This is a genomic window from Sphingobacterium sp. UBA7038 (assembly GCF_002494055.1).
GTDB lineage: Bacteria > Bacteroidota > Bacteroidia > Sphingobacteriales > Sphingobacteriaceae > Sphingobacterium > Sphingobacterium multivorum.
Window position 1 is genome coordinate 115,344 of sequence record NZ_DLAV01000025.1, and the last position, 57,671, is coordinate 173,014.

Below are 57,671 nucleotides of genomic sequence, written 5' to 3' on the forward strand. Positions count from 1 at the left end.
TTTGAGGCGAGATCTTTAGCTCGCTCCTCTGCTGTCAAACGCCAATCTTCATAACGGTCTAATTTTCCATTTCGATTGAGATCCTTAAATTTATTTCCAGCAATACTTAGGATCTTCACGCCCGAAGCTGTTGAATACCCCAAAACAGGGCCATACTGATTCTCAATCTTTTGATAAACCTGGCCTTGTGCTGAAAAACTTAAAAATAGACTGAAAGATGAAGCGAATATTAGGTTTCTTACATTCATAAAATCTGTTCGTTTAATACATGAGTTCGTAGTCAAACATTCGCCTCACGGCTAAAAAAACATTTGGCTTAACACGTTATAATCAGTTATTTACATTGCTTCATAATGAAGCAATACAAGTGTACAATCTTTTTGTTCAATTACAAAATAAAATCAACAAAATAACACAAACAATTAATTACCAGTAAATTGATTTATCAAAAAAGCACCTTATGTAATTTTTGCATAAGGAATTGTTCGAGTTTTATCCGGCAACTTACCTCCCATTGCGATATTTTTTTGTAATATTAACCCAAAAACAGCAGTTATATGGATTTCAGAACACAGCTAATTAACGCATCAGCAGAGAGCTATGAAAAATTTCTACCTCACATTTCTGTGGATACCGTCGTCTTTGGCTTCGACCAAGGTTCCTTGAGAATCCTTTTGCTAAAAATGAATTATAATAAAGAATGGTTTCTGCCAGGTGGCTATGTAGGGAAAGAGGAAGATACGGACGAGGCGGTCAAACGCGTACTTTATGAACGCTCAGGTGTGAAGGATATATTCTTGGAAGAATTTGCGGTATTTGGATGCCCACAGCGCAGCCAGCAATCCTTTGCAGATTACCCAGACACATTGTGGAACAAACAGCGATTTATTTCAATTGGTTATTACGCGCTGGTAAACTACAAACACGTAATTCCTCAACCTGATTCCTTAAGTGAGACTTGTCAGTGGATCGACTTTAGGGACATCACTGAGCTCAATATCACCATGGATCATCGCAAAATCATCAACAAGGCTCTCCGGACTCTTCGCGAGCGGCTTTCTTATAAACCAATAGGATACAATTTGCTACAAGACAAGTTTACGCTGACGGACCTGCAAGGACTCTATGAAACAGTGCTTGGTAAGAAACTTAATCGTGGCAATTTTTATCGTAAAATGAAAAATATGGGTATCCTCCAAAAACTTGACGAACAGCGGAAAGGCGGAGCCCATAAAGCTCCTGATCTCTATAAATTCAACGTGGAGACCTATAACACTATTTTACAGGAAGGTCTAAATACCTGGTAGTCAGATCACCGATACATTTTTACCAAATACATAATAGATCAAAAGCTAATTGATGCTGGCATAGACCAGCATACTTCCATCGACTAAACTAACCTGCGAGAATCTGAGATTTGCAGCCTTTAAGTCTAACCTTAAATTGATCTATACAATATATTTATTGACAATATTTTCCAAATCTTCCAAATCAAAAGGTTTAGATAGAAAATCATCCGCTCCGGCACGATCTGCCAGGGATTGAATATCGTTATTTGCCGACACGTAAATTACGGGAATATGGCTAAAACGCTGATCTGATTTAAGCAATCTGGTTGCTTCAACCCCACCGATGTTTGGAATCCAGTTATCCATTAAAACAAGATCGGGCTCTGCAGATTCCACCTTTTGGATAATATCATGTGAAGTTTCGGAAACTTCAACGTGAAACCCCAAATCTGTCAAAACAACCGTTATAACCTCCAAAATAATGGTATCGTCCTCAAATATCAACACCGTTTTTGTTTTACTCATATAAAATAGTTTATATATACCGTCATTGTTTTACATGAGGCACAAAACTTTCATGCCTTCCTGCAATCCCCTATAAGGTATAAAGTTTTTTCCAAATCTTTTGATCCCCTACAGCTGTAAAGTTATGCTGAATACCTGAAAATCGTATGGTTTCTTTACTACCTAATGCCAAATATCCTAAATTTTCTAGACTCGCGTCAAATAATTTAAAAACACGCTCCTGCAAATCTTTATTAAAATAGATCAAAACATTCCGACAAAGGATTAATTGAAAGCTATTAAATGATGTGTCTGACACCAGATTATGGGTAGATAAAATCATTTTTTGCTTAAGATCGGCATCGAATTTTGCCCATTCATAATTTGCTGTGTAATATTTCGAAAAGTCCTGTTTTCCTCCAGATTCTATATAATTTTCGGAAAAAGATTTTATCTGGCTCAATGGATATACACCATTTCGGGCAATATCGAGTACCCGAGGATTAATATCCGTTGCATAGATCAATGACTTGTGATACAGATTAGCCTCTTTTAGCAAAATGGACATCGAATAAGCTTCCTCTCCCGTGGAGCATCCTGCAACCCATACACGGATCAATGGATATGTCCCCAATTGAGGGAGAATTTCCTCCCGCAGTTGACGAAAGAATAAGGGATCTCGAAACATCTCGGTCAAGTTAACAGTAATCTCTTCAACAAAATGCTGCAAAAATGCCGGGTTGTCTTTTAATACAAAACGAAGTTCAGCAAAACTTGCCAAACGGTCATTCGTCATAAGCCGATTAATCCTCCGCTTCATCGATGCACGGCTATACTGCAAAAAATCATACCCGTAGTCGCGATAGATATCTTCAAGCAAAATATCTATTTCATGGTCTTTTATGATACTATAGCCCAACATTTAGATTAACCGTTCAATTTCACCCATCAATTTATCGACATCAATCGGCTTCGAGACATACGACTGGGCTCCAGCTTCCAAGCATTTCTCCCGGTCTCCACTCATCGCTTGCGCTGTCACGGCAATAACTGGAATTTTGCCCAGCAAACTCGAATTGCGGATCAGCTGAATCGCCTCATAGCCATCGATTTCAGGCATCATCATATCCATCAATATCAGCGCTACACCTTTATTCGTCTCCAAGATCTCGATAGCCTCGCTCGCACTCGTGCTGCTCAATACTTGATATCCCTTCGCTTTCAACGTCAAACGCAATGCAAAAATATTGCGTTGATCGTCGTCCACAATTAATATTACCTTATTCTGATCCATATATCAGTTGTCCTCAATTTTCATATAACCACACACGCAATAAAGACAAGAGCTGATCGATATCTACCGGCTTCGAGATATAATCCGAAGCTCCTGCCTGAATACATTTTTCTCGGTCGCCGATCATCGACTTCGCCGTAACAGCGATGATTGGTAATCTTGCATAATCAACATGTTGCCTGATATTCTTAATAGTCTCATAGCCATCCATCTCTGGCATCATCATATCCATCAATACAATATCAATAGGTTCTCCTGATGTCAATACTTCCAACGCTTCTTTACCGTCCATTGCAGGAATTACTTTTACTTGAAATTTCTCCAATGCTTTGGTTATTGAAAAGATGTTCCTGACGTCATCGTCAGCAACAAGGACCTTCTTGCCCTTCAATACATCGGTCAAAGCTCCAAGCCCATTGTTATTCCTTCTGGCGTCGTCTGAATTATTAACCTCAATCAAATGAAGAAACAAGCCGACCTCATCTAGAATCCGTTGATAAGAATGGGCCGTCTTTACAACAACGGAGTCTGCGTATTTCTTAATTTTCAACTCTTCAGCCTTAGACAGGTTCTTGCCTGTAAAGATAATGATCGGCAGGTTCTCTAATCCCTCATGTTGTTTGATTGCTTCTAACGTATGGTAGCCCATTTCATCAGGAACCCCCATGTCCAGAATCACACAGTCCACATCTGCCGTGCGTAAAGCAGTAATACTTTCCTCTACATTATCTTTTACTTCAAGTGATATATTAAAACTACTTAAGAAATAAGACAGTGCACTGGCATGCTTTGGATTTTCTTCAACAATAAGTACCTTCTTCGGTGAACGGCTTAAGGCCGATTCAATTTTTTGGAATACCGAAGTCATTTGCTCCAACGCAACAGGCTTATTAATAAAGTCGATTGCTCCTTTTAATAAACTTTCTTTCTTCACCTCAAGCGAAGACATGATATGAACCGGAATGTGCCGCGTAGCCTTATTGCCCTTCAATTGATCCATGACAGCCCATCCGTCCATGATTGGCAATTGAATATCGAGCAGAATAGCAACTGGATGATACTTCTGTGCTGCAGGGAGTGCATGATCACCACGAACAACAACTACACCTTTATAGTTTTGTGTATGTGTATATTTCAAGAGTGCCTTGGCAAAATTAACATCATCCTCCACAATCAAAATCACCTTGTCTCCCTCTGCAACCGTATCTCGATCATCTGGAATCTCCTCGGGGATCCTAATTGTGACTGGATTATAGGTATCTTCTTTAACAATCTCAATCACCTCTTCTACTTCCGAAGATATCTCCTCAACCAATTGCTGCTCCTTCGTCAATATCTCTTTGACTTCAACTTTGGACTTCGGAATAATGAACAAAAAGGTACTACCTTTACCCACTTCGCTTTCCAACCTGATCTCTCCACCAAGCAAACGTGCAATCTCCCGGCTAATAGAAAGTCCTAGGCCAGTACCGCCAAACTTCCGCCTCGTTGAGCCATCAGCTTGTTGGAAGGCTTCAAAAATAATTTTCTGCTTTTCAAGTGGTATACCAATACCCGAATCGACTACAGCAAATACCAATCGATCGCGATCACTTGGATCTTCATAGATTTCCAGACGTACTTCGCCTTCTTTGGTAAATTTTATCGCATTTGAAATCAAATTACGGAGTACCTGATCGATGCGAAGCCGATCTCCCTGAAATCTCTGGTTTACCTTATCACTGATATTCGTTTTTAGAATCAAGCCTTTTTCCTGTACAATCGGCAAAAACAAACTATTCAAATCCGACAAAATATCATTTAGATCCAACGAGGCATAATCCAAGGTCATCTTACCCGATTCAATTTTGGAAAGATCCAGAATCTCATCGATCAACGTCAATAAACTCGTTCCCGAACTTAGAATGACTTTAGCAGATTCAATCTGATCTGAATTTAAGTTTTCCTCTACATTCTCCGATAGCAAACGCGATAGCAGTAATATCGAGTTGAGCGGTGTACGGAGTTCATGGGACATATTAGCCAAAAACTCGGATTTATATTTAGTACTCAACGCCAACTCTTCGGCTTTCTGTTGAATTTCCTGATTCCGTTCGGCAATCATTAAGTTCTTATCTTCAAGCAATCGCGAGCGTTCCTCTAATTCTTGATTGGATTGCATCAGTTCCTCATGTTGTACTTTAAGCTCTTCCTCTGAAGACTGCAAACGCAATGTTTGCGCCTCCAATTCAGTATTTAAACTTTCAAGCTCGGCATGTTGTGTTAATAGCTCTTCAGACTGTACCTGTGTTTCCTCCAGCAATGTCTGGATTTTTGCCCTTCCTTTTGCTGAAACTAGTGCAATCCCAATCTGTCGGGCACATTCATTCAAAAATGTCTGTTCTACCGTAGTAAAACTATCCATCTGACCAACTTCCAATACGCCCAGGACTTGATCATCAACCAGCATCGGTAAGAAAATAATATGCTGCACATGGATCTTTCCATTGGCAAAACTAACCACGTAATCCGTTGCATTCAGATTATGAAGTGTCTTAGATTCCCGGTCAACAAATACCTGCCCAATATAGCCTTCTCCCGGCAAAAAATATCGCTGTGTCTGCGTATCCAAACCATATGCTCCTGAAAGTTCCAACTTGTCATCGTTAAAAATATAGATCGCGCCACTGATAGCACCGGTATAATCCACAAGACTTTTGATGGAATCTGCAGCAATTGTTTGCTCACTCTTATTTCCCATCAATCCAGTGTAAAGTTTGGCATATCCAGCATGAAGCCAATCATTATCTGTTAGCTGTTCAAATGATTTTTTCAACGCCTTCGACATCCTATTGACGGCTTTCGCAATTTCACCGAGATCATCGTCTCCGACCTCCTCTGCCTTGACATCATAATCCCCCAATGCGATTCGATTGGTAATCTTCTGAACCAAATTTAAGCGCCTAGAAATACCTTCATCCTTCTCACGTAATGATTTCTCGAGTGCTGCACGCTTCAAGAAGTCGGCACGTAACCTAAAATAAAAATAGCTGGTAATAATAAGAGAAAGTAAGGCACTGATAACAATAAACAAGGTTGTGATAAACGAAGAATTATCCAAATTAGCCGATTTCCTATCGATATTATCGTCCTCATACTGATTAATATCCTTGATAATTGCACGGCACTTATCCATAGCCATTTTACTCTCATCCAATTGTGCTAAGCCGAATACGCCGCCCCTTCTCTTCGTTGCAACTGATTCCTTTAAAATGTCGAGCCGCCATTTTGCTGCAATTACTAGACTGTCTACTCGAACCTTCTGCACCGGATCCTGCTTGGTGAGGGCTTCTATCTCCTGCAATTCTTTGGGCAAACTTTCCAAGGCATTATTAAAAGGCTCTAAATAGCTTTCTTTACCAGTCAGAAGAAAGCCCCGGTTTCCAGTTTCAGCACCTTGTAACGAAGCTAGTAAACTAGTTGAAGTGCTGATTATTTTTCTTGTTACCGCAAGCTCCTGGCGATGCCTATTTTGCTCCTGTATACCAATGTAGGATGCTGTAGAACTAATAAGCAGCACGACCAATGAAAAACCGATCCCCCACGTTAGATTATTGATTGTCTTACTATTTGGCATTCTTAAATTAATTTAAGGGTAAGGTAAAATAGAAGGTTGCACCACGCTCACCCGAACTCTCTACACCAATCGTTCCCTGATGGCTTCGTATAATTTCGGCGCAGATGTAAAGGCCTATCCCGAGTCCCTGAAAGTCAAATGATGTTTCTTCCACACGATAAAATTTCTCAAAAACATCGGCTTGCTTTTCCACGGGTATCCCAATGCCGAAGTCGATTACACTGATCTTCACAGCATCGTCGACAACCGTACAATCTACAATGACTTTTTCCGTGCCCGCCGCATATTTGTATGCATTCGTCAAGAAATTAACCAATACCTGCTCAAGACGGATCTCATCACCGTATATTTGTACCGCTGTGATATCACCGGTTCGAATAAGCTTCATGCTGCTTTGGTCATGCGTCTGAATAATGGAATCAACCGCACTTTTTACCATATGCTCAAGTGAGAATACTTTTTTATTGATAAGCAACTTCCCATTGTCAATTTTTGATAGATCCAAAAGATCCGATATAAGGCTGTTGAGTTTATCTATTTGTCCTTGCACCCGATGAACATACCTTGCTTCAGCACTTTCCTCTTCCAGTTTCAACTTGCGGTCAAGCAATTGCATATAGGCCTTTATACTTGTCAACGGTGTTTTCAACTCATGACTGGCAATACTCAGAAACTCATCTTTCTCTTTTTCCGCCCGCTTTTGTGCGTCAATATCGGTGAAAGTTCCTATCCAGTTGCTTTCACTATTTTGCAAGATTGGCCACACCCGCAACAATTGGTATGAATACTCTCCACAATGGGTCTTTTTCAAACGGACTTCCATCTCCAATGGTTCACCTGACTGAAGGCTACCGTGAAGCGCGGCAGCGATAGGCCGGTCACCCGGGTAAGTCTGCGGAAAAATAGTGGCATCATCAGAAAATTCAAACCAGCGGCCATTGACAAAATCAATATTGCCGCTCTTGTCACAAGTAAATGCAATTTGAGGAAGCGACTCCAAAAGCGTATGTAAATAGTCCAACTTAGACCGAAGCTCCTTTTGTGCCTGCTTTCGTCGTTCTACTTCAAGCTCCAAGGTCTGCTGAACATCTTTCAATGCCTGCGTCTGCTCATAAAGGCGATAAAACGTCTTGACTTTCAGCATTAGAATATCCGGATCAACAGGTTTGGTGACATAATCCAAACCACCGGAATCATAGCCTTTCGTAATAAATTTTTTATCTGTATTGACCGCAGACAAAAATATGATCGGTGTTTCCTTTGTCTTACTAAAACCGGCGATATTCTCGGCGACTTCAAAGCCGTCCATATCCGGCATTTGAACATCCAATATGATTAATGCATAATTATTTTTTAGGATCTTTTTTAAAGCTTCTTCCCCAGAATGAGCGGTATCAACTTTAAAATTCTTGGATTCCAGCAATTTTTGTAAAGAGTAAATATTATCCGGATTATCATCGACAATTAATATCATAGTGTATTAAAACTTAGCATCAAGGTTAACAAATCTAAAAAAATTAACTGAATACCCCCAACATTAATACGCAAAGACAACAGTAAATTGAAAAGACAGCAAATAAGTAAAACTTTAGCCCACGAAACCCTGTTTTAATGAATAATGATAAGTTTTACATCAAAAGGTATTTACTGTGTTCCGGGCAAGTTTTATCTTGATCCATGGCAACCAGTTGATTTGGCAGTCATCTCCCATGGTCACGCAGATCATGCCCATTGGGGAATGAAGAAATACTTATGCCACCATTTTACGGTCAATATCCTACGAAGTCGCATAGGTCCAGACATTCAGGTTCAAGGTCTTAGCTACAACGAAGCGGTGTACATCAATGGAGTCAGGGTCTCCTTACATCCAGCTGGCCATATCATTGGCTCTGCACAGATACGCCTGGAACATAAAGGTAAAGTTGTCGTCTTTACGGGCGATTACAAGATTCAGGACGATGGTTTATCTACGCCGTTCGAACCCATAAAGTGCCATCAACTTATTACAGAAAGTACATTCGGCCTCCCTATTTACCGTTGGGATTCCGTAGAAGCGCAAAATGAAAGCCTACAGACATGGATTAAAACCAATCAGAGCAACAACAAAACCTCTGTGTTTATCGGTTATTCCCTTGGAAAATCGCAGCGCATTCTCAACGCTGTTCATGAGATGGGTCCCGTGTACGTTCATTACAGCATTGCCAAGCTGAACGAAGCCTATAGTCAGGCAGGTATAAAATTGCCAAATTACCGCATCGCCGATTTAAAATCGGAGCTCAAACAGCTTGACAATCAAATTGTGCTGCTACCGCCTGCTCTGCTGGACAGCCAGCTTCTACAGAAAATACCGCATGTTGCCCATGCGATCTGCTCCGGATGGATGCAAATCCGTGGGGCACGGCGATGGCGCAGCGCTGATGCCGGCTTTGCGATCAGCGATCATGCCGACTGGCAGGGCTTATTGCAGGCGGTACGTGGTAGCGCTGCCGAAAAAGTATATGTCACACACGGACAGACAGCAACATTTGCCAAATATCTGAATGAAATCGGTATTGAGGCCGAAGAAGTTAAAACGCAATACGGAGATGAAGAGGACCCTCAAAGCCAAACTACAGAATAGCCTATGAAAGAATTTGCTACATTGATCCATGCGCTTGACAGCAGCAATAAGACCAATTCGAAAAAAGAAGCTATTTTAACTTTTTTCAACCAGGCTCCCGAAAAAGACAAACTTTGGTTTCTTGCCCTGATGACCGGCAAAAGACCAAAACGCAGCATCGCGATCAAGAATCTCAAAACATGGGCCTTAGAAATCACCGGAGTCCCCGAATGGTTATTTATAGAATCGTATGCTGCCGTAGGTGATCTGGCCGAGACCTTATCGTTGCTGCTCCCACCACCATCACAGCAGATCGAAAAAAGCCTGAGTGAATGGATGGACGAGATCATTGCCATCCGGGATGACAGTATAGCCCAAAAAAAGGCTTTTGTTCTCCGTTCCTGGAATGCACTAAATACCGTAGAGCGTTTCATTTTCAATAAACTGCTCGGCGGCAGCTTCAGGTTAGGTGTTTCCGATAAGGGATTAATCAATACAATCGCGCAGTATACCAACAGTGAAGCAAGCGCTGTAGCGCATAGTATCATGGGCGAATGGAATCCGCATGCGGTAGAATTCGACAAACTCGTCAATGGCGCTTACAGCGATACCAACCGCTCCAAACCTTATCCATTCTGCCTTGCTTATCCTTTAGAAAAGGCCCCCGAAGACCTAGGCTCTCTCAACGAATGGCAGGCAGAATACAAATGGGACGGTATACGTGGCCAGCTCATCAAGCGCGAAGATGAAATACATATCTGGTCTCGCGGAGAGGAACTCGTGACAGGGCAGTTCCCTGAAATTACCGAGGCCCTCCATCAGTGGAAAGGAAATTTTGTGCTTGATGGCGAAATCCTAGCTGTCAGAGACGGCGGTGTCCTCAACTTTTCCGAACTGCAAAAACGAATCAACCGAAAGACCATTCCAAAGTCACTGCGTGAAGAAGTACCTATTTCAGTCTACCTTTATGATATTGTCGAACTGGATGGCATCGATCTGCGCGATAAGCCTCTTAATTACAGACGTACACTGCTAGAACAGTGTTATGCTGCAAATCCTCCAGGTGCTTTAGAGCTGTCACCTTTGATACATGCAGCAGATTGGTCCGCGCTACAAGACATTCAGGCAAACTCGCGCGAGGTCAACAGCGAAGGACTTATGCTCAAGAAAAAGGACTCCGCTTATCATGCCGGCCGCAAAAAAGGCGACTGGTGGAAATGGAAGGTAAACCCCATGAGTATAGACGCTGTCCTCATTTATGCACAGAAAGGAAGTGGCCGCCGAAGTGCCCATTATACCGATTATACTTTTGCCGTAAAGGATGACGATCAGCTTGTAACGATCGCAAAAGCCTATTCAGGTCTTACAGACAAGGAAATTCTAGAAGTTAGCCGCTTTGTAAAACAAAATTCTTTAGAGAAATTCGGCCCCGTAAGAACCGTTAAACCTGAACTAGTTTTTGAAATTGCCTTTGAAGGCATTGGATACAGCAAACGTCATAAATCGGGTGTCGCGCTACGTTTTCCGAGGATATTACGCTGGCGAAAAGACAAGACCGCCGCAGAGATCGATAGTCTTGAAGATATTAAAAAGTTGATACAATAAGGCATAGCTTCATACACATTGAACGAAAAAATAGCATATAGTGACGGTTTTCGAATAATCAGTGATTATTTTAAATCGCAGGGAAACGCCCCTTTTAGCTTCCAGACCAAGGCCTGGGAAAAATATGCGCAAGGATATAGCGGGCTGGTCATCGCGCCTACAGGGTTTGGGAAGACTTTTTCCCTTTTTATGGCCGTACTGATGGACTTCCTCAATCATCCGGAACACTATCAAAAGGGGCTAAAGCTCCTTTGGATTACACCCCTACGCTCTTTGGCCAAAGATCTGGCGCGGGCCATGCAAACAGCAATAGACGAAATTGGACTCGACTGGATCGTACAGGTGCGTAATGGTGACACCGATCCCAAGATCAAAGCGCAGCAAACCCGCTCCATGCCTGACGTTTTACTCGTTACTCCAGAAAGCCTGCACTTACTGCTTGCTCAAAAACAACGCGATAAATATTTTAAAAATCTCCGATGTGTGACGGTTGACGAGTGGCACGAGCTCATGGGCAACAAACGCGGCGTAATGGTCGAACTGGCACTTTCCTTTCTGAAAGCATATATAAAAAACCTACGCGTTTGGGGTATCACAGCCACCATCGGAAACCTTGAAGAAGCGATGGAAGTTTTGCTTCCACAAGCTGCAAAACGTATCCAGATTGTTGCCAAGGAGAAAAAGAAAATTGCCATCAAACCGATATTCCCCAGCACAGTGGAACTGCTTCCCTGGGCAGGGCATCTCGGCGGCAACCTCGTAGATCAGGTCGTCCCGATTATACTTGCCAGTAAAAGTACGATCCTCTTTACCAACACACGGAGCCAAAGTGAGATGTGGTACCAATTGCTGCTGCAGGCTCACCCCGATTTTGCTGGACAAATCGCCTTGCATCACAGCTCCATTGACGCCCATATCCGCGAATGGATCGAAGACAATCTCAGCAGCGGCAAACTTAAAGCGGTCGTGTCAACCTCCTCCTTGGACTTAGGGGTAGATTTCAAACCTGTAGATATAGTCATACAGGTTGGCTCCAGTAAAGGTGTAGCTCGATTTATGCAACGCGCTGGAAGAAGTGGACATAGTCCATTTGAAACGTCCACGATCTATTTCGTCCCCACACATTCCCTGGAGCTCATCGAGGTCGCCGCCTTGAAGGAGGCCGTAAAAACGCAGACGATCGAAAACCGGGATCCCATGGTTCAGACCTTCGATGTGCTTGTTCAATTCATGGTAACCATCGCCTTGGGCGGTGGATTTCGTTCGGAAGAACTGCATGCAATCGTCGCCAATACCCATGCCTTTCACTACATGGAAACGGAAGAATGGCAATGGTGTATGTATTTTATTACCGCGGGTGGAAAAATTGGAAAACGCTACGAAGAATTTCACAAGGTTATCCAAGATGAAGATGGCAAATGGATCATCAAAAACCGTCGTCTTGCACTACTTCACAGACTCAATATAGGTGCCATTGTCGGTGATGCCATGATGCGCGTGAAGTTTCTCTCCGGTGGTTACATCGGCATGATCGAAGAATATTTTATTAGCAAACTAAAAAAAGGTGAACGCTTTATCCTTGCGGGGCGGATACTCGAAGTAGCGATGGTCAAGGAAATGACCGTATTCGTAAGAAATTCGTCGGGTAAAGCCATTACTCCAAGCTGGCTCGGTGGAAGACTTCCCTTATCGTCCAACTTGAGTCATTTCCTGAGAAAAAAATTGGCTGCAGCAGCCAGCGCTCCTTCCAGTGAAAAAGAGCTTCATTTCCTGGCGCCACTGATCAAAAAACAGGCTGAACTTTCAGCCGTGCCAAGTGAAGCGGAATTCCTCGTCGAACATATCAAAACCAGAGAAGGTCATCATCTATTTTTCTACCCCTTGGAAGGCCGATTGATCCATGAAGTCATGGCAGCGCTTGTCGCCTACCGCATTAGCAAGTTGTACCCCATCAGCTTTTCCATGGCCATGAACGACTATGGCTTCGAACTCTATTCCGATAAGCAAATTCAGCTCAGTCAAATGCAGCTCGAACAGGTATTGAGCCGCAGCAATTTGATGGAAGATGTGATCAGTAGTATTAACTCGGCAGAAATGGCCAGCCGCAAATTTAGGGATATCGCTGTCATCTCGGGACTGGTTGTGCAGAACTATCCGGGCACCCAGCAAAACAACAAATCATTACAGGCCTCATCAGGGATTATTTTCCGCGTACTGATGGAACACGATCCCACTAACCTTTTGCTCAAACAGGCTTTTACCGAAGTGTTCAACCAGCAACTGGAAGAACATCGGTTAATAAACGCATTCGAAAGGATCAATCAGAGCAAAATACGTTATACCTTTGTCGAAGAGTATACGCCATTGAGCTTTCCGATAAAAGTGGATAGCCTCCGGCAATCCCTGTCGAGCGAAGCCTTGATTGAACGGATTCAACGCATGGAAAAGACCAATGCTCAAAAAAAGAAGCGCAGAAAATGAAAATCGGAGAACAAACAATTACCTTCAATAAACAGGAATTAGCCCTTAACACACAACGCTCTATATACTGGAAAGACCAAAAAACGTTAATCTTATCTGACCTACATCTGGGCAAAGCGGCACATTTCAGGAAGCATGGCATTGCTATCCCGATGGATACTGCCATAACGGACCTTACTCGATTAGAATCCCTAATAGCGTACTATCAAGCTAAGCAAGTCATCGTTGTCGGCGATCTCATTCATGCCGGCATCAATCAGGAAGTACTTTTACTGGAATCATTCAGACAACGCCACCCTGAGCTCCACCTTCATCTTGTCAAAGGCAATCACGACCGCCTATCGCAACAAATGGGCATTCGCTTCGGTATAGTGCATCACAAAGAAGCTTTCGAAATGCAACAGATCCAATTTAAACATCACCCCGCTGATGCAGCAGATTCCTCTTCATTTCGGATTAGTGGACATATCCATCCGGGTATCAGCCTGGTTATTCCACCGAAACGGAAGGTTCGCTTACCCTGTTTTCTGGTATCTACTCATCAGATTATCCTTCCCGCTTTTAGTACTTTTACGGGATTGGACAGCAAAGACCTGTCTTCCCAATATCAAAGTTATGCTATTTCGGACGATCATATCTTCCCGATCAGAAGAAACTAATCCAAGCAGCAGTTTATATTACATCTTGAGCTCCCCGGGAGAGATTCCGTAATATTTTTTAAAAGCACTGCTAAAATTATTCTGGTGACCATAGCCCGTCAACAAGGCCACCTCATAGACAGTCATTTTATCTTCGAGCAGATAACTTTTGGCTTTTTCCATCCGCACTCGTGTAAGGTAGTCGTGAATGGTCACTGAAAAATATTCCTTAAAGTCCTTACGCAATTTGCTTTCACTGGTTAGCACCTCCGCGGCCAGTTCTTTTTGCGTCGGCGGATTGGCAATACGCTGTTCAAGAATCTGGCGTGCCATCTCCAACCTTTGCACATCCTCCTCATGAAAGAGCGAATCATTGCTTTCCGTTTTCTCATTGTATTGCTCAAACTGATACATCAGCAGCTCAACAACACGCGACTCGGTATGTAGTCGACGGATCTCCCCTTTCTTTTTAGATTCAATCAGCTCGGTTATGGTATGCTGCATCTCATAGGTCGCCATCAGATCTTCTTCGGAGAAGGAAACGTATTCGCCTTTTTCGATCTCATGCACAAATTGCTGATGCAATAACGAATCGCGTTTGATCAGATTGAGATAATACTCTTTGGAAATAACGGCTATAAAATAAGTATACTCAATACCGGGTTCCACTTCATGGATGGATTTGACCGAGGGAATGTAGCGTATATTATGCCGGCTCATGCCGTAAGGCAATTTGCTATCCGTCGGCTTAAAGAAAATAAACTGGATGGTTATGGTCTCGCCCTCGATCTCCGTAAGAACCTGCACTGGCCGATCAAACTGCATTTTCGAATGCAAGATAAACAATCCTGAAGTCGATAGCTGGAAATTCTCCATATGGACCGGATCTTTGGATATGGATATCCTATTTTCGACCAAAGGTTTGTCGGGAACATAGCCATCCGGAATTTCTTCTTCAAAAAGCCAATCTGCCAACTCTACTATTTTACTTTTCACCAACATGATTACAAATCCTAAATAAGCCTGAAGCAGTTAAAATTAACGAAATAAGATGGTATTCTAAAATTATTTATAATCTTTCTAAATAACAGGATTAATCCAAGTCAATATCCATTTCCTCCAACTGAACATAAGGTTTCAATGTTCTTGGATTCATAATGACACTGGACTCGACCGAAAAGATCGTATAGATCTCCTTTTGGGCCAACACTTCCACTGGGGTACCATGAAAGAGCTTGCGGCCATTTTTGAGCATCAGAATTCGATCGGCATACATGGCAGCAAAATTGACGTCATGCACGATCAGCACCACCATAAATCCTTTTCGGGCAAGTGCCCGTGCAATGGCCAGTACTTTCTGCTGATAATGCAGATCCAATGCAGAAATAGGTTCGTCCAATAACAACAGTGCATCTGGGTTATCCCATATCTGCGCCAGGATACGTGCAAGATGAACTCGCTGCTGCTCACCGCCGGAAAGGCTCAAAAAATCCCGTTCAGCAAAGGCAGATACTCCACAAAGTTCCATGGTTTCGGCCACGATTTTATAGTCCTGTTGTTTGGGCGTATTCCTATAATGCGGATACCGACCCATCAGCACGATCTCTTCTACCTTAAAGCTCAATGTCATCTGCTGCTGTTGACTCAGTAAAGCCCTACATTTCGCCAAAGCCGCAGGTTCGTATGTCGATAGCGCCTTGCCATTGAGATGAATAGCACCCGAATCCGGCTTCTTTTCACCACAAAGCACCCCCATCAGCGTCGATTTACCAGCGCCATTGGCTCCGAGGATTGCCAGAATTTCACCTTTACGTACCTGAAAGGTGATATCCTTCAGGAGCTTTCGTCCGTTTACTTCGTAGTTGATCTTCTCTACACGTAGCATAATGCAATTATTTTTAAAGCCTCTGCCAAAAGGCTATTTATCTTTGATTAAAATATACAAAAATACCGGTGTACCCAGTAAAGCTGTAATGACGCCGATCGGCAATTCAATGGGTGCAACAGCAACCCGGGCAATCACGTCTGCCAACGTCAGCACCAACGCCCCCAATAACAATGAACCAGGAAGTACAAATCGGTGATCCGCCCCGCCCATCAGACGAACGGTATGCGGAACAATCAATCCCACAAAACCAATGATCCCCGATACCGCAACGGATGCTCCCACAGCAAGTGTGGATAAAACAACCACCCAGCGTTTGACGCGATCGGTACGCATACCCAAAAGATCCGCCTGCAACTCCCCGAGGGAAAAGGCATTCAGCGACTTTCCAAAAAAGGGTAAGATCAGCACCGGGATCAAAATAAATGGCGCCAAAGCCCTTAAGTTATCCCAAGTAGCCCCACCAAGACTACCCAGCATCCAAAAAGTAATGGTACGTAACTGTTGCTCTGTAGACATATAGGTCATCAAACCTGTCAGCGCACCCGCAAAGGCATTGATGGCAATACCTGCCAACAACATCGTCGTCACATTGGGGCGGCCATTTTTACTGGCAATACGGTAAACCAAAAAAGCCGTCAAACCAGCGCCCACAAAAGCGCCAAAAGCCAATATATAATACCCAATCCAAGCAGCCAAAGAGGTAAAGAGAAAAGTCTCAAAGGCAATGATCAGTACCGCAAAAAGAGAAGCTCCAGATGAAATGCCAATTAATCCGGGCTCCGCTAAGGGGTTGCGGAATATACCCTGAATCGCAGCACCCGATATACCCAATGCTGCACCCACCAAAAGTCCGAGCAAAAGACGCGGCATACGAATCTCAAAAAGAACATCTTCGTGCATATTATGCACACCTCCCACACTTCCGAAGTGCAATTTTTGCGTCAACATCGTTAAGATATCAGCGGGCGGAATATGATAGGCCCCCATCCCCAAGGCAACAATACTGACAACAACCAATACCAGGCCCAAAGTCAATAGGATAAATTTCTGTTTCTTTTGCACCGGCTTTATTTTGAATCCATCATTTCTCCAAATCCACGGTGCAATGCTAAGATTGCGTCTGGCAGCCGATTACTGAAATTGACCAGCAGCGAGGCATTCATCACCAAGATACGTTCGTTTTTACCCGCATTCGTAATACGCATCCCCGGCAATTTAAGGATAGCATCCTGCCCCCCAAGACTACTTGCGCCAAAATCAAATAGCAACACAATATCTGGATTGGCCTGCACCAGCGCTTCCGTTGTATAGGGTTTGAAAGCCGAAAATTCCTGAACCGCGTTTTTACCACCAGCCAGATTAATCATCGCATCCAGACTACTGCCTTTACCCGCTACACTCATGGTACCCGTACCACGGGCATATAAAAACAATACTTTGGGTGCCGCTTTACCCTGATTTTCCTTTTTCACCAATTCCATGGTATGATCCAGGTTTAATTTTGTTCGCGAAACCAGATTTTTACCGGCAGCAGATTCACCGACGGCGTCTGCGACCTCCTGAATGTAACGAAGTGCACCCGGAACAGAATAGTTTGGTTTAATGGAGACAAATTTCACACCAGCCGCACGAATCTGCTGAATGACCGATTTGGATACATCGCCTTCATTCGCAATAACGATGCTTGGCTTAAAAGATAATAAACCTTCGGCCGATACCGAACGGTTCTTGCTTACCCTCGGCAAGGCCGCCGCTGCTTTGGGCGATATACTTGTCACATCGGTAGCGACCATGTGCTCACCTATTCCCAGTCCATAGATCGTTTCGGTCAACGAACTGTTTAACGTAATGATTCTCTGCTGTGCCCTTGCCCATCCACCGATTTGCATCAAAAAACACAGTATAATAACATAAAATCTACTCATTGTAATTCTTTATCTCCACTATGGCGATAGCGGATCACCAGGAATGGTTTTACCTCTCGCCGTTCAACTTGAGTACAAAACAAATCAATAATCAGTCTAAATACAAATTATATTATTTCTTTTAGAACAGCATACCTCAACATAAAAAGCCTGACAAACCTTTAATAAACAGCAACATATAGCTAAATCCAAACTACTTTTCAGTCCATAAAAAACGGATTAAATAGAATTTATGACATTTTGCATAGAGAAAAATCCAATAGGATTACCTTTTTTTGTAACATTATTTAGAATTATTAAAAATAAAAATAGTGTTTAAAAGCAGCTCACCTATTCGAACAAGCACCCTGATCGCCCTTTGCGCCTGCCAGATCTACACTGTGCAAGCACAGGAAAAATGGAAAATCTCCGGTGTATTGAAAAACGAATCCAATAAAGGCGTCGCCAATGCGACTATCTATCTTTATCCAGATAAATATGCTTTTAAAACAGATACTGCAGGGAGATTTCAATTCACCCAGCTCTATGCGGGGCGCTACGAATTAAAGGTACAGGCCATGGGTTATCAACAGTACCGTCAAGTTATCGATTTGGAAGACAAAAATCAGCAATTGACCATTGTGTTAAAAGCTGAAGAACGGCAGATGGATGTAGTTGATGTGCAGGGTAAAGTGCAGGCTGTAGACAATCTCGTTAAGGCCGAAAATGCAGCCATGCCCGTTAAAGTAATCACCAAGCGCGAGATCGAGCTTATGGGCAGCCGTCGGCTAGATGAGGTTTTAAAAGAACAGACGGGTATCGCCATTGTGAACGATATCGCCGGAGGCTCCAGAGCTGTCGGTGTGCAGATCCAGGGATTCAGCAGCAACTACGTGATGGTCCTGGTCGATGGGCAACCTATGCTGGGGCGCAACAGTGGCAACTTTGACCTGTCCCGTATTTCGGTGACCAATATTGAGCGTATCGAGATCATCAAGGGAGCTTCCTCCTGCTTATACGGCAGTGACGCATTAGGTGGTGCAATCAATATCATTACACGCCATGGTGCTATCACACCACAGGCACAGGCTTCCCTCCTCTATGGCAGTCTCAATACCGTCGATGCCACTTTGGAAGCTGAGACACCTTTTGCTAATCAGCGCGGCAGCGCAGTATTTTCGGGCAATTACTACCGCACGGATGGTTTTAATACCGACAAGCAATACCTAGATTCCAAGAGCACCACTTTTCCGCCCTATACCAACTATAGTTTCCAGGGGCGAGTACGTTATCGTACAAGCAAAAATGGCACTTTGGGCGTGACAGGGCGTTATGCAGCCCGGGAATCTGAAATGATCAATGCCTGGTCTGAATCGGCCACACTGCAGGATAAACAAAAAGATCAGGACATCAATCTCTCGGCAAGTTACGACCATAATTTTGCGTCTGGACTGCGTAGTATGACGCGTTACTACTTCTCGCGTTTCCACTCCCAGATTGCCGCACAATGGTTGCAACAAGGTATTGTTGCCAGCGCCGAGCAATTTGGTCAGAATGTACACCGCATTGAACAGCAGTTTGCGTATAGCCCTGCACAACAGGTTAAACTTACTGGCGGTATAGGTGGTAGCCTTGAACGGATGGACAACCAAGATCTGGATGCCAAACGCTCTTTGAACAGCGCATTCGCCTATTTGCAGACCGAATGGAAACCTGTAGACCGCTTATTAACGACGCTGGGCTTACGCTACGATCAGATGAATGTCTACAATGGTCATCTCAGCCCGAGTTTAGGCCTGCAATATCATCTCAGTCCTACACTTTTGATCAAAGGTGGTGTTGGTGCAGGATTCAAAGCCCCCGACTATAAAATGCGCTATCAGGTCTTCTTCAATCCAGCAGCCAATTATCTTGTGATCGGTTCGGAACGCGTAGCCGATGTAATTGCAGCCATGGATCAAGCCGGAGAACTCAGTTATAAAAACAGCTATATGCTCAATTTGGTGGCGGGCAACCTTAAAGCCGAAACCAGCATTTCAAATAATCTTGGACTGACCTGGAACCCGTCCAAGAGATTACAGGCCGATTTCTCTGTCTTCTACCATCGGATCAACAATCAGATCAACACAGTTAGTGTAGGTAACGGTACCAAAGTCGCACAGATCTATAGCTACCGCAACCTGCCTAAAGCCATGAATAAAGGTTTCGAAGTTTCATTGACCTATCAGGCAACCAAAGATCTGCAACTGTCGATGGGCTATCAATACCTGATTGCCAAAGACCTGAGTGTATTGGATAGTATTGCCAAGGGCAGTTATCCCTATAACCAGATCAACGATCCCGCTACAGGCGAATATCGCCAGAGTAAAAAATCGGATTATTGGGGTATTGAAGACCGTTCGAGACACATGTTCAACGCAAAAGCCCAATATGAATATAAACCCTGGGGCGTTAATGTCAATGCGCGGGTCAATTTCAGAAGTGCCACACCTTTTCAGGAATACAATGGCAACCAGTTTATTGACAAATACGACATTTTTATTCCCTATCACACACTCGTGAATATGACTGTGGAAAAGAGTCTAATGAACAGGAGATTGACCCTCCGCCTGATCGGTGATAACTTATTCAATTTTACAAGCCGTTATCTACTCGGGCAGCCTGGACGGGTTATTATGGGTGGTGTCAGTTACCGTTGGATAAAAGAATAATAAGGACTAATGAACAAGAATTTAGCACATCAAGTACAAGATAAAAGATGAGAACGATTCGCATGATTATAGGAGAATGTAGCATCTGGCTTTCCTTTCACAAGATTGGCCGTTGTATTTTTTCAGCACTATTGCTATTGACACTCGTATCCTGCGGGAAAGACAAAGATTATACTATCGGATTGGAAGATGGCAAAAGTACTCTGATCAAAGATCTTGCTGGCGATACCGATGCAGCCATGGGCGAAGGTACTGAAGGAAAAGAGCAAAGACCATTTTTTATATTTCTTTTTCGTTTTAAAGACCAAAAGCAAATATGGGTTAAAACAAAAGCCGATTCTGCGCAGTGGCTTAAAACAAAAGATTGGGATATTGCCTTTACAGGTCCTTACAATTCGGAGATCTATCTGAACAATTCCCAGCATGAATACAATCCGGGTTATGGCGGCCAGGCAAATAATACCGCTGTTGTTTTACTACGACAAGCCTATCAGAGTGTCACTGTTGCCCCTTCGGATGAAGAGTTTAATAAAAGTGAAGTCAACAAAATTGGCTGGGCAGCAACCGATGGTTCGGATGGATGGTTTCGCTATAGTTTAAGCACCCATATTATGCAGGCGCTTCCCAATCGTACCTATGCGATTCGCTTACCCGATGGCAAATATGCCAAATTACAGCTGATCAATGCCTATAAGGGAAATCCAGCGGCGGTAACCAACCTCAATTGGCCTGCCCCGTACTATACATTTAAATATTATTTACAGCAGGATGGCAGCAAAAATTTAAATACAAACACATTATAATACGAAAAATTACACAATTAAATTAAAGATGAATAGATTATTTACAACAGCAGCACTACTATGGGCATTGAGTTTAGGTTTTACTTCTTGTAGCAAGGATGATGATAAGGTGGAGCAAGTCGAGCCGGAATACCAAGCTAAGGTTATGGTCAAAGACGGTGAAACTGTTGATTTAACAAAGGTTTCCAAAACGATCAATACACAAGGAACAATCAAGCGTACAGGCAATACCTATTCACTACGTAACTTCAAACAATTTACTATCGGTGAAGATGGAAAAGCAACAACAACTGCAGCGCAAACCTATTATTTTGATTTTAAAGAGAATGATGGCTTAAATGCGAGCGATTTTATTGTTTCTTTTAACGCGAAAAGCTCCAATGTAGATTTAATAACAAATAATGTTAAAGGCTACACCTTATCCTTTATTGACAAAGCTTTTGAAGATGTAAAATCTACCGACCAGTTTACGTCTGCTTCAAATAATCTTTTAGGACTTCAATCGTCTTACGCCCCAAATGTAATTGGTTGGGCGAATTATACAGGACAACCAAATCACCAAGTTCTAGCTGTAGCAAATCGAACAATTATCATTTCAAAGGAAGGTAAACCCTTTTTTAAAATTAGGATGAATAATGTTTATGAGAATGAAACGATGAATCGTGAAATCGCACCAAACAATTATTTTTTCTACTCCATCGATTACCAAGAATTTAAATAATACCTACATGGCAGCTGGTTAAAATTCCAGCTGCCTTTGTTAAGCAAAAATCAAAAACCGAAAAAAATATATTAAATACCAATTTTCATACACACTTTATCAGCAAAAGATTTTATCTTTACTATTATTTAGAATCAATTTAAATAAAAATAACATACTAATACCCCTACTGCATGTATAGAAAAGGGACAAGTTATCAACTAACAAAAAAAACGAGTAACAATGACAATAAAGAAACGCAGTAAACTATTAAAATTCATACCGGTATTGGCATTTTTAATTGTGTTGGGGTCTTGCAGCAAAAGCGAGCCCACAGCAGTAGAGCCTGAACCCGATCCTGTTGCACCAGAAGCTATGTTCAACCGCTTGATTACGGTTAAGAATTTTGGCGAAGATTTACCCGCGGGTAGTGCACCAAACACAGCGCAATCACCAATATATTATAGTTTGGAACAGAACAAAGCTGTGACACCGGATTATAAACTAACCGCACGATGGGACATCTCTTGCTCAGAAATATACCGCAGTTTTATCAATTGCAACAACACAGCAAACGGATTTGGTAAAGGAGGCCCAGGCAAAGGCGGTATCTTAATTGTCAAGAAAAAATTTGAAGATGTAATCGATATCCCCTCAGATGCCGAATTCCGAAAAGGTGAAAAAGCCTATGGTACAGATGACTCAGGAGCGTTTGGTGAAGGCCTAGGTTGGTATTTATATGATTTTGACGGCGTAATCAAAGGTGGTGGAGCGGAAAACAAAAAACACGTTTGCTATCCCATCGAAAGTAATACATTGATCGTCCGTACAGCCCAGGGGAACTACGCCAAGATCAAGATACAAAGTATCTACAAAGACCTTTTGGATCCAAAAGATTGGTTTAAAGATTCACCAACACCATTCTTTACATTCCAATATGTACTTGCCAAAGCTGGTAGTAGCAAATTTGTGATTGCTAACTAAATACGATAAGCTACGCATTCTGATTTAGACACTAAACTAACATGAAAAGATTATACAGCATTTTAAGCTTCCTTTTTTTAGGATTGCTGCTAACCCGCTGCACCAAAACGGAAGAATTAGCCTTACTTCCTGCAGATAAAATACTCGAATACAAGGTCACCAACCTCCCCAATGATGATGTCATTTACGGTGCCATTGACAATGAGGCCAATACCATTACGGTATATCTCCCTTATTATTATGGCTTGCTCGTCATCGATCCGACTATTAAAGTTGCTAACGGAGCCAGTTTAACAGAAGAAATTTTGCCCGTTAAAACAGATGAAAAAAAACAGACGTATACCGTAAAGTCCGCTACAGGCACCACAAGAACCTATAGCTTAAAGATTGAGCTACAAAGTACGCCATCTTTTGAAGCGACTTTTGCATCGACATCTTCCATTTCACTTACAAAAGGGCCTGGAGGTGCATTTCCAGCGATAAATGGGACTTTCATGCATACCAATCCCGCATTGGTCAGTATCGCATTGATTAATCAAGAGACCAAAGAACGCTATAAGATGGCTAAGCCCAATAGCTTGAAAGTATCAGGAAATGTTGGTTATCAATTAAGTTATACGGGAACTGAACGAGAAAACCGTATTCCGTCCGATATTAAAGCAGGCACCTATGATGTGGAGGTGACCAACATCAACCACACCATTACACTAGCCAATCCGCTCAAAATTACGTATCGTCAACCTGATGTAATTGTTAGCTTATTGGGTCTAAATCTCGCAAAAAATAAAGATTGGACCATAAAAGCTGGCCTAGATAAGGTTATTCTAGATCCTACGGCCGTTATCATGACACTTAATGGAAAAGATTATCCATTGACAATCAAATCTTATAACCGTACCGAAATGACAGTTTCATTACCAGCGACTCTGCCAATCGGAACCTTTGATAATTTGCAGATCAAATTCCAATTTAAAGACTGGGCCGATGTTGTAAAGACACAGCTGTCTCCAAGTACAATAACGGAATCCTAAACAAGCATCCACAGTATGCCATGGTGGCATCAAAATTAAATAAATTAAAACAAGAGGAGATCTCAACATGAACTCAAACATCAAAACTATCTTAAAATCAGCGATGGCCGTGACTGTGCTATCGGCAGCAGTATGGGCAGCAGCCCCAACAACAGAATCAGCAACAGCTCCTTTGGCGCTGAACCAAGCTAAGGCAAATAGTAACTACTCTGTTGTAGGTCAATGGTGGAGCCCAGCCGCTGCAGCAACTTGGCCTGCGGTATATGTAGACCTTGCTACAGGTGCACAAAGCTTGAGTAGCTCTGGTCAGGTTGCATTCTTTAGCCATGTAAATGGTTCGATCAAGGCTAATGGATCTTATTCGATCAGAACGGTAGCAAAAGACATCTCTTCCGTTACAGCATCAGATTGGGCAACAGCGACTCCAGTATCATCACAGGGCAGTGGCGAATGGTATGAATATGATTTAGATAGCCATGCAAACCAAGCAATCCAACCTTTGACCGTATTGGTCGGAAATTCTTCCGGAGCTTCGTATGCTGTTAAGTTAATTAACTTTACAAATGTTGGCCAACAAGTAGTGGCAGGTCAATTACAAGTAAAAGCAGATACCAATATCGAAGTTAAGGCATTATAGTCCTTCCTATTTAATGAATGAAAGATTCCGCAACCTGGTGGATGGGTTGCGGATCTTTTTAGCCTAATCAACATCCGCATAACGATTTTTTTAACCAAAAAAATTATGCAACACTCATTTTTGAAAAAACAAACACATATCCTTCAATTTCTAGCTATTTTTATGCTAGCACTAACATGCTGGTCCTGTAAAACGGAATACCCAAGCCTGCCCTACAATGACATCGAATCTTTTAGCATTCAGGATGCAAATGGTAAAATACTGTCAGCCAGCATTGTGAATGACAAGATTATCTTATATTGGCCTCCCTTAGTGGCGCAGCCCGAAAGCATTACACCTACGATTAAAGTTTCAGAATTAGCGACTATTACCCCGGCATCAGGTACACCGATAAAACTCCAATCCGAAAAACCCATCACCTATACTGTTCGCGCACAGGACGGATCCAGCAAAAATTATACATTGACCTTCCAATACAATCAGCCCCTCGTGCAAGCTACATTCAATAGTTTATCGTCTGGTCAATACTACATCACTGATCCGAATACGTTTACTTTTATCGGAGAAAACATTATCCCTAGCGAGACACAAACTAAAGGCTATTTAATAGATAAAGATGGAAAAGAAACATTACTTTCGATTAGCAAAAATATAGTACCCACTAATTTTGCTGTTACTTTTGCTGCTCCAGATGACTTCAAAGCAGGTACTGGCTATAAGGTCAAATTGGTCTCAGGCCGTTATTCCATCGTAAGCGATCCATTTGAGGCTGTCTTACCTAGCGTCCTCAATGTATTAATAAAGAATAATCTGTTATATAGCGTTAAAAAAGGAGAGAACTTTGTGGCTCCTTTGCAGAGTAAAGTCCTTTACGAGCGTTATTTTAAAAGCGATTTTGACCATTTCATCGCAGTGGATAACCTGAATAAAGAATATAGTATAAACAATGCGGTATTTGATGTGAACGCAATGACGGTCACCATCCCTATACCGTCCAACGTAGCGGGTAGTGGAATCAACAAGCTAAAAATGGTAGACAAATCAGGAAAAGTATTATTAGAGGATACTTATTATATCACGCTAAACTAATACGCCTTACCAACTCATTTTAATCGTGATTATCACTAATCAAACAAAGCAGTTTATCATGATCGCATTAGCAGCTATCATTGTATACAGCTGCCGCAAAGGTAAGTCTACACCAGAAGAGCCAATGATTGTCCCTCAACCTGAAGAAACCTTACGCCAACAATATAGTAAATCGGTAACGCAATGGCCAGCTGCTGCTTGGTACAGCAATATCAAGGTACATGAACTGGCCGCTTTACCCGAAAACCCATCGAAAGATAAGGCCGAGCTAATCGCACTTGGCAAAGCCTTATTTTTCGACCCCCGCACCGGTAATGGCATGAAGACTTGCGCTTCATGTCATCATCCGGACACCTACTGGATCGACCAAAAAACAACGGCAGATGGGATCGCACTGCATCACCGCAATACACCTTCCCTAGAAAATGTCTGGTACCTGGAAGGCAAACTCTTCCACGATGGCCGCGCAATGACTTATCGAGAGCAGATTGCCGAAGCCATCAACTCCCCCATCGAAATGGGCGGAAATACAGCTGCTTTACCCGCTAAGCTGCAAGCTATACCAGGCTACCTCGGTTTATATGAGGCGGCTTATTCGAGCCAGACGATGAGCGTCGAAGGATTGCTGGATGCCATAGCAGCGTATTCAAGATCAATTAGCAGCGGCGAAACCGCCTTTGACCGTTTTATCAAAGGAGATTACCAGGCATTAAACGATGCACAGCTCGAAGGCCTACATCTGTTTCGGACCAAAGGAAAATGCATCAACTGCCATAATGGTGCCTTCTTTACCGATCTCGATTTTCATAACCTGGGCTATGCTGTTACCAGCAAAGGTGCCTTGGACAATGGTCGCTTTGAGGCAACAGGCCTGGAAACAGACAAAGGTAAATTTCGCACACCGGGTCTGCGCAATGTGGTCCATACTGCCCCTTACCTACACAATGGTAGTATTTCGAGCTTAGGTGAACTGATCAACCTACTGAGTCAAGGGATGCCCCAAAAGACAGGACAACAGGTCAATGGCACCTTATCGCCACATATCCAAAATGTCCGATTAAGTAGTAAAGAACAGGAAAATATCTTGGCTTTTTTGGAGAGTTTATCCAATGTGCCAAGCAAAACAGAGCGACCTGTATTGCCCTAAAATAAAAAATCCCAAAGGGGATACCTTTGGGACATTTTGAGTACTCCACAGTAGCGGAGGCATCAAAAATTAAATAAATTGGCACAAAATTAGGCTTTTATATGAAATAAAAAAGTAAAAAAGTATTAAATTTCAGATAATTACCCATTTTGTAGCGAAGCTACTACAGACATAAGGAACAAAATGCGCATCAAATCATGAATCGAATCCGCCCAATAGTTGGTCTATTAGTTACAATAACTGCTATAACAGCTTGTCAGAACGGCAGTAAGACAACAACGCTGCCCGATGAATTTATTAGTCCAAAAACAGGAACAAAAAAAGAATTGACGCTCGACTCAATCTACCTGTATGCCAAACAGCTCTACCGCTGGCAGGAAGCTCTCCCTTCGTATACCACCTTTGATCCGCGGACAAAATATGCCCAAATAGAACCCGAGCAAACGGCCTATGAACGTGAACTTTTTGCCCTCAGCCAATACGCTTTGCACAAGAAAGATAGACCTTACGAATTGTCGACCATCCCCAATAAACCCAAATATTCATATCTGGAGCGTCGTCGTAACGACAAGAAAAGTAGTGGTCACATAGCCAGCATAGAAACACCCTACAAGTATGCTACACACCTGTCCTACTGGTCTGTGGGAAACAAACGGATTGCTTATCTTTACATTCCCTCTTTTCCTCAGCTCCAGACAGTGAAGGCCGAACTGGATCAGCTTTCAGCCCAACTGGCTCAAAAGCAAGTTACTCATTTAATCCTCGATCTACGACATAACGGTGGCGGTTATGTGGAAACGGCAGAATATTTAGCCAACCTCATTAGCCCAGCCAAACTGGATAAAAAAGTTATGTTCAGCGAACAATTTCATCCGAATGTACAGCAAGGCAAAGCAAAACTACTCCTTAAGCAACCCTATCTGGATGCCAATGGCAAAGTGGTCCAATACAAAGGACGCCCTGCCACCCTCGCCGATGTGGATTATAGTGAAAAAGCCAATACGCATTACTTTATCAAAAAGGGACATTTCAATTCACTACAGCAGCTGTCATGCATTGTATCAGAACGCACGGCTTCGGCAAGCGAACTCCTGATCAGCAGTTTCAAACCTTATATTCCGATACGCCTGATTGGTCAGCAGACATTTGGCAAACCCGTAGGTTTTTTTTCAGTCCACATTGGAGATTTCGATGTATACCTAGCTTCATTTCTCATCCGGAATGCCAATGGCTGGTGTGATTATTTTGATGGCATACCCGTCGACCTGGCCTTAGCTCCGGTAGAAACCTCCCGCCATCCCGGGGATCCAAAGGAAGCCTGGCTTGCAGCAGCGCTAAAGGACATTACAAAAGACGAAAACCGCACAGCAATTTCGTCGGTTACTTATTTTTCGATGCCAGCAGACGAAAATTTGCTACTTAAAACAAACTTTAGGTTAAAGTAAGAAACTTATTGCAGCCGGATTTAGTCATACTTATGTTTAAATTAAAACCATTTTTCATAGATGATAAAGCAGAAAACAGCATAAATTTGTGGAAATAAATACGAATCTTTGTATAGAATCGTTATAAATAAAAATAAGAACATGTTAAGTCAACATATCAAAGAGCAAACGCACGCAGCTCACCAAAACGTAGAAGGAACGATCGTGCGCCAATTGAAAAATATTCGTTCAGAAGCAGATTACGCCGAAGTATTGAAAGGCTTTTATGCTTATTTCCGTGCCGTAGAAGATAGTATCGCTCCTTTTGTAACCGAAGAAGTATTGCCAGATTTGGCCGAACGCCGCAACTCATCTTACATCAAAAGCGACATCGAAGCTCTGGGTGGCAACGTAGATAGCCTGCCGGAAGCAAATGCTCCAGCTGTAGCAAATGTACAGGAAGCACTTGCATCATTATATGTTTTGGAAGGTTCAATCATGGGTGGTCCGTATATCGTGCAGATGCTCAACAAATATGGTGTTACCAAAGGAACTTCTTTCTTCGAAGGTTATGGCGAAAATAGCCGTGAGATGTGGGCTGGTTTTACAGCCGTATTAAACAAATATTCAGAAGATCCGGCGACTTACGATCGCGCAGTAGAGATTGCAAACCAAACTTTTTATAACTTTGGCGAAGTATTCACTCCTATTGCCAGTGCGAACTAAAATTGGAGTGTTCGTGTTTAATCCCATAAATGGAGCAAAAAGATAACAAATCTAAATGGCTTAAGCGTGCCGGAATTGGAGCATTTCTCTTCTTTCTGGCCAAAGGACTCATATGGCTCGCTGTATTCTTTTTCGCAGCGAAGTCCTGCAGCATATCTATTTAACTAAAACATAAAGCCTTCATCTAACGCTCAAAAAGGGCGCCAGATGAAGGCTTCAATTCCATTGGAGCTTTTCCAATCCAATCCACTTTTTGCTGCAGGCTAACCGTTTGTTTTTTTGTGTCGTGGGCTAATGTCTTCGGCTTGCGTTCGTATTGTGTTCGTACCACCTTCGGAGATGAACAGACTTGCAACAATTATTGACCAGCTTTTCACCAGAAAATTCCTGTTTAGGGTCTGGACAATATCTGTTCAGCACCTGTACAATATCTGTATCGCATCCGAATAAGGTACGAAGCAGGTACGAATCTTCCCCCATACGGGCTTGCCCATCACCTTGTACTTTTGTAACCACTGTGTGATACAGCTCCAACCCCTTATGGCTGATAACCTGGCAAGTTATTTATTTGCTATTGATGATATAGAGCCTCTTCAATTACCCGAATTCATTTCTAATTGTACAAATTTTATTATAAAACAAGCAGAAATCTCCCTATAATTGCAGTCGGGAATATTTCATTTCATAGTGAAATCCCCAATCAGACATGACCATAACCGGTAAAACGTTACGTTGTCAGCAACATGTCTTATCAATAATTATATGAAATAACGATACGATGAAAAGGAATATCTTTTTTATTTTAATATGCTTTGTGTTACTGGCTAACGTGGCCATCTGCCAAGAAAAAGACGTCGATTTTAGCAAAGCCTACATTGCCCAAAACGACGGCAAGACAACTGTTGAAATCAATGAAGCACAGGAACTCTTCTATATTATCTTTGCGATAACTGACTTTGGTAAGGAAAATCCAAACATGACCAAGCAGAATACGGCGTATATTGAAGAGGTCAAAGCGCATTTTACCCCATTTTCCAATCTGCCTATCGTAAAGAAATTTGACCAGCAACTGCGAGCGAATCTAACCAACTATTTCCTCTTAGCAGCCAATGTATATGGCTTTAAGTTCAAAAACGACCAATTAGTACCTACAAACATCTATATTTTTCCAGCGAGAGGAGTTGGAAATTATCAAGTGAAATCAAATCCTATCCCTGCTTATAAAAACGACCTGGAAGAATTCGCCAGAAAGAGCGGATACCGGGCATTCTACAAAGATCATCAAGGCTATTACGACAGCCTTCGTACAGCATATCAGGAGTATGCTTCCATTGCCGAGCAAAAAGAATGGTTAGAAAAGAAGTTCGATTATACAATCAATAGCTATCGTGTATTGACTTCCCCCCTGATTGCCGGAATGAATGCTACTCACACCTTCAAGTACAAAGGTTTCAAAGAAATTTTGCTTTTTTTACCCACCCTCCGCGAAGACGAATCCTGGAGCCCCAAATTCAAAAAAGCATTCAATACACGCATTATTTTTACGGAGATAGACCACAACTACGTAGGTCCATTGAGCGAAAAAAACAAAAAACAGATTGATACCATATTCAATAATAGGGACTTATGGGTCGATATAGAAAACAAAAGTACAGTTCATTATCCAAGTCCGGTAAAAGTATTTGATGAGTATTTAACTTGGGGGCTTTTCATCTTATATTGTTACGATAAATTTGGAAATGATCATGATCTTTTTGGCCAGATTGTTGAAAACGTCAACGATATGATGGTCAATAAAAAAGGATTTCCCAAAGCAGATGAATTTAACGCCGAATTGTTCCGCCTGTATAAAGACAATAACCCGAAAGATATTCAGAGCTTATACAAGCCACTGCTGGACTGGTGTGAGAAAGAAAATTAGCGCCATCCCGATAATATTTAGTAAATTAAGGCTGAGAAGGAAATAAGCCGCCAGAAATGTGAATGTATACGACCATAAGGAATCAGCATAGCATAAGGGGATGATCGTCGAAATATATTTAAACACAATACGTACGGAGAAACAATTATGAACATTAGATTTATCGGTTCTGGCAGTTATATTCCATCAAAAAAAATAACCAATGCAGACTTCGCCGACCATCTTTTTTTGGATGAAAATGGGTTGCCGTTCAAGGAGCCGGCTTCTGTCATTGAAAAATTTAAGGCAATCACCGGCATTGAGGAACGCCGCTACGCCGATCCTGACCAAGTGGCTTCAGACCTTGCTTTCCTAGCTGGTCAACGTGCCATTGAAGACGCCGGTATAGCTGCTGAAACATTGGACTATATTATTGTTGCACATAATTATGGCGATGTGCAATCTGGCAAAATCCAATCGGATACTGTACCAAGTTTAGCAAGCAGGGTGAAGAAAAAGCTCGGTATCAGCAATCCAAAATGTGTGGCTTATGATCTACTATTTGGCTGTCCGGGTTGGAACGAAGGCGTATTGCATGCCAACGCTTTCATAAAATCAGGTATGGCAAAGCGCTGTATGGTCATTGGCGCAGAGACGCTTTCCCGTGTTATAGATCCTTTTGACAGAGATTCGATGATCTATGCGGATGGCGCTGGCGCCGTAATCATCGAAGCCACTACGACAGAGCAAGGGCTCCTATCACATGAAAGTGCAACTTATGCGCTTGAGGAAGCGAACTATCTCAATTTTGGGAGCTCTTATCAACAAGAGCAGAACCCCGATATACGGTATATTAAAATGAAAGGACGTAAAATCTATGAGTTTGCACTCAGCAAAGTTCCTTTAGCCATGCAGGATTGCCTTCAAAAAGCGGATATCGATATCACGGCAATCAAAAAAATACTGATCCACCAGGCCAACGAGAAGATGGACGAAGCCATTCTGATGAGATTCTATGCACTATACAGTACAGTACCCCCGCCCGATATTATGCCAATGACCATCCATACATTTGGAAATAGCAGCGTAGCAACCATTCCTACGCTCTATGATCTCATTGCCCGTGGTCAGTTAGACAATCAATCCCTTCAAGAAGGCGATATCATCCTATTTGCGTCTGTTGGCGCCGGTATGAATATCAATGCTTTTACTTATCGGGTTTAATGTAATTTTGCCACTACATCGTGTAGCTATTATGCTAACACAGAGCCTGCATAGGATTTATTTCATAAAAAATAACAAAACACTGTATATATCAATATTTTATACTTAAATTTGTATTATAATCGGCTCCGCCTTTGCTTATCTGAAATCGTCAAGTTATACTTAACACTCAGTTTTCGCATTTTCAGAAGCTTTTTTGTTAGCAAAACGGAGGTAAAGACCTTTTTGGACTTGAGTCAATCCAAGATCATTAAAATCAGATCCTATTTCTTGCAAAAAATCGATTAACTATTGTTCATATTCATTTATCACAATAGTGCAGTACAGATTACTTTAATATAATTTATAAAACAATGCAAGAAGGAACTATTAAATTCTTCAACCAAACAAAAGGTTTTGGTTTTATTACGCCTGCTGGTGGTGGAGACGACATTTTCGTACACGTATCTGGTTTAATCAACGAAGTACGCGAAAATGACAGTGTAACATTTGATGTAGAAAACGGTAAAAAAGGCGTTAATGCTGTTAACGTACGTATCGCATAATTAAGTAAACACACAAGAAGATAATTTATTTATCTTCTTGCGAAGTGTAACGGGCAACCGTTACACTTTTTTTTTATCTATTCCATACCCAAGTACGGCAAAAAATCGGACGATTGATCGGTCTGGCATATGGAGGACTTTTTACAATCCAGCCAACATCACTTCTTCCTGTCGCAGAAAGTATGGACTGCTATCCTTGAATCTCCCGCGCTTTCTGGAATACTTTCTGATGATATGAGCAACAACATCATCGGTGAGCTCATGCCCCTCTAACGTCGGAAAACCCTCCCAACGCACAATGCCCTCAGGATCCACTAGAATGCAATGTGGTATTCCCTGAACTTCGAGCTGTTTCTTCAACTTCGCTTTCGTATCAATCGCTGAGAAATAATCTATTTTAATCTCCTTCGCCTTTTTAATGACCTCTGCTTTTTCATCCGAAAGGCCAATGATCACGAGTTTATCACCATACTTCTTATGCCATTCATTGAGTTCGGGAATTACTTTCCGGCAGGGTCCACACCAAGTAGCCCAAAAATCAATAAGGATAAACTTACCCTTTGTATCAGGCACATCTGTGAGCCACTGCTCCACCTCAAGTTTTGGCGCCTTTTGATTCAAAATTGATTTTGCCCACAATTTCTTATTGTTGTTGCTTTCCTGCGTATGACCGATTACATGGATCAGGCAAAGCGCAAATAATAAGAAAGCTTTTAGGATAAATTTTCCATTCATAAAACAGCTTGTTTAGTTCCCCTAATTTATGGATTTTTTTCCACAATCATTTCATCCTTTCATCCCACACATCGTCTTTTCAAAGACACCTTAGCGGCCTTTAAGAGGTAAAACAAAACCTATACTTTTAATTGATATAAAACACACAATACACTGTATATAAATAATTAGCATATTTGTTAAAAACACAACAACTCTAATTTATTTGCTCTACGGCTCATGATTTTCCGAATGGAGCCAGTCCGACATCCCTATAAAATAACAGCGCACCATCGACATTTCCATGGCAAAAACCAGAGTCTAATCCATCCCCACAAAAGCTAAATTGAGGCGTTCAGCACACAAAAACAACGAAGTGAGCCGGCCCTTGACCCCATTCGTCAAGATAATGCACAAGTTGACCGCATTCTCCTGTAGCAAAGTCTAGGATAGCCCTATTTACAAACACTGCTTTCGGAAATCAAGACACTTCATTAAAGCCTATTGAGTACCTATGTATACGGCTGACAAACTGGCACAATATCAAAAATAAAAAATAATAAATCTATATTAATAAGACATTTGACCTAGTTAATATAAATAGATAGTTACACATTGTTCTCTTTATAACACATCAACTTTACCCATCGGATACCATCCATCTGTAGTACGCCCTGCGATGGCAAGATGAACTTTTGCCTGACCTGTGTTAAAGTTTCCTTTTTCGGCATCATAGCTTGGTAGGCATTTTATTGCGTCAGGAGCCCAGCTTACCCCGGCCAAAGTGTCTTTCCTAAGTTTATACTTGCCGTACGCACCGATTTATTTCTTCTTATCGATTTATTTCTTTTTATTTAGTATTTAGCGATAGAAAAAGCAACATCGAAACCGATATTGCCATCATAAGTATTAACCTGGGATATTGTCTACATACGAAAGGGGGAATTACATACAAAAGGCCAAGAAATTATCTTGGCCTAATGCAACATATTATTTGGGGTGTTTTCGTAGCCCTATATTGCAAAAATACTGCCGAAATTAGAAACTCACAGCCATTAGCTTATTTTTTCTAAAGACTTTATGCTGCGGAAAAATAAAAAAACGGCTAAAATCACTTATTCTGTGGCAACTGGGCAAGTACAGCTTGCAATTCAGCAGAATTTGTAGCTCCCTGGAATAACAGACTGTCCTTTGTCCTAAAATCCAAGTAGGTATTCTCTTCCAACCTGTAGCCACAAGTACCACAAAAAGAGGCAGATAAGGAAATGCTTATTCGGCGTGGTTTACAACAGCAAACCGAAATGTTCCTTGAGTGCTGTCCGTGCAGCATGATAACCACACATGCCATGCACCCCACCACCCGGAGGCGTCGATGATGAACAGAGATAAATCGTGTCGACAGAGGTTCGGTATGGATTTAGAGCCAAAATGGGCCTACTGTACAACTGCGAAACATCCATAATACCGCCATTGATATCACCACCGATGTAATTTGGGTTATACTTTTCGAGCTCCATAGGAGAAAAGCTATGCTTGGCCAGAATGGTTTCTTTAAAACCCGGCGCAAAGCGCTCAATCTGATTTTCGATCGCTTCGGTATAATCGACCCTACTCCCATTAGGAGCATGGCAGTACGCCCATCCCGTATGCTTGCCTTCGGGAGCACGAGTGGAATCAAACGCACTCTGTTGCGCAAACAGCACAAAAGGCTTATCCACTTGCTTCCCAAGATGGCTCCGCTGCTCGCTTTCGGCAATTTCGGCGTAGGTATTTCCCAAATGCACCGTAGCCGCACACTGACAGCGCAGATCTTTAAAAGGCGTCTTTTCTGATAACGCCCAATCGACTTTAAATACCCCCATTCCCTGTCTAAAGCCTTCGAGGCGCCTGCGGTAGCCGCTAGCAAGACCTATACCTTTGAGCTGCAACAACTGCCGGGGTGTGATATCACAGAGTAGAACTTTATGGGACGGCAGATCGCGAACATCCTCTACCCAAAAACCTGTTTGGATCTCCCCGCCCAACGATTGATAATAGCCTAACAGCGCATTGGCAATGGATTGTGAGCCGCCAATCGGTATTTGCCAGCCATATTTGTTGCCTACCGCCGCAAGTACAATGGCAATTGCAGAAGTTGTCCAGTTGTCTAGGGGCTGAATTCCATGAGCCGCCATCCCTGCCCATAAAGCCTGTGCCTGCACGGAAGTAAAGCGCTTTGCTGTCCAGCTTGCCGGCTGAAGTGCATCCAGCCCAAACGAGGCTAAAGACAAAGGATGCTTCGGAAAGGATAATGGTCCCATAATATCGGTCGCAAGGCCCTCCCAAACTGTCACGACCTTTTCCACCAGCTTACGATACCTTTCACCATCCGTCCCCAAACCCTTTACCGTTTCGGCAAGACTATGGTAAAGAATCCCCGTTTCCCCTTCGTCCAATGGGTGTGCTGCCGCATACTCAGGCTTAACAAAAGATAGCCCAAATGCTTCCAAAGGTAAACTCCTGAAAAATGGCGATGCCATAGCCATGGGATGAATTGCCGAACAGACATCATGTTTGAAACCCGGAATTGTAAGTTCCTTGGTTCGCATTCCCCCACCGATTGTATCGGCACCCTCAATCAGCAACGTGCTCAGCCCCTGCTGCTGAAAGGTAATCGCTGCAGCAAGTCCATTTGGTCCCGAACCAATAATGATTGCATCAAATTTTCGCATAAGCTAGTTTTTAATGACTCCTAGTCGCAGCCTGTATTGGGTTGTTCCTTTTTTGAGCGCTTTGACGAAGTAGAATCGGACAACGATTTGCTATTATCCTTTTTTTTACCTGCAGATCCGCAGGAGACTGTAAATGTCGTTAAAACAAACGCTAAAAGTCCAAGATTGATTATTTTTTTCATATGTTATCCATTTAATTTACGATAATGTTGACACCATGTATCCTTATGGCTTTTTCAGCTACTGATTCCCTTACTATAACTTATGCCCTTGGATACAAATTTTCACCTGCATTGAAAGTATTTATTTTCCGGGCCGCACCCATCTTTAGAACTTATATACAATCCTATCAAACAACTTTATAAGAAATATCATTTATATAATATGTTCATCCAAAAAATAGGCGCGATACCGTTGTTTTAGCTCCTTTCGCTGTGTACTATCAAGCTTGATTTTCGGATCGGTCTGTGAAACGACCGTAGAAACAACCTTATGCACGCCTTTACCTTTTTCAATAAATAATACCGTCGGCGAAGAAATCCGTTTAATGGAATCAATCCCCACAGCTGTATAAGGATTTAGGATATCGTGAAATTTTGCCAAAATAGCTTCATAACCCGGGCTACCGGCCTTGGTCGTGATCACTTTACCGTCCTTATCTTTCTCCTTAAGATCCCGGATATCGTGAATATTGAGGTAATAAATAGCCGCCTTTTCCTCCTGGGCAAATTCCAGCAGCGGCGTTATGGCATTCCGAAACCAGGGACAGCTGGGCCATCCAAAAAGGACAATACCGTTTTCAAGCTCCAGCACATCCTGTTCGGTCGCATAGACGATCCGCGGATTGTCGGGAATTTGTACCGGCACTTTGTTCGTTTTATTCAGGCTTTCAAGTTCCTGCTTAAAGCGAACTCCTTCTTGCTTTTTCAACGAAACCTGACTATTTTTTACGGCTTCCTTCGTATCCTGCCTGGATTGGCAGTTAGTCACATTGAGCAACACCGCCACTGCTAATAACATGCTAGCCAATAATTTTAAATCTTTCATATCATGTATGCATTTAAGTGTAATCCTCTTGTTAATTCACCGATTGCTTGTAGCTTTTAATATGTTCACCGATATCCCAGACCTGCGCTTTTGGCGCCCATTCACTGATGAGGCTGCTTGCAATGGCCGAGCGATAGCCCGAAGCGCAGTGCACAACGATAGGTTTATCCACTGGTAGCTCGGCAATATGCGCCTTCAATTCGGCTAGCGGAATGTTATGTGCCCCTTTGAAAACAGGCCCAGTCTTAACTTCCTCGGCCGTGCGTACATCCACTATAAAATATTGCTCTTGCGCCCTGTCAAATGCAGCCTGATCAAAAGCTGTCGAAGGCTGTCCCGCGAAATCCCCATACAACACGATACCTTTAACAAACTGTTCATAGCCAATTTTAGCCAGCTTTTCGAGCTGCACCTGACCGTGTTCTTTGGTATCGACAACAAGATAAAAGCCGTCTTTCGGTTCAATAAAAGTCCCTACCCAAGATTCTGACTTGCTACGTTCGGGAATATTAATGGCCTCCGGAAAATGTGACGCCTTAAATTCTGAAGCGGGGCGGGTATCGAGGACAGTGCTCAGCGCCTGGGGCACCGCCGCTGCCGAAACCACTGAAATACCCGACAAAGAAGCCAATAATGGCTTTGCTCCCCGACGATTCAATGCTACATTATAAGGGAAGTAAATCGGTACAGGCGGACGGTCTGCCAGAATCTGCTGGACAAACGCTTCTTCCGATTTTTGCTGAAAAGCCAAATTATGGGTTCTTTCAGCACCAATGGTACTTTGCTTAGCACCCTTTATCGCATTTCCGCAAAGTGATCCAGCGCCATGAGCTGGATACAAAAGCACCTGATCGCCTAACCTTGCATAGATATCATGGACGGTGTGGTAGAGCTGCCGCGCCAGTTTTTCACGCTGCGTAGCCTGTTCTCCCGAGTACTCACGCAGATCGGGCCTTCCAACTCCACCAATCAATACCGCATCCCCCGAAAAGATCGCCACATCGCGACCATTTTCTTTTAGCAAAACAGAGATGCTATCTGGTGAATGTCCGGCTGTATTGATGGCATGCAAAACAATATGGTCCGAAATCTTTAAGGTATCGCCATCGTCAAAAGTATGGTGGGGATAGGTCGCACGGACAAGCTTGCTGACATAAACCGGAACTTTCAGATCCTGATGAATCTCCAGATGGGAACTCACAAAATCAGCATGCGGATGTGTTTCCACAACCGCGATAATTTTCGCTCCCTGCTCCTTTGCATAAGCGTAATAGGGCCTTGGATCACGGGCCGGGTCCACAAGCACAATTTTCTTGTCGGCCAAGATCGCATAGGAAAACTGTACCAGGCCTTCATCTTCAAACTGCCTGATGCTATAGCCATTCGCTAAATTATTGGTATTTCCAAAACAGAATACCCCCTGACCTGCCGAAGCAAGGGTAAAAAGGACAGCTGAACGATGGATAAATGATCTTCTATTCATAACATTCTTTTTTTTAGACAATTAGTAGGTAAATAGTGTATTTTTCATATACCATTCTTTACCGGTGAGATAGGATTCTTTGACGCGATTGAGGGTAATTTAGAGGTTATTACCACTAGCATCCAGCCCTTTGAGTTTGATCTGTTCTGCTGTTGGTCGTTCGTACACCCATTTCAGCACATGCAGACTATCGCCCTGCGCTTTTCCATACAGCGCTTTCAGTCCCACATCTAGTTTTTCATCTAGTTTTTTACGTTGTTCCTTACTAAATTTCTGATTTTTATCGATCAGATACAGTGCATGTTCTGTCGAGTCTATTTCATAGTAGAGGTAGTTCTTCCCTCCGGCCCGGCCTGTAAATTCGTAAGTTTTGAGCACATCATTTAAAGCTGGGGTACCATTGCCAAGATCGATCGAATTGGCTTTATTGACCTTGTAGACCAAGGTTGAGTATCGTTCGAAAAAGGCCTCATGCCAGCGTACCGAATCGGCAGGTGAATAAGCCTGAGACTTTCCATTCAGCAGAAAACTCGAAACCTCACAATGTCCTGCAGCTTTTGCTAGCCCAGGAAGTATGGGTTCTATTAGACGCCCTTCATCATAGAATCGTTCATAGCGATAAAAGCCATAAACGAAAATAAACAGGACCACAATGGTCGCCTTTAGGCCAAAATAAAATGGCTTATTCCACTTCCTGACAAACTTGGGCACATAGTAATAGGTGCTTACTGGTTCGCGCAGGATAAAAAGCTTCCAGATTGCAGGCAGATACTGCAGCAATAGAAAAAGGGAAAGCAATACAAAATATGAACTGTATACATGAACTGCGCCATCGTAGGCAATATTGGCGTGGGCAATGTTAAAGAGGACTCCAGCATTGATAATGGCTCCTATTACGACCGTGGGCCGAAAGAAGAGCAGGCTTCCCGCCGCTATCTCCAAAAAGCCTAAAAAGATCTCATATTTATAGGATACACCGACGATTTGCCAATACAACTTAAAGGGGGCATATTCACCGATATCGGTATTCAGATTGGCAAGTGATGGAAATGGCATCTGCATGGGAAAGAACTTGATAAATCCGAAGGCGATCAGCCCCAAGCTTATCTCCTAGGTTGATAAAACAAATATAGTAAACATAAAATAAAATCTACAATATTAGTATACTTTATTTTCAACTATCTTTTCTTCCACTAAAAATTGAGTAAATTGGTAAAGAAAAGCTGGCGGAAATATGTAAATTGAATACCTACTTTTGGTTAGTAAAAGTATCAGCCCTATAGCGCCCTCCATAACCGGATAATAAACCGATAAAAAAGGACATAGGGGACAATCACCAATCTTCTACCGGTTAACATTCATTTACGTTTCAATAATCAAAGCCGTCTGAGTTCGCTCAAACGGCTTTGTGCTGCACTATATTCAGCATGGAGAAAAAAGTTAACATAGCGCGGATTTCTTCTACCAGTCGATAGCCTCTCTCCTCAATTAGGAATTATTTCGGATATGTACATCGCGCTGCGGAAATGGAATTTCAATCCCAGCCTTATCCAAAGCTTCCTTACAGTCAATGATCAGCTGTTCCTGCATGGTCCAAAAGTTTTCGTTGGAAGTCGTGACGCGCACAGAAAGATTGATTGCACTGTCGTCAAGTTCTGTCACCACCACCTGCGGCGCCGGCTCTTTAAAGGCAAATTCATTGCTTCTAACGATATTGAGGAGTATTTCTTTTGCCTGTTTCAGATCAGCATCGTAGGCAACGCCAATGTCAAACCATGTGCGACGTGTTCCAAGTTTGTATAATTGGTGATGCTACTATTTGACAACACCCCATTTGGAACAACCACCTGTCGATTTTGTGGTGTATTTAACTTGTTATTGAAGATATCAATTTCTGTCACCGTACCCGCGATATTTGTAGTGGAAGTTATGTAATCGCACACGCGGAAAGGCTTGAGGAGTAAAATCAGTATACCGCCGGCAAAATTGGACAAGGATCCCTGCAGGGCCAGACCTATGGCCAGACCTGCTGCACCGATAATGGCCACAAATGCCGAGGTTTGCACCCCCAATTGTGTAACGACAACGATAAATAATAAGATATTTAAAATCCAACTGATGAGATTGCTTAAAAATCGCTGCAAGGAGACATCCATTTGTCGCCGCTCAAATGCCTTGTCTATCATCCGTTTGATTAGGCGGATGATCCAGGATCCGATCAGATAAATAAGTAAAGCAGAAATTACGGCAGTAATAATACGGGGCGCCCAGGCAATGGCAGAGGAAATAAAATTATTCCAATGTTGCTGGACATCGTTCACTTCTAAATTGTTCATATCAGTATTTATTTTATTAAAAATGTAAGGTTTAGAAACAAAAAGAGTGTTATGTTGCTTTTATTCTAATATAAAGCACATTAAATTACATTTTCTCTAATTTAAACAACCAAACAGTAGAATTGTTCGTATGAAAATGAAACAATATGGTTTTGTATCATTCCTTATATGGAATCTGTGACAAGAAAAATAAACAAGAAAGACGTCGCAGTTGGCTAGATAAAATCATAAATCCCATTTTTCCAACCCAATATTTTGGCTGAATCTGCATCGAGCCATTTTTTCAATAGTGTAGCATATACTTTTCGAAAATCTTCCGTATACTGGAGATCCCCCTCATTGAGCTGGGTCAGGTCGGGCAGCGCGTTGAGCAGGCCCTGTTTTTTCAATCCTCCAGATAGAAAAAAAAGTTGGTTGGCCGTGCCATGGTCCGTGCCATTGCTGGCATTCTGGGCCACCCTGCGACCAAACTCCGAAAAGGTCATCACCATGACATGCTGAAAAAGGCCATTTTTCTTGAGGTCGTCCACAAACGCCTCCACGGCATCGTTGATGGTGTGGAATAAGCTCTCCTGCCGCTGCTGCTGATTGATATGCGTATCAAAACTACCGATCTGCAGATAATATACCTGTGTATTGATATCTGATTTAATCAACGAGGATATCGTCTTCAGATCCTTTCCAAGCACCGAATCGGGGTACGCTGCTGCGGTCTTCCTGGCTTTACTCTGTTCAAAAATATAGTCGGCATTGTTGATCGTATCACCCAGGGTCTGATACAGATAGGCGACTGTCTCCTCTTCATGCTGATGTTTATGTTCCTGATAGAGTGTATTAAAGTACTCTTCACGGCTGGTCTGATAAAGCTTCTTGGGGTCTTTAAACGCGAACGCTTTTTTCTGTTTTCCTTTGAGGGCAAGGCTCAGCATATCATTCACTTCCAGAGCTTGCGTTGGATGACCGCAGTCGTAACAGGCTTGATCCAGGTAGCGGCCTATCCAGCCGCTCTCCAGGTATTCGTCGCTTCGGCTCGCACTATGCCATATATCCATGCTGCGGAAATGCGATTTGTTGGGCTCGGGATAACCGACATTGTTGAGTACAGCCAGTTCGCCACGATCATAAAGTGTCTTGAAAAAAGGTAAAGCCGGATGAATACCTGCTTCTTCTGTGAGCGTTAGTGCATTATCGACCGCAATCGTCTGCCTTTCCCGAAAATAGATATCATTGCGCATCGGAACAATAGTATTCAGCCCATCATTGCCGCCACTAAGCTGCAAGATGACCAACACCTTATGTCCCCTTTCCAGCGCTTCAGGCAAAGACATGGCTTTTAAGAAATTGGGCAGCAGTAGAGATGCTGTTGCGAGCGAACCTGCTTTGAGAAATTGGCGTCTTTTGATGATCATGGCTTCCTATTTACGATTAACAGAGTTGATATTCGGGGATACTCATTACTTCAATAATAGTCCTACGGCGGCTTCCCCCAGCGTAGCTATCGCGCAGTGTTTTACCAAAGGAAGGTTGCTGCTGCAGCAAGAGCTCAAAGGGATCCCGATCTGCAAATGCAGCCTCTACCCCATCCCAGTCAATGGATATTTTGGGATTTTTGTAGGCCTTAGCCAGCGCCCGCGACTGTTTTAAACCCATGTCGAGGTCGTCGTCATTCTGCGCATCAAGGTCCAGCGGGCGCAGGCCGGTCCATATCTGTGGAATCTGCATCCGTAGTAATAAGGTCGAGCTGTCGATCCAGGCTTTTCCCGACGGCCATCCCGCCACATTCGGCGGATACAAGAGCATCTGCCCCAGCAACTTTTGATAAACAATCAGGTTTTCAGGATTCGCTATTTCCATGGGTAACATGCGCATGATACCGGCCATGAGTTCTACCGGTGACTTTATTTTGTTGCCCACATTTTTGGAGTCGTAAAACCAGGCTGCCGTAAATACACGGTCTAGCAACCGCCTGATATCATATCCTGAATCGAAGAAATCTTTACTCAGCGTGTCGACGATTTTCTGATCCACTTGTTCGTTGACCAGAAAACGGTAGAGTTTATCGGTGATAAATCGGGCCGTAGCGGGTTGTTCCAAGATAATTTCCAGGATAGCATTGCCGTCGAAATTTCCGGTTCTTCCCAAAAATGTTTTGCTGCCCGAGTCATGAAACTTTTTACGCACCAAGAACTGGCCATCCTTATCGTATGACCAGCCCGTAAATGCACGCGCAGCTTCCTTCACATCCGATTCCGTATAGTTGCCACGCCCCATCGTAAAGAGTTCCATCACTTCCCGGGCAAAGTTTTCATTGGGATGGTCTTTTTTATTCTGCTGGTTGTTGAGGAAATTGAGCATAGCCGGAGTTTTGGAAACGGCGAACAGCAGATCCCGAAAATTTCCAAGCGCATTTTTTCTGATTTCGTTGAGGATATGGGCGCTAAAATTGGAATTGATAACCCGGCTAGCAAAATGTCCGTGCCAAAAAAAGGCCATCTTCTCCCTGAGCTGATCTTCGCTATGCACCATTTCATTCAGGAAATTAAGGTTGATCTCAATATTACGCTTTCGGTTGAGCTGCTGCACCTGCTTTTTGTCTGCGGCATTCAACTTGGAAAGCGCATTATAATTGACGTCAGTCTGGTCCGTATTGAAACTGATGGGATGAAATTCATGTTCCTGAGCATATTGCTTCCAGAGTACTGCGGTAGACTGCTGTTCAAAAGTCGTAATCTGCTTTAGGCTCATCCCAAATCCGGCGCGATTTGCCAGGTGCATATTTTTTTTAAAATCGGACATCATCCTGTTTCCTTTTATACCTAAATAACGAATTATTTATAAATGTTTGCTTAGGGTAGATCCGATTTAACAAACATTAAGCTAAATTAACAAAGTGACTACCAAGATAATACTTTTCAAACTCCGATTTTTTTTCATTAAATTTATTCACATAGGGACAACAAAACCCCTTGTTTATGTTGCATACCTGTTTCACAAGTTACAATCATCAGTTGATAAAACTTTAAAACGAAATATAAGATGGCAAAATTAATCAACGTTTGGATTTCAGTATTCATGCTGCTCGTTTTTGTCCAATGCCTAGGAATTCAAAATGAGCCATCCGAAAACTTCGACTGGTTATTGGGAAAATGGCAGCGTACCAACGAAGCCAAAGATAAACGGACTTTTGAATATTGGCAGAAAATCAAAGACACTGAATATGCAGGTTTTGCTTTTACCCTGCAAAACCTGGATACCATCCATCAGGAAAAAATGCAATTATTAAAATACGATGGCGACTGGAATTTATTGGTTAAAACGCCCGATGAGAAAGATTTTATCGCATTTGAGATAACCATGCTAAAAGACGGCCTGTTCGAGTGTAATAATGATTCGCTGCCCTTTCCTAAAAAAATCACCTACTGGCGTGAAGGTGAAAAGTTGAAGGCCAATGTTGCTGGCGACAGTCTCCAGATTCCCTTCGAATTTAGTAGGATTTCAAAATAAATAGACCTCATTTTTCCCGGTCAATCACAACAAAAGATGCCTGCGCCAGCGTAAAGTCAAAATTCGGCAGCATAAAGTCAAAATATAATTAATCATCGGTCGAGCCATTTCTTAAATTCCGCCACTTTGTTTTTGCTGATCAGGATAGGCGTTGTACTTTGCGGTTTTGTTTGAATACGAAGCTGATTGCGACCGTATATCCATATACTTTCAATGGCATTGACATTGATAACATACTGCCGGTTGGCCCTGTAAAAGATCCGGTTGTCCAGCTCTTTTATCAAGTCGTCCAGTTGAGTTGCTACATTTGACCGGAGACTTTTTTAAAGGAAAAATTTACAACTAAAAGAGTTAACAATTAAATTTGAGGCATGGGTAAGCGACCACGTTTTTTTGATTCAGAATTTAAAATCATGGCAGTAGAACTGTCGTACGTAAAAGGGACAGCAGCATCAGCAGCGAAAGAGCTGGGTATAAATGAGTCTATGCTGGGTAAGCGGCGAAGGGATTCCAGGTTCAATTCTCGTATTGATGAGTTGAATCTGAGAATTGATCTCAATTCCAGTGACACTAGCAGGAATCTAGAACAGGAAAACAAGTTGTTGAGAAAGGCATTAAAAGATGCCACAATTGAAAGAGATATTTTAAAAAAGGCCATCAGCATCTTCTCCAAGGGAGACCGGAACGATATAGCTTTATAGCAGATCATAAGGATAATTTTTCGGTTGGGAAGATGTGCAAAGTAATGCAAGTGAGCAGTAGCGGTTATTATGATTGGCAGAATAGAGATCAGGATATCTCCAAAATCAAGGCAAGGAAAGACCTTCTAAAAAAAATAAAGGCCAGCTATGACTCCAGTGACAGTACATATGGCAGTCCAAGGATTACCAAGGATCTACAACGACAGGGTATACAGATTTCACGCCCATGTGTAGCGCGGATAATGAGAAAGGAAGGTATCCAGAATATCATCCGCAAGAAATGGAAGATATCAACAACAGATTCGAAACATAAATTCCCGGTATGTGATAATATTCTGAACAGGGACTTTCATGCCGATCAGATAGGCACTAAATGGGTAAGCGATATTACTTATCTGAAAACAGGTGAGGGTTGGTTATATCTCACAGCTGTAATGGATCTCGCTGATAGAAAAATTATTGGATGGACACTTAGTGAAGGAATGTCAGCAGAGCAAACCTCTCTTGCGGCATTAGAGGGCTCTAAAAGCCAGAAAAGTAGAAAATGGTTTAATATTTCATTCAGATAGAGGTGTTCAGTATGCGTGCAATAACTTTAAAGACAAGTTAAAAGCATTAAAGATCGATGTTGTTCAAAGTATGAGCAGAAAGGGTAACTGTTGGGACAATAGTGCAATGGAAAGCTTTTTCAAAACGGCTAAAAGTGAAAAATTCAACCGTTACAACTTTAAAACCAGGCAAGAGGCTAAGTTATTTGTGTTTAGGTATATTGAGGATTGGTATAATAAAGGCAGATTACATTCAGCAATTGGATATAAGACACCTCGTGAGCTAGAATTGGAAATGGAAAAAGCTGCTTAAAAAGTCTCCGATTTACTATTGCAATTCCAATCTGTCTTTGCATCCTGATTCGCTGAAGATCGTATTACCAAATTGGAAAACAGGTGAGAAAGTACTTTTGAAGTCTTCATTTATACCTGTCAAGAATGCAATTGATGTATTTACAGCGTCTTATACAGACACACTTCTTATCAACTAAGTTCTCTTTTTTAACTTAAAAATCCGCTTGGTAAGTCCAGGCGGATTTTTAAAACCGATCGCCATGCGATTAATTTAACAGATGAAGCACATATTAGGCTCAGATAAAAGGAAGCATCTATTAAGCTTAAATATTTTTATTATCTTTACACGAAAATTGCCTTATTAAATTAGTTAAGGTGGTTTTATTCATATTAACCGTTAAATTCACGCTATTGAGGATGAAAGTCTATTGGTATTACATTTCACTTATACTCATTTTATTTTTTAAAAGCACTGACTTACTAAATGCACAGTCTATCACCCAAATACAAGCCATAAAAAATCCATTGCAGCAGATAGAAGCCGTGTTAAACCTTCCAAGCCACTTTAATCGCGACACCACTTTATTGAAAAAGGAATTAGAGCCCATAAAAACATTAGCCAAACAGCACAACAGTATTCCCCTAGAATGGGCCTATTATATGCTCATGGCAGATGGTTATTCCGTTGCTTTCGACCATACAAATGCTCGTTCTGACCAATATTACAAATACGCCAGAAACTTAATCGAAGCGCATCCAAACCCAGAACTGGAGATGATCGGGAATATACGACAGGGCTATTATAATTTCGTATACCGCAAGGTCATCGATGCTTTCCCTTATTTCTTACGAGCCAATGATCTAAATGCCAGAATAGACAGAAAAAAAATACCATTGCCCGTAAAACATTATCAATTTATGGCGAGCTTTTTTAATCATATCGGCGACCAAAAAAAAGCTGTAAACTATCTTCATGAAGCTTTGCCTTTTGCAAGACCTGCTTCAAGAGCACGGATTGATCTACTCAATTCAATAGCTGTCTACCTATCGGTAGACAATCCTGTTCCTGAAGCGCTTAAATACCTAAAACAGGCCATGGCCGAAGCTCAACAAGCAAAAGATTCTGTGTGGATCGGAATTATATCCGGCAACATGGCGGATTATAGTTGGGAAGCAGGAGATAAAAAAAAAGCAATCGAACTGGTCAAACAAAATATTGACCTCTCATTACGGTATCACGAGCCCAATGATGCCATGCGGGCAAATCTAATTTTAGCAAGCTGGTATATTGACCAGCAGGAATGGCAACTTGCAAAAAAACATATAGAGGCGAGTGAACATCTTATGGAAGACAAACCCTACTTTCTGAAATATAAGATGGATGCAGCCAAATCATTAGCTGCGATTTCGCATGGATTAGGACAGCAGAGCAAACAACTTCACTATTTAAACCGCTATATATTGTTGAGAGATTCATTGGAGAAAAGAACAAATATCAAAGAGTTGCAGAAAATCATCTGGGAGAGTGAGCAGGAAAAATATAACCGCGCCTTACTGTCCGAAGCAGAGAAAAGACAGAAAGTAAAAAGTACTTATCAATTTATGAGTCTTCTACTTGTCTTAATTTTTGCTATCGTTATTCTATTAATCAATAGGTCGAGGGCAAACATCAAAATACGTAACGCAAATCTTGAAAGGGAACAACTCCAACTTAACCACAAGAAGCAGCTTGTCGATCAAGAACTCCTCATATTAAAAAACTCGCTCAGCGAATTTACGGATACTGTCAGGCAAAATGACATCACGATTCAACAGCTGCGTGAGGAACTAAAAAAGGAAGAGAATCAAAATCCAACCTATATTGCCGAAGTAAAAGCGAACCTCAATGCCTTAATGGAAACACATATTATGACAGACGACCGATGGGCAAGGTTTAGGCATACGTTTGACCAGGTATACCCTGACTATTTACAACAGATGAAAGATGAACATGCAAAAATTACCGAAAACGACCTCCGTATATTAGCCTTACAGAAGCTGGAGCTGAGTAATGCGAGTATGAGTGAGCTTCTTTGCATCTCTATAGAGGGTATAAAAAAAGCGAAACAGCGCCTTAAAAAAAAATTGGGGGCCACTTATTCTTCCTAATAAAAAAGAAAATGGGCCGATTATCCTATTAATCGGCCCAAATGGAAAAATACAATTTAAAGAGTAGGTCCAAGTTTAATCTGCCGTACCTGTACGGCTAACGGTATCCCAATCTTTAATAGTTACATTGCCCAATATGACGCCTGTTTTATGCACTGTAATCGTATAAGTATATTCTTTGCCAGGCTCGAATTGTTCGTTCGCCTGACTTGCCCAAGCATAGGTATCGTTACCTATCTCAAAGGTGAAGCGCACAGCTCCGGCCGTTGCGTAGGTAGCCGGAAGCACAATAGCTTCATAGGCTGATCCGCTAGCTTTTACAAAGGGGCTTATATCCGCAGGGCCACTAGCTGCTCCCAGTGTCCCTGTGCTCAGGTCAATGCTCGACATGGTTTGCATACCCTTTATCTTAACTCCCATCGCGGACCAATCAGCGTTGGAAGCATCCAGACCAGTTCCTGCAGTAGGTTTGATAACCACTTTACTGAGCTTATGGTCAAAAACGAGTGGAACCTGAGTTCCGGAGCTTTTATTGAATCCATTCACGCCATTTGTTGCTTTGCTCCAAAGAAAATCAATTTTGCTCAGGTCATTTTGCGAGGAAACATCGATAGGCTGCACTGTCGACAAAGAAGCTGTGGGTACAAAAGGATAATACGCTACAAAATCCACTTTGCTGTCCGAAACAGGGTAATAAATCCCCTGTCCCGTTGCTGGAGCAAATACAGTCCCATTAAAGTTGTACTGGCGATTGCTGCTATTTTCGCTTATGGTCGTGGTCCCATGATTAACCATAAAAATACCGATCTGATCGCCCGAAGCCCATACTGTGCTCGCCCCCGAAGGGTTACTTGTTGCTTTAAGCTGACTAATTTGTCCACTGAAATTGATCACCTCATGTTCCACATCAGGTGTATCATTTTTGGCGCAGGCCCCGAGTAACAGGACTGCTGCCGAAAAGGCTGTTAACAATTGTGTTTTCATATTTAATTTTCACTTTTTAATTTATTAGTTATGACAATGTGATTTACGGCAATACGCTATGGTATTAAGACAAGCTTATTTTATCGATACTTTATTATACGAAATCCGATAAGGTAGGTCGAAGAAGAAACCAACGATTGTATTTTAGCCGCTGAGCGCGCATAAATCAAACCATTATTAAAGTTCCCCCCGCGCGCAAAGCGGTTAGTTGATGTAGCATCCGGAATGGATGGATCTACAACAGCTGTTTCCATTGTCGTTGCAGTAGACGGATAGGGACCATTGCTGAGACACCATTCTGCTACATTGCCATAGGTATCATACAATCCCCATCTATTGGGTTTCAAGGTACCAACAGCGGCACTTTTAAGCCCCGTCCCTTGCAGGTTAGTCCAAGCATAACTGTTGATTTGGGCAGGGTCATCGCCAAAAAACCAGCGATCTTCCGTACCTGCACGGCAGGCGTACTCCCATTGCGCTTCCGTCGGCAACGCCCCTCCTGCCCAGGCTGCATAAGCTTTGGCTCCCTCAAAAAATACAACCGCCATAGGCACATTTTCACTACCTGGTAATGCTTTCCATTTTCCATCTATGTAATGAGGCTGACTTACTAGATTTTGAAATACGGAAAAAGCGAGTACCATATTTCCATCGAGCGGGACATGTACAGAAAGTCCCCCTCCAACGATATTCATCGCATTTAGAAAATCAGCATACTCGGCAACGGTAACCTCATACCTGCTCATATAGAAACCTTTGGTCAATTTTACCCAATGCCGTGGCTTTTCATTCGCATCTGCATAGGGGTCAGTAGCTGGGCTACCCATTTGAAAAGTACCTGCAGGAATCCATACCGCTCGCCAGAGATTTTTGAGTTGAGGCACGTCTATCCGATGTGAGGTGCCCCCCAAAAGCTGTAAAGAGCTCTTCTGCTGCTGGATATAGGATTGACCCGATTGACTCAGAAATAAGCTCCGCTTCCCACCCTCAAGCATCTGAGCTGGCAAAAGTGCACGATAGGTAAACTTCGTTTCATAATCGGTATCATCGGGCTGCTCCACGCGATACATACGTACACTACTCTGCTGCCCGGATAGCGGGGTGAAAGTGCCGCTCGCTAGCGCCAAATGCCCATCACAAATAATATTCGTCAGGTTAACGACCATATCAACATCCGGACTAGAGGCTTTCGACGTTCCTGCTTCAAGCTCTACCTGTACCAAACTCAACAGATGTTTAAAATCAAGCTGCACCGTAGCGCCCAAGTTGATGGCTTCGGCTTTTGCAAACATCAGGTCACTCTGTTGAAAATCCGACCATATAGTTTGATCTTTCTTGACCGAGAAACTGATTGAAGCAGGATTTGTCAGCCCCGCACGATAAGGGTAATAAGCGTAAAAATCAAAACTGGTACCTGCCGGCCAATTGACGGCACCCGTCCATTTAGTACCGTTAAAAGACAATTTGGCATTAGCGATCAGGCTATTTCCAGCAGTTAATGGTTGACCCGCTGGCACAACAAAGATGCCTATCGTATCGCCAGCGCTAAAACTTGCGGTAAAATCGCTCGCAGACACTGGGGGAGTTAATGCCATATTACCGTTCGATTTACTGGACTGCAAAGTGGCTTTTGTCACATTTTTTTGATTATCATCAACTTTCGTGTTATTGATGATTCCAATCTGAAACGCCATATTCCCACGCCCCGAATTAGGATCTATGACAGCTAAATCTAATTTCTCCTGACAGGACATCAGCATAAAACAACACAGAAAAAATTGAAACAAATATTTTCTACTTAAAACTGTTATGAGGTTACTATACATAATTCGGTGCTATGTTGTATAAATTAAGGGTTAATAACAATGCGAAAACCTAGCATGTTACTGAAATAAGAAGCTTCTCTCAATGAACGGTAGGCAGCTCTCGTCTGAGTTGCTGTAAAACTCGCCATGTCATAACTTCCTCCTCGAAACGCATGATTCGCTTCTGCCTCGTTGGCCGGTCCCGGTCCAAGCAGTGCATCCGTTTGATTTTGTGCGCCAGGCGGGTAATCACCCGCAGAAAAACAATATTCTGCCACCAAACCATGCATATCATATAGCCCCCAAGGATTAGGCAACTTACTTCCAACGTCAAACTGTGAACTACCTTGATTATACCAAGCATAATTGGCCAACTGATTCTCATCATCACCAAAAGACCATCGCGTTGCTGTCCCCGAACGACAGGCATACTCCCATTGTGCCTCAGTAGGCAAGGTACCTCCAGCCCATTTCGCATAAGCCAAAGCCCCCTCAAACGTAAGTAACATCATAGGATAATGTTCAAAACCAGTCGGGGGAACCCATTTCGTCCCATTGTAGCGAGGTACATTATACTGATTATTAGCGACAAATCCCCTGACCCAATTCCCATTGAGCGGCACATTAGCGATATACCCGATGGAAGGTATGGTTACATTGCTCGCATTAATAAAATCACAGTAATCTTGAATTGTAACCAGATATTTGCTCATGTAAAATCCTTTTTCAAAACGCACCCAGTGTTGTGGCTTTTCATTGGCACTGGCATCTGTATCGGTATTGGGGCTTCCCATCAGAAAAATACCTTCGGGTATCCACACCAGGTCAGCAGCAACCGGCTCGGTCTCCGTAACCTGACCTATTGTTTGCCAATCGGTAATAGCTGCACGTTGCACTTCTATCTCTTTATTCTTAACGGTAATGGTATAATTATATTCCTTTCCTTGCTCAAATGCATCAGTTACCGGAAAAGTATAATGCATCTGTTGCGCTCCAAGTTGAATGGTTAACACCCGACCACCCGTTCCGGTATGAGGTAGCAGGATAGCCGAACGATTAGTTCCCACATGAATTGTGCCCGAGGCATTCGCATTGTGCAGGACTGCAGTCGCCAAATTGAAGGTAGCGTCGGAAGAAAAGCCTTCCAAAGAAATCTGCGCTGATGAGAGTACGACAGGAGAACCCCCCAAACCAGCAGTCAAGTTAAAGTTGATCTTGGAAAGCATATGCTTAAAATTGAAATCCACCTCCTCCTTGCTCTTCACAATTCCAATACTACTATTGCTATAAAGTAGATCTAAGCTCCTTAAATCATGTTGATCCAAAAGATCGATGGACAGTGTATTACCAGTTACTTGGCGATAGGGCGCATAAGCCACAATATCAACCTGCCCTGTAGTTGGATAATAAATCGGTTGGCCCGATAAAAAGAAAGCGGCTCCACCAGCACTATAGGTATATTTACGATTGTATTCCATGCCCAAGGACAGATTGCTTTGTCCACTCGCCATCATAAATAATCCCATCTCGTCACCATCGGCCCATACACTTGAATTACTCAGACCAGCATGGGCAGTTCGAACCCCTATTTTAAGTGAAATATCACTCATCTCCAGCGGTAAATTATCCGACTGCTTACAACTTAATAAGCTAAATACAGCAAGCAAAAAATATACTATTTTATACATCCTTTTCATATTTCAACATCATTTTCCAGCAAGGTACCCCCTAATTTCCATCGTCCTGACATGCAGCACACATCGCATTCCCCAAGTGTTGCGAACAATTTAATCTTAAGGCATAAGATCCAAAATGGCATTTAACTACAAGTCCAAAATTAGCTTAAAACCATCCTAACATCACAATTATAGGGGTGGACAGAAGGTGGACAATCCCTATACAGTGTCAATACAGTCTATCTCAGATAGTGAAAACCAAGTACATTATAATTGATTCACAACCTTTTCAAACAAACAAGGTCTTCCTGCTTAGGAAGACCTTGTTTGTTTGAAAAAAATGTGAGTCCGCTAATTATTTACAGGGATTCTGTAAACACCCCTTATCGCCGCCTTACCATCGGTGGTTAAGACAGCCGAGGCCACAGCCGTTGCGCCATCAATTTTATAAACGGTAGACTTACCAGCACTACCCTCGGTATAATATACTTAACATAGTGCTCATTTGGTACAGATTAGCGATCCGGATTTAGTTGTTTTAGCTATAAAAGAATTACTTCCAGCAACAATTAAGTAAATTTCTTAATCAATATGTACCTGTTACTATTTACCAACTCGCAACCTGTTGCATAAACACAAAATATCTCCCCCCAAACCTTATCGCGAGATAAAAAATACAGGTATAAGAAAGCAGGAAGAGCATCATGCTAAAGATCCGATTTTTTTTTATCTTTAATTAAATAACCTAAGCATGCTTACCACAATCCCAAAACCTAAAAAACCTTTAAAAGAGCAAAAAATACATCTTTTTTCCAGATTTCTACTCATCCTATTATGTATAGTCTGTTCGATCAGTAGTGCACAAGAAAGGGCCGTAAAAGCAATTGTACAAGGAAAGATTATACATTATGATCCTTTGATCCCCTTGAATATAACCCTGAATCGGCTGGGACTTTCTGCGATCACCATTTACCCCAAGGTCAACGATAAAGGTGATTTTTACGCGGAGGTGGATTTATATATACCTACGCAGGTTTGGTTAGGCTATCGGACGAATTTTAGCATTGTACTTCATCCCCAAGACAGTCTTTGGGTCTCTTTTGATGGTAATTCTGACCAAAGAAGTTCCCTTTTGCGCACAGTCAAATTTGCCGGGACTTCCGCCGTCACCAATACCCAGATCGCACAATTCCAAAATCTTTATTTTGCTAGTGAACTCTACGACCAAAATAAGAATTTTTATGCCGTAAAAAATTACGATCCCGTACAGTATATGCGATTCAACGATACCGTACGCCAAAAAGGCAAAGCGTTGTATGACGAGTTTGTCCATACCTATAGCCCAAATGCTGAAAGTAAAAATTGGGCTCTTTTTGAGACAGAAACTCCTTATTACGATAACATCCAGTTTTATTCCATAGATCACAAAAGAGCCAATAATCTAGGCCCCATGGATACCACCTTTGTTATCCCCATAGGATTTTACGACAAGTTGGCAAAGCGTCTTCCACTCGAAAAAAGCCATTTAATGAACACAAATGCGGTATCTACATTTTCCTCATTTTATGATTATTATATTAACGAAAGACGGAGATTTGAGGAAACAAGCGACGCAAATTGGGGAATTACACCAACTGGGGAACGGTTTGCGTCCACTACTATTGCTGACTCACTACAATTGCACGGGATAGTTAATTATGTGAGCGATCCGCTCTTACGCGAAATCATGCTGAGCCATCACTTTTCAAAAAGTTTTCGAAAACAGGATTTCAAAACCTACGAAAAATTTATTACAATTGTCACCCGACATATTACTTCCCCCTTTCTGCGGGATCCACTGCAGCAGGAATACCTTGCTACAAAAGCCCGAGTCGAGCATCCTGAACTCAATAGCCGTGCTATTCTAAAGGATATGCAATCCTCTCCGATCCAAGAGATCATGGAAGATATCTTACGAAGCAACAAGGGTAAAGTAATCTACGTCGATTTTTGGGCGACCTGGTGCGCCCCCTGCTTGAGTGAATTTCCCAACTCCAAACGAATAGAAGCCGATTTTCAGAACAAAGACGTTTCATTTGTATACCTCTGTCTTGATTCAGATCAGGACAAGTACAAGGCAACGGTTAGTAGCTATGATCTGGGCGGACAGCATTATTTCCTATCAGCCAAACAGAGCGGCTCCATTCGAGACCTATTCAAGGTCAGCGGCATACCATTTTACCTTTTGATAGACCGAGACGGCACAATTCTAGAAACAGGAAACCACCTGCGACCACTAACCGCAAAAGATAAAATCAATACGTTGCTCCAATAGCGGCAGATTTCGAGAACAGCTCATACGCCTGCTATTGGCCCAAAAGTTCCAGGGCCTTGATTATTTTACGATCCTTTTCCAGCACTGTGAGGTTGTCGTCTCCCACGACTTCAAAATCAGGCGAAATATAGGATTTATAAACTTTTAAATTCCTGTCCACCACATAATCTGTTGACAAGTTAATGCCCGCATGATCATTTATTTTAAACCCCTGCACCGCGGTTGTATAATTTGCGGTCTTTTCCCCTACAATAAACGTATTTTTTCGTCCAATAAAGGATATGGCAGTCATTTCACCCGCGCTTGCCGTATAGCAGCTGGTCAAAATAACCAATGGAACATCATTTGCAATCGGATAGATCAACGCTGATTTTCTGTCCAGCATATTTCCATCTATCAGCAACTTTCCCGCCTTAATTTCCCAGTCGCCTGTAGAATGATTACCAGCGTCCCTAAAACCTCCAAAGTGTACATTGTATCCGATAAACTCTTTCAGTCCGAGTAATATCGGATACATATTTCCTCCGGTATTTAATCTCAGGTCTATAATCCAGCCTTTAATTTCTGCTGAATTGATCCCATTGATATGGGTCACAATATCATCAGCGATACTATCAACTTTTTTAAACGCAAAATCACTGTTTCCAACTATTCGGAGATATCCTATTTTATGATCAATCACCTCACTAAACGTACTCTTCTCCGTGTTAAGCCTATTTTTCAGATAAACATTGGTCATCACATTAGGATTATTCCATCCGTAGGTTTTTCCTTTGAATTTAAGACCGCCATGATAATCGTTGAGCTGCCTAAATACGGCTTCATATAATGTTGCGGCTTCATCAATCGAGTTTAAATTTTGGGCTTTATTGTATAGTTCACGTTTAATAACCTCAAGGTTTTCTTTATGAATTGAATTGGCCGATATAAGTTCAATGGATTTATCAACAAATGATTTTACACTGTCATTTTTAAACGTTTGCGGAAACGCATATCTCGAAGAAAATAAAAGTAATAATAATAAAAACAATCTGGTCATCTTGGAATTTTTGTAGCAATAAACTTCCTTATACTCATCATATAACCCAAATGCAGGCCTTCATGAAAGTTGTTCCATTCGAAGGCATCCGTTATTGAAGTGAGACGGAAGCCCGTACCCGTTGTGCGTTGCTGATAGGTCACAAACTTTTTGTTGTTAAAATCACGGATGGTCGGTTCAATCTGTTCGAGGAGCAATCTTCTCAGCAGATCAGCTTCCTGCTGCGATACCGCTGCTGAAGGCTTTGTTCCGGATTGGCAGCTGTTGAAGATTTCCTCAGGGATATGTCCTTCTACCTCAGATCCGATATAGATTAATTTATGCTGTGTGGCAATGATGTGGCCAATATTCCAGATCAGGTTATTGCTGAAACCATCAGGAATGCGATTGAGCTGTTCCAGAGAATAGTTTTCAAAGAATTTGAGGTAAGCCATCCGACTCGTTTTCCATGCGCAAAAGAGTGATTCCATGTCCTGTTAACTGTCTGTGTTTTGTACGCAAAAATAAGCTGAATCTTTAAAACTGTCAAAGCTTATTTACGGCAATCGGATGCTATACATCAATTTCTTCCAATGGCACCTGAAGACGCTGATTCTTTTTTTATTGAACTTTTTGATTTGAGTATTGTTCAATTTGAAAGGAAATGGTTCAATTCTTAAAAAAGAAAGTATGAAAGCACAAATCGGACTCGTTATCACGGCAGTTGCCGGAGCAGCACTGCTCATTTACAGACACTGGAAACAGCGTTCTGTACAAGAATCAACAGAACAAACAGATCGCAAAGAGACGGGCAATCTAACGAACCCACCTTCTTGGTACCGCCCGCTTAACATGCCCGAAATCGACAGCATGGATATTGTATCGTTGCAATATGCCCCCGTCAGGGTATCGCCCGACAGAAATAATGCGGTGCAAGGGATCAACAAACACATTTCGTATTACCATAAAGGCAATAGACATCAATAAGGCAGTGATACGGAAACAGTTGCAGTTTAAGCGATTTCGATAGTTGAAAAAGTGCCCAAGGTCAGTATACAGCGCTGAACCGCGACAATAAATGCGCGCAGTTCCGCGTTCCAGTTAAATCGGTTCAGTCAGATCAAAAATAGGTGTCCTGATATCATTTGCATTGATTATATTTTATATTTTCAACAGGAATTTATACGGTTTTTTAATTTAGACATCCCAAAATCCGCTTCAATTTCAAAATTATCGACTAAATTGGGACACCTTAATTAATATGGGAGTTTAAAATATATGAAAAAAAATGCTTCCTGCATCAACAATTCAACGCAACGTACTGAAAACAAGAACAATGATTTAGATCTTTATCTAAAAGCATTGAATTCTGCCTATTCGGGTATTATAATTACAGACAATCTGCAGTATGATAATCCCATCATTTATTGCAATAAAGCTTTCGAAACCATCAGTGGTTATGCCCACGATGAAATTATTGGCCACAACTGCCGATTTTTACAGGCTCAGGACCGTTCGCAAGCCGAACGTAAGATTATCAAAGAATCCATTGAACGCGGCGAAGAATGTAAGATTGAAATTCGAAATTATCGTAAGGATGGAACGCTTTTTTGGAATGAACTTTTTATTTCACCCGTGAAGAATGAAGA

Annotated in this window: 53 protein-coding genes (2 of these 53 cut by a window edge); 26 read left to right on the forward strand and 27 right to left on the reverse strand. The window is 42.2% G+C overall.

All coding sequences use genetic code 11. The annotated features are described in order from the left end of the window. Positions 1 to 248 carry the 5' end (the start) of a glycoside hydrolase family 3 protein gene (locus B3H30_RS17325; protein ID WP_286777051.1) on the reverse strand. The gene continues 2,065 nt to the left of window position 1, outside the view, so 248 of the gene's 2,313 nt are visible here — the first part of the coding sequence; it begins with the start codon at positions 246 to 248; its stop codon lies beyond the left edge, outside the window. A gap of 309 nt (positions 249 to 557) precedes the next feature. Here B3H30_RS17325 and B3H30_RS17330 point away from each other — a divergent pair, with 309 nt between their 5' ends. Further along, entirely contained in the window at positions 558 to 1,307 is a 750-nt protein-coding gene (locus B3H30_RS17330; RefSeq protein WP_070566457.1) for an NUDIX hydrolase, read from the forward strand. A 141-nt stretch (positions 1,308 to 1,448) separates the two neighbouring features. Here B3H30_RS17330 and B3H30_RS17335 read toward each other — a convergent pair whose 3' ends face one another. From B3H30_RS17335 to B3H30_RS17355, 5 genes are all read right to left on the reverse strand, one after another. Next, positions 1,449 to 1,814, reverse strand: a complete 366-nt coding sequence (locus B3H30_RS17335; RefSeq protein WP_070566459.1) for a response regulator — start codon at positions 1,812 to 1,814, stop codon at positions 1,449 to 1,451. A 70-nt stretch (positions 1,815 to 1,884) separates the two neighbouring features. After that, positions 1,885 to 2,715: a CheR family methyltransferase gene (locus tag B3H30_RS17340; protein ID WP_070566461.1), complete on the reverse strand. Its 831-nt coding sequence runs from the start codon at positions 2,713 to 2,715 to the stop codon at positions 1,885 to 1,887. Beyond that, positions 2,716 to 3,087 (reverse strand): response regulator, encoded by a 372-nt coding sequence (locus B3H30_RS17345; RefSeq protein WP_046676428.1) that lies wholly within the window; start codon positions 3,085 to 3,087, stop codon positions 2,716 to 2,718. It abuts the gene before it with no gap. Between the two features lie 13 nt (positions 3,088 to 3,100). Then, complete coding sequence (locus tag B3H30_RS17350; protein ID WP_286775397.1) at positions 3,101 to 6,703, reverse strand: response regulator; 3,603 nt, start codon at positions 6,701 to 6,703, stop codon at positions 3,101 to 3,103. A 7-nt stretch (positions 6,704 to 6,710) separates the two neighbouring features. Continuing rightward, positions 6,711 to 8,177, reverse strand: coding sequence for a response regulator (locus B3H30_RS17355; protein WP_070566465.1), 1,467 nt, complete (start codon positions 8,175 to 8,177; stop codon positions 6,711 to 6,713). Positions 8,178 to 8,321: 144 nt separating this feature from the next. Here B3H30_RS17355 and B3H30_RS17360 point away from each other — a divergent pair, with 144 nt between their 5' ends. Genes B3H30_RS17360 through pdeM form a run of 4 tightly spaced genes read left to right on the forward strand, consistent with a single transcriptional unit; the run spans position 8,322 to position 14,047 of the window. Further along, positions 8,322 to 9,323 carry a ligase-associated DNA damage response exonuclease gene (locus B3H30_RS17360; RefSeq protein ID WP_115048484.1) on the forward strand — a complete coding sequence of 334 codons (1,002 nt, stop codon included), beginning with the start codon at positions 8,322 to 8,324 and terminating at the stop codon, positions 9,321 to 9,323. A 3-nt stretch (positions 9,324 to 9,326) separates the two neighbouring features. Then, positions 9,327 to 10,907, forward strand: a complete 1,581-nt coding sequence (locus B3H30_RS17365) for an ATP-dependent DNA ligase (RefSeq protein WP_286775396.1) — start codon at positions 9,327 to 9,329, stop codon at positions 10,905 to 10,907. Between the two features lie 18 nt (positions 10,908 to 10,925). Continuing rightward, positions 10,926 to 13,388, forward strand: a complete 2,463-nt coding sequence (locus B3H30_RS17370) for a ligase-associated DNA damage response DEXH box helicase (RefSeq protein WP_286775395.1) — start codon at positions 10,926 to 10,928, stop codon at positions 13,386 to 13,388. After that, positions 13,385 to 14,047, forward strand: a complete 663-nt coding sequence (gene pdeM / locus B3H30_RS17375) for a ligase-associated DNA damage response endonuclease PdeM (protein WP_286727592.1) — start codon at positions 13,385 to 13,387, stop codon at positions 14,045 to 14,047. The genes B3H30_RS17370 and pdeM overlap by 4 nt, the downstream gene beginning before the upstream one ends. A gap of 18 nt (positions 14,048 to 14,065) precedes the next feature. On the opposite strand, the gene B3H30_RS17380 is transcribed toward pdeM, so the two are convergent. The 4 genes from B3H30_RS17380 to B3H30_RS17395 form a co-directional block, all read right to left on the reverse strand. Continuing rightward, positions 14,066 to 15,028: a helix-turn-helix transcriptional regulator gene (locus B3H30_RS17380; protein WP_286834733.1), complete on the reverse strand. Its 963-nt coding sequence runs from the start codon at positions 15,026 to 15,028 to the stop codon at positions 14,066 to 14,068. Positions 15,029 to 15,119: 91 nt separating this feature from the next. Beyond that, positions 15,120 to 15,911: a heme ABC transporter ATP-binding protein gene (locus B3H30_RS17385; RefSeq protein WP_286775394.1), complete on the reverse strand. Its 792-nt coding sequence runs from the start codon at positions 15,909 to 15,911 to the stop codon at positions 15,120 to 15,122. Positions 15,912 to 15,944: 33 nt separating this feature from the next. Then, complete coding sequence (locus tag B3H30_RS17390) at positions 15,945 to 16,976, reverse strand: FecCD family ABC transporter permease (RefSeq protein ID WP_286727594.1); 1,032 nt, start codon at positions 16,974 to 16,976, stop codon at positions 15,945 to 15,947. A gap of 5 nt (positions 16,977 to 16,981) precedes the next feature. After that, positions 16,982 to 17,839, reverse strand: coding sequence for a heme/hemin ABC transporter substrate-binding protein (locus B3H30_RS17395; protein ID WP_286775393.1), 858 nt, complete (start codon positions 17,837 to 17,839; stop codon positions 16,982 to 16,984). Positions 17,840 to 18,150: 311 nt separating this feature from the next. On the opposite strand from B3H30_RS17395, the gene B3H30_RS17400 reads away from it, so the two are divergent. From B3H30_RS17400 to B3H30_RS17460, 13 genes are all read left to right on the forward strand, one after another. Then, entirely contained in the window at positions 18,151 to 20,529 is a 2,379-nt protein-coding gene (locus B3H30_RS17400) for a TonB-dependent receptor (RefSeq protein WP_286775392.1), read from the forward strand. Between the two features lie 47 nt (positions 20,530 to 20,576). Continuing rightward, positions 20,577 to 21,332 (forward strand): HmuY family protein, encoded by a 756-nt coding sequence (locus B3H30_RS17405; protein ID WP_286775391.1) that lies wholly within the window; start codon positions 20,577 to 20,579, stop codon positions 21,330 to 21,332. A gap of 28 nt (positions 21,333 to 21,360) precedes the next feature. Then, complete coding sequence (locus tag B3H30_RS17410) at positions 21,361 to 22,053, forward strand: hypothetical protein (protein WP_286775390.1); 693 nt, start codon at positions 21,361 to 21,363, stop codon at positions 22,051 to 22,053. A gap of 222 nt (positions 22,054 to 22,275) precedes the next feature. Further along, positions 22,276 to 23,016 (forward strand): HmuY family protein, encoded by a 741-nt coding sequence (locus B3H30_RS17415; RefSeq protein ID WP_286766837.1) that lies wholly within the window; start codon positions 22,276 to 22,278, stop codon positions 23,014 to 23,016. A 41-nt stretch (positions 23,017 to 23,057) separates the two neighbouring features. Continuing rightward, positions 23,058 to 24,047 carry a hypothetical protein gene (locus tag B3H30_RS17420; protein WP_286766836.1) on the forward strand — a complete coding sequence of 330 codons (990 nt, stop codon included), beginning with the start codon at positions 23,058 to 23,060 and terminating at the stop codon, positions 24,045 to 24,047. Between the two features lie 67 nt (positions 24,048 to 24,114). Further along, a complete protein-coding gene (locus B3H30_RS17425) occupies positions 24,115 to 24,684 on the forward strand; it encodes a hypothetical protein (RefSeq protein WP_286727599.1) in 570 nt (189 codons plus the stop codon). A gap of 105 nt (positions 24,685 to 24,789) precedes the next feature. Further along, complete coding sequence (locus tag B3H30_RS17430) at positions 24,790 to 25,773, forward strand: hypothetical protein (protein ID WP_286766835.1); 984 nt, start codon at positions 24,790 to 24,792, stop codon at positions 25,771 to 25,773. A 58-nt stretch (positions 25,774 to 25,831) separates the two neighbouring features. Then, positions 25,832 to 26,920 (forward strand): cytochrome-c peroxidase, encoded by a 1,089-nt coding sequence (locus B3H30_RS17435; protein WP_286766834.1) that lies wholly within the window; start codon positions 25,832 to 25,834, stop codon positions 26,918 to 26,920. Positions 26,921 to 27,117: 197 nt separating this feature from the next. Further along, the gene (locus B3H30_RS17440; protein WP_286766833.1) at positions 27,118 to 28,365 is read left to right on the forward strand and encodes a S41 family peptidase; all 1,248 of its coding nucleotides are present in this window, start codon (positions 27,118 to 27,120) and stop codon (positions 28,363 to 28,365) included. Between the two features lie 141 nt (positions 28,366 to 28,506). Further along, on the forward strand, positions 28,507 to 29,070 hold the full coding sequence (locus tag B3H30_RS17445; RefSeq protein ID WP_286727603.1) for a biliverdin-producing heme oxygenase: 564 nt from the start codon (positions 28,507 to 28,509) through the stop codon (positions 29,068 to 29,070). Positions 29,071 to 29,848: 778 nt separating this feature from the next. After that, complete coding sequence (locus B3H30_RS17450; RefSeq protein ID WP_286834734.1) at positions 29,849 to 30,991, forward strand: DUF4932 domain-containing protein; 1,143 nt, start codon at positions 29,849 to 29,851, stop codon at positions 30,989 to 30,991. A gap of 147 nt (positions 30,992 to 31,138) precedes the next feature. Beyond that, a complete protein-coding gene (locus B3H30_RS17455) occupies positions 31,139 to 32,194 on the forward strand; it encodes a 3-oxoacyl-ACP synthase III family protein (protein ID WP_115048445.1) in 1,056 nt (351 codons plus the stop codon). A gap of 353 nt (positions 32,195 to 32,547) precedes the next feature. Further along, on the forward strand, positions 32,548 to 32,739 hold the full coding sequence (locus tag B3H30_RS17460; protein WP_070566486.1) for a cold-shock protein: 192 nt from the start codon (positions 32,548 to 32,550) through the stop codon (positions 32,737 to 32,739). Positions 32,740 to 32,880: 141 nt separating this feature from the next. On the opposite strand, the gene B3H30_RS17465 is transcribed toward B3H30_RS17460, so the two are convergent. From B3H30_RS17465 to B3H30_RS17515, 11 genes are all read right to left on the reverse strand, one after another. Next, positions 32,881 to 33,474, reverse strand: coding sequence for a TlpA family protein disulfide reductase (locus B3H30_RS17465; RefSeq protein WP_286766831.1), 594 nt, complete (start codon positions 33,472 to 33,474; stop codon positions 32,881 to 32,883). A 603-nt stretch (positions 33,475 to 34,077) separates the two neighbouring features. Beyond that, on the reverse strand, positions 34,078 to 34,236 hold the full coding sequence (locus tag B3H30_RS17470) for a hypothetical protein (RefSeq protein WP_286766830.1): 159 nt from the start codon (positions 34,234 to 34,236) through the stop codon (positions 34,078 to 34,080). A 500-nt stretch (positions 34,237 to 34,736) separates the two neighbouring features. Next, entirely contained in the window at positions 34,737 to 36,164 is a 1,428-nt protein-coding gene (locus B3H30_RS17475; RefSeq protein ID WP_286775389.1) for a phytoene desaturase family protein, read from the reverse strand. Positions 36,165 to 36,184: 20 nt separating this feature from the next. Further along, the gene (locus B3H30_RS17480) at positions 36,185 to 36,346 is read right to left on the reverse strand and encodes a hypothetical protein (RefSeq protein WP_153847574.1); all 162 of its coding nucleotides are present in this window, start codon (positions 36,344 to 36,346) and stop codon (positions 36,185 to 36,187) included. 193 nt (positions 36,347 to 36,539) lie between these two features. After that, entirely contained in the window at positions 36,540 to 37,211 is a 672-nt protein-coding gene (locus B3H30_RS17485; RefSeq protein ID WP_286775388.1) for a hypothetical protein, read from the reverse strand. A 31-nt stretch (positions 37,212 to 37,242) separates the two neighbouring features. Further along, the gene (locus B3H30_RS17490) at positions 37,243 to 38,694 is read right to left on the reverse strand and encodes an MBL fold metallo-hydrolase (RefSeq protein WP_286775387.1); all 1,452 of its coding nucleotides are present in this window, start codon (positions 38,692 to 38,694) and stop codon (positions 37,243 to 37,245) included. A gap of 99 nt (positions 38,695 to 38,793) precedes the next feature. After that, positions 38,794 to 39,756 (reverse strand): hypothetical protein, encoded by a 963-nt coding sequence (locus B3H30_RS17495; RefSeq protein WP_286834735.1) that lies wholly within the window; start codon positions 39,754 to 39,756, stop codon positions 38,794 to 38,796. Between the two features lie 426 nt (positions 39,757 to 40,182). Next, positions 40,183 to 40,461, reverse strand: a complete 279-nt coding sequence (locus tag B3H30_RS17500) for a mechanosensitive ion channel family protein (RefSeq protein ID WP_201303616.1) — start codon at positions 40,459 to 40,461, stop codon at positions 40,183 to 40,185. After that, entirely contained in the window at positions 40,434 to 41,030 is a 597-nt protein-coding gene (locus tag B3H30_RS17505; protein WP_286766825.1) for a mechanosensitive ion channel family protein, read from the reverse strand. The genes B3H30_RS17500 and B3H30_RS17505 overlap by 28 nt, the downstream gene beginning before the upstream one ends. 215 nt (positions 41,031 to 41,245) lie before the next feature. Further along, the gene (locus tag B3H30_RS17510) at positions 41,246 to 42,439 is read right to left on the reverse strand and encodes a DUF1501 domain-containing protein (protein ID WP_286775386.1); all 1,194 of its coding nucleotides are present in this window, start codon (positions 42,437 to 42,439) and stop codon (positions 41,246 to 41,248) included. Between the two features lie 16 nt (positions 42,440 to 42,455). Continuing rightward, positions 42,456 to 43,829, reverse strand: a complete 1,374-nt coding sequence (locus B3H30_RS17515; protein WP_286834736.1) for a DUF1800 domain-containing protein — start codon at positions 43,827 to 43,829, stop codon at positions 42,456 to 42,458. Positions 43,830 to 44,066: 237 nt separating this feature from the next. On the opposite strand from B3H30_RS17515, the gene B3H30_RS17520 reads away from it, so the two are divergent. After that, complete coding sequence (locus tag B3H30_RS17520) at positions 44,067 to 44,534, forward strand: hypothetical protein (protein ID WP_201303525.1); 468 nt, start codon at positions 44,067 to 44,069, stop codon at positions 44,532 to 44,534. Between the two features lie 92 nt (positions 44,535 to 44,626). Here the strand turns inward: B3H30_RS17520 and B3H30_RS24915 are convergent, their stop codons facing one another. After that, positions 44,627 to 44,827 carry a LytTR family DNA-binding domain-containing protein gene (locus B3H30_RS24915; RefSeq protein WP_115048430.1) on the reverse strand — a complete coding sequence of 67 codons (201 nt, stop codon included), beginning with the start codon at positions 44,825 to 44,827 and terminating at the stop codon, positions 44,627 to 44,629. A gap of 78 nt (positions 44,828 to 44,905) precedes the next feature. Between B3H30_RS24915 and B3H30_RS17525 the strand changes: the two genes are divergently transcribed. From B3H30_RS17525 to B3H30_RS17540, 4 genes are all read left to right on the forward strand, one after another. Continuing rightward, complete coding sequence (locus tag B3H30_RS17525) at positions 44,906 to 45,235, forward strand: transposase (RefSeq protein ID WP_115048429.1); 330 nt, start codon at positions 44,906 to 44,908, stop codon at positions 45,233 to 45,235. After that, positions 45,232 to 45,804, forward strand: coding sequence for an IS3 family transposase (locus B3H30_RS17530; protein ID WP_286777172.1), 573 nt, complete (start codon positions 45,232 to 45,234; stop codon positions 45,802 to 45,804). Before B3H30_RS17525 ends, B3H30_RS17530 begins: the two co-directional genes overlap by 4 nt. Positions 45,805 to 45,874: 70 nt before the next feature. After that, positions 45,875 to 46,096 carry an integrase core domain-containing protein gene (locus B3H30_RS17535; RefSeq protein WP_286777161.1) on the forward strand — a complete coding sequence of 74 codons (222 nt, stop codon included), beginning with the start codon at positions 45,875 to 45,877 and terminating at the stop codon, positions 46,094 to 46,096. Positions 46,097 to 46,494: 398 nt separating this feature from the next. Next, the gene (locus B3H30_RS17540) at positions 46,495 to 48,225 is read left to right on the forward strand and encodes a tetratricopeptide repeat protein (protein WP_115048423.1); all 1,731 of its coding nucleotides are present in this window, start codon (positions 46,495 to 46,497) and stop codon (positions 48,223 to 48,225) included. A 75-nt stretch (positions 48,226 to 48,300) separates the two neighbouring features. On the opposite strand, the gene B3H30_RS17545 is transcribed toward B3H30_RS17540, so the two are convergent. From B3H30_RS17545 to B3H30_RS17555, 3 genes are all read right to left on the reverse strand, one after another. Continuing rightward, the gene (locus tag B3H30_RS17545) at positions 48,301 to 49,209 is read right to left on the reverse strand and encodes a fimbrillin family protein (RefSeq protein WP_286774877.1); all 909 of its coding nucleotides are present in this window, start codon (positions 49,207 to 49,209) and stop codon (positions 48,301 to 48,303) included. 80 nt (positions 49,210 to 49,289) lie between these two features. Beyond that, positions 49,290 to 50,996, reverse strand: coding sequence for an SUMF1/EgtB/PvdO family nonheme iron enzyme (locus tag B3H30_RS17550; protein WP_286727615.1), 1,707 nt, complete (start codon positions 50,994 to 50,996; stop codon positions 49,290 to 49,292). Between the two features lie 62 nt (positions 50,997 to 51,058). Then, a complete protein-coding gene (locus B3H30_RS17555; RefSeq protein ID WP_286777162.1) occupies positions 51,059 to 52,702 on the reverse strand; it encodes a fimbrillin family protein in 1,644 nt (547 codons plus the stop codon). Positions 52,703 to 53,441: 739 nt separating this feature from the next. On the opposite strand from B3H30_RS17555, the gene B3H30_RS17560 reads away from it, so the two are divergent. After that, entirely contained in the window at positions 53,442 to 55,004 is a 1,563-nt protein-coding gene (locus B3H30_RS17560; protein WP_286777163.1) for a TlpA family protein disulfide reductase, read from the forward strand. Positions 55,005 to 55,035: 31 nt separating this feature from the next. Here the strand turns inward: B3H30_RS17560 and B3H30_RS17565 are convergent, their stop codons facing one another. Further along, a complete protein-coding gene (locus B3H30_RS17565) occupies positions 55,036 to 56,043 on the reverse strand; it encodes a S41 family peptidase (protein ID WP_115048413.1) in 1,008 nt (335 codons plus the stop codon). Continuing rightward, entirely contained in the window at positions 56,040 to 56,513 is a 474-nt protein-coding gene (locus B3H30_RS17570; RefSeq protein WP_286777164.1) for a DinB family protein, read from the reverse strand. The genes B3H30_RS17565 and B3H30_RS17570 overlap by 4 nt, the downstream gene beginning before the upstream one ends. A 199-nt stretch (positions 56,514 to 56,712) precedes the next feature. Between B3H30_RS17570 and B3H30_RS17575 the strand changes: the two genes are divergently transcribed. Together B3H30_RS17575 and B3H30_RS17580 are read left to right on the forward strand one after the other, a co-directional pair. Beyond that, positions 56,713 to 57,009, forward strand: coding sequence for a hypothetical protein (locus B3H30_RS17575; protein WP_147282034.1), 297 nt, complete (start codon positions 56,713 to 56,715; stop codon positions 57,007 to 57,009). A 291-nt stretch (positions 57,010 to 57,300) separates the two neighbouring features. Then, positions 57,301 to 57,671, forward strand: partial view of a PAS domain-containing sensor histidine kinase gene (locus B3H30_RS17580; protein ID WP_286834737.1) — the 5' end (the start) only. Its footprint extends 1,180 nt past the window's final position; the window shows 371 of its 1,551 coding nt (coding positions 1–371); the start codon lies at positions 57,301 to 57,303; its stop codon lies beyond the right edge, outside the window.

Coding starts and splice junctions, on each gene's coding strand:
- B3H30_RS17455 (WP_115048445.1), top strand. CDS start 31,139: ATGAACATTAGATTTATCGGTTCTGGCAGTTATATTCCATCAAAAAAA.
- B3H30_RS17405 (WP_286775391.1), top strand. CDS start 20,577: ATGAGAACGATTCGCATGATTATAGGAGAATGTAGCATCTGGCTTTCC.
- B3H30_RS17555 (WP_286777162.1), bottom strand. CDS start 52,702: ATGTATAAAATAGTATATTTTTTGCTTGCTGTATTTAGCTTATTAAGT.
- B3H30_RS17345 (WP_046676428.1), bottom strand. CDS start 3,087: ATGGATCAGAATAAGGTAATATTAATTGTGGACGACGATCAACGCAAT.
- B3H30_RS17395 (WP_286775393.1), bottom strand. CDS start 17,839: ATGAGTAGATTTTATGTTATTATACTGTGTTTTTTGATGCAAATCGGT.
- B3H30_RS17450 (WP_286834734.1), top strand. CDS start 29,849: ATGAAAAGGAATATCTTTTTTATTTTAATATGCTTTGTGTTACTGGCT.
- B3H30_RS17360 (WP_115048484.1), top strand. CDS start 8,322: ATGATAAGTTTTACATCAAAAGGTATTTACTGTGTTCCGGGCAAGTTT.
- B3H30_RS17355 (WP_070566465.1), bottom strand. CDS start 8,177: ATGATATTAATTGTCGATGATAATCCGGATAATATTTACTCTTTACAA.
- B3H30_RS17380 (WP_286834733.1), bottom strand. CDS start 15,028: ATGTTGGTGAAAAGTAAAATAGTAGAGTTGGCAGATTGGCTTTTTGAA.
- B3H30_RS17365 (WP_286775396.1), top strand. CDS start 9,327: ATGAAAGAATTTGCTACATTGATCCATGCGCTTGACAGCAGCAATAAG.
- B3H30_RS17575 (WP_147282034.1), top strand. CDS start 56,713: ATGAAAGCACAAATCGGACTCGTTATCACGGCAGTTGCCGGAGCAGCA.
- B3H30_RS17480 (WP_153847574.1), bottom strand. CDS start 36,346: ATGAAAAAAATAATCAATCTTGGACTTTTAGCGTTTGTTTTAACGACA.
- B3H30_RS17330 (WP_070566457.1), top strand. CDS start 558: ATGGATTTCAGAACACAGCTAATTAACGCATCAGCAGAGAGCTATGAA.
- B3H30_RS17350 (WP_286775397.1), bottom strand. CDS start 6,703: ATGCCAAATAGTAAGACAATCAATAATCTAACGTGGGGGATCGGTTTT.
- B3H30_RS17410 (WP_286775390.1), top strand. CDS start 21,361: ATGAATAGATTATTTACAACAGCAGCACTACTATGGGCATTGAGTTTA.
- B3H30_RS17340 (WP_070566461.1), bottom strand. CDS start 2,715: ATGTTGGGCTATAGTATCATAAAAGACCATGAAATAGATATTTTGCTT.
- B3H30_RS17570 (WP_286777164.1), bottom strand. CDS start 56,513: ATGGAATCACTCTTTTGCGCATGGAAAACGAGTCGGATGGCTTACCTC.
- B3H30_RS17460 (WP_070566486.1), top strand. CDS start 32,548: ATGCAAGAAGGAACTATTAAATTCTTCAACCAAACAAAAGGTTTTGGT.
- B3H30_RS17490 (WP_286775387.1), bottom strand. CDS start 38,694: ATGAATAGAAGATCATTTATCCATCGTTCAGCTGTCCTTTTTACCCTT.
- B3H30_RS17465 (WP_286766831.1), bottom strand. CDS start 33,474: ATGAATGGAAAATTTATCCTAAAAGCTTTCTTATTATTTGCGCTTTGC.
- B3H30_RS17420 (WP_286766836.1), top strand. CDS start 23,058: ATGAAAAGATTATACAGCATTTTAAGCTTCCTTTTTTTAGGATTGCTG.
- B3H30_RS17565 (WP_115048413.1), bottom strand. CDS start 56,043: ATGACCAGATTGTTTTTATTATTATTACTTTTATTTTCTTCGAGATAT.
- B3H30_RS17540 (WP_115048423.1), top strand. CDS start 46,495: ATGAAAGTCTATTGGTATTACATTTCACTTATACTCATTTTATTTTTT.
- B3H30_RS17515 (WP_286834736.1), bottom strand. CDS start 43,829: ATGATGTCCGATTTTAAAAAAAATATGCACCTGGCAAATCGCGCCGGA.
- B3H30_RS17440 (WP_286766833.1), top strand. CDS start 27,118: ATGAATCGAATCCGCCCAATAGTTGGTCTATTAGTTACAATAACTGCT.
- B3H30_RS17545 (WP_286774877.1), bottom strand. CDS start 49,209: ATGAAAACACAATTGTTAACAGCCTTTTCGGCAGCAGTCCTGTTACTC.
- B3H30_RS17520 (WP_201303525.1), top strand. CDS start 44,067: ATGGCAAAATTAATCAACGTTTGGATTTCAGTATTCATGCTGCTCGTT.
- B3H30_RS17425 (WP_286727599.1), top strand. CDS start 24,115: ATGAACTCAAACATCAAAACTATCTTAAAATCAGCGATGGCCGTGACT.
- B3H30_RS17505 (WP_286766825.1), bottom strand. CDS start 41,030: ATGAACAATTTAGAAGTGAACGATGTCCAGCAACATTGGAATAATTTT.
- B3H30_RS17495 (WP_286834735.1), bottom strand. CDS start 39,756: ATGCAGATGCCATTTCCATCACTTGCCAATCTGAATACCGATATCGGT.
- pdeM (WP_286727592.1), top strand. CDS start 13,385: ATGAAAATCGGAGAACAAACAATTACCTTCAATAAACAGGAATTAGCC.
- B3H30_RS17510 (WP_286775386.1), bottom strand. CDS start 42,439: ATGATCATCAAAAGACGCCAATTTCTCAAAGCAGGTTCGCTCGCAACA.
- B3H30_RS17445 (WP_286727603.1), top strand. CDS start 28,507: ATGTTAAGTCAACATATCAAAGAGCAAACGCACGCAGCTCACCAAAAC.
- B3H30_RS17430 (WP_286766835.1), top strand. CDS start 24,790: ATGCAACACTCATTTTTGAAAAAACAAACACATATCCTTCAATTTCTA.
- B3H30_RS17475 (WP_286775389.1), bottom strand. CDS start 36,164: ATGCGAAAATTTGATGCAATCATTATTGGTTCGGGACCAAATGGACTT.
- B3H30_RS17385 (WP_286775394.1), bottom strand. CDS start 15,911: ATGCTACGTGTAGAGAAGATCAACTACGAAGTAAACGGACGAAAGCTC.
- B3H30_RS17560 (WP_286777163.1), top strand. CDS start 53,442: ATGCTTACCACAATCCCAAAACCTAAAAAACCTTTAAAAGAGCAAAAA.
- B3H30_RS17525 (WP_115048429.1), top strand. CDS start 44,906: ATGGGTAAGCGACCACGTTTTTTTGATTCAGAATTTAAAATCATGGCA.
- B3H30_RS17435 (WP_286766834.1), top strand. CDS start 25,832: ATGATCGCATTAGCAGCTATCATTGTATACAGCTGCCGCAAAGGTAAG.
- B3H30_RS17535 (WP_286777161.1), top strand. CDS start 45,875: ATGAGCAGAAAGGGTAACTGTTGGGACAATAGTGCAATGGAAAGCTTT.
- B3H30_RS17415 (WP_286766837.1), top strand. CDS start 22,276: ATGACAATAAAGAAACGCAGTAAACTATTAAAATTCATACCGGTATTG.
- B3H30_RS17485 (WP_286775388.1), bottom strand. CDS start 37,211: ATGAAAGATTTAAAATTATTGGCTAGCATGTTATTAGCAGTGGCGGTG.
- B3H30_RS17335 (WP_070566459.1), bottom strand. CDS start 1,814: ATGAGTAAAACAAAAACGGTGTTGATATTTGAGGACGATACCATTATT.